Annotated in this window: 54 protein-coding genes and 2 pseudogenes (1 of these 56 running past the window's edge); 23 read left to right on the top strand and 33 right to left on the bottom strand. The window is 68.4% G+C overall.

Annotation, left to right across the window (positions count from 1 at the left end):
• Positions 1-524, top strand: partial view of a TetR/AcrR family transcriptional regulator gene (locus BST14_RS09315; RefSeq protein ID WP_083064220.1) — the 3' portion only. The gene continues 148 nt to the left of window position 1, outside the view; the window shows 524 of its 672 coding nt (coding positions 149-672); its start codon lies beyond the left edge, outside the window; it ends in the stop codon at positions 522-524.
• A pseudogene (locus tag BST14_RS09310) lies at positions 521-1,145 on the top strand (hypothetical protein). The gene BST14_RS09315 and the pseudogene BST14_RS09310 overlap by 4 nt, the downstream one beginning before the upstream one ends.
• Positions 1,146-1,365: 220 nt before the next feature.
• On the opposite strand, the gene BST14_RS30315 reads toward BST14_RS09310, so the two are convergent.
• Positions 1,366-1,665: a hypothetical protein gene (locus tag BST14_RS30315; protein WP_169926065.1), complete on the bottom strand. Its 300-nt coding sequence runs from the start codon at positions 1,663-1,665 to the stop codon at positions 1,366-1,368.
• A gap of 342 nt (positions 1,666-2,007) precedes the next feature.
• On the opposite strand from BST14_RS30315, the gene BST14_RS09305 reads away from it, so the two are divergent.
• Positions 2,008-3,387, top strand: a complete 1,380-nt coding sequence (locus BST14_RS09305) for an NAD(P)/FAD-dependent oxidoreductase (RefSeq protein ID WP_083064219.1) — start codon at positions 2,008-2,010, stop codon at positions 3,385-3,387.
• 7 nt (positions 3,388-3,394) lie between these two features.
• Here the strand turns inward: BST14_RS09305 and BST14_RS09300 are convergent, their stop codons facing one another.
• The 6 genes from BST14_RS09300 to BST14_RS09275 all read right to left on the bottom strand — a co-directional run bounded on the left by BST14_RS09300 (position 3,395) and on the right by BST14_RS09275 (position 9,536).
• Positions 3,395-4,630, bottom strand: coding sequence for an O-succinylhomoserine sulfhydrylase (locus tag BST14_RS09300; protein ID WP_083064218.1), 1,236 nt, complete (start codon positions 4,628-4,630; stop codon positions 3,395-3,397).
• A 7-nt stretch (positions 4,631-4,637) separates the two neighbouring features.
• Complete coding sequence (locus BST14_RS09295) at positions 4,638-5,078, bottom strand: rhodanese-like domain-containing protein (RefSeq protein WP_083064217.1); 441 nt, start codon at positions 5,076-5,078, stop codon at positions 4,638-4,640.
• A gap of 170 nt (positions 5,079-5,248) precedes the next feature.
• On the bottom strand, positions 5,249-6,505 hold the full coding sequence (gene purT, locus BST14_RS09290; RefSeq protein ID WP_083064216.1) for a formate-dependent phosphoribosylglycinamide formyltransferase: 1,257 nt from the start codon (positions 6,503-6,505) through the stop codon (positions 5,249-5,251).
• Positions 6,506-6,545: 40 nt separating this feature from the next.
• Positions 6,546-7,193, bottom strand: coding sequence for a PaaI family thioesterase (locus BST14_RS09285; RefSeq protein ID WP_083064215.1), 648 nt, complete (start codon positions 7,191-7,193; stop codon positions 6,546-6,548).
• Positions 7,190-8,488, bottom strand: coding sequence for an adenylosuccinate synthase (locus BST14_RS09280; protein ID WP_083064214.1), 1,299 nt, complete (start codon positions 8,486-8,488; stop codon positions 7,190-7,192). Before BST14_RS09280 ends, BST14_RS09285 begins: the two co-directional genes overlap by 4 nt.
• 106 nt (positions 8,489-8,594) lie before the next feature.
• Complete coding sequence (locus BST14_RS09275) at positions 8,595-9,536, bottom strand: histidine phosphatase family protein (RefSeq protein ID WP_083064213.1); 942 nt, start codon at positions 9,534-9,536, stop codon at positions 8,595-8,597.
• Positions 9,537-9,911: 375 nt separating this feature from the next.
• On the opposite strand from BST14_RS09275, the gene BST14_RS09270 reads away from it, so the two are divergent.
• From BST14_RS09270 to BST14_RS09260, 3 genes are read left to right on the top strand one after another with little or no spacing between them, the layout of a single operon-like run.
• Entirely contained in the window at positions 9,912-10,502 is a 591-nt protein-coding gene (locus BST14_RS09270; RefSeq protein WP_245845349.1) for a peptidase M50, read from the top strand.
• Between the two features lie 9 nt (positions 10,503-10,511).
• Positions 10,512-11,294, top strand: coding sequence for a site-2 protease family protein (locus BST14_RS09265; protein WP_083064212.1), 783 nt, complete (start codon positions 10,512-10,514; stop codon positions 11,292-11,294).
• Positions 11,295-11,334: 40 nt separating this feature from the next.
• A complete protein-coding gene (locus tag BST14_RS09260) occupies positions 11,335-12,231 on the top strand; it encodes a cation diffusion facilitator family transporter (RefSeq protein WP_083064211.1) in 897 nt (298 codons plus the stop codon).
• A gap of 15 nt (positions 12,232-12,246) precedes the next feature.
• On the opposite strand, the gene BST14_RS09255 is transcribed toward BST14_RS09260, so the two are convergent.
• Positions 12,247-12,660, bottom strand: coding sequence for a DUF3151 domain-containing protein (locus BST14_RS09255; protein WP_083064210.1), 414 nt, complete (start codon positions 12,658-12,660; stop codon positions 12,247-12,249).
• A gap of 120 nt (positions 12,661-12,780) precedes the next feature.
• On the opposite strand from BST14_RS09255, the gene BST14_RS09250 reads away from it, so the two are divergent.
• Positions 12,781-13,653, top strand: coding sequence for an Rv0361 family membrane protein (locus tag BST14_RS09250; protein WP_083064209.1), 873 nt, complete (start codon positions 12,781-12,783; stop codon positions 13,651-13,653).
• An 8-nt stretch (positions 13,654-13,661) separates the two neighbouring features.
• Here the strand turns inward: BST14_RS09250 and BST14_RS09245 are convergent.
• Positions 13,662-14,213, bottom strand: a pseudogene (locus tag BST14_RS09245) (class II fructose-bisphosphate aldolase); the annotation flags it as partial.
• A gap of 85 nt (positions 14,214-14,298) precedes the next feature.
• On the opposite strand from BST14_RS09245, the gene BST14_RS09240 reads away from it, so the two are divergent.
• Entirely contained in the window at positions 14,299-14,991 is a 693-nt protein-coding gene (locus BST14_RS09240) for a DedA family protein (protein WP_083064208.1), read from the top strand.
• Between the two features lie 21 nt (positions 14,992-15,012).
• Here the strand turns inward: BST14_RS09240 and BST14_RS31390 are convergent, their stop codons facing one another.
• The 8 genes from BST14_RS31390 to clpB all read right to left on the bottom strand — a co-directional run bounded on the left by BST14_RS31390 (position 15,013) and on the right by clpB (position 24,098).
• Positions 15,013-16,365 carry a 3-oxoacid CoA-transferase gene (locus BST14_RS31390; RefSeq protein ID WP_083064207.1) on the bottom strand — a complete coding sequence of 451 codons (1,353 nt, stop codon included), beginning with the start codon at positions 16,363-16,365 and terminating at the stop codon, positions 15,013-15,015.
• 14 nt (positions 16,366-16,379) lie between these two features.
• The gene (locus BST14_RS09230; protein WP_083064206.1) at positions 16,380-17,495 is read right to left on the bottom strand and encodes a glycoside hydrolase family 76 protein; all 1,116 of its coding nucleotides are present in this window, start codon (positions 17,493-17,495) and stop codon (positions 16,380-16,382) included.
• Between the two features lie 52 nt (positions 17,496-17,547).
• Positions 17,548-18,195, bottom strand: coding sequence for a TrmH family RNA methyltransferase (locus BST14_RS09225; RefSeq protein WP_083064205.1), 648 nt, complete (start codon positions 18,193-18,195; stop codon positions 17,548-17,550).
• On the bottom strand, positions 18,192-19,103 hold the full coding sequence (locus BST14_RS09220; protein WP_083064204.1) for a hypothetical protein: 912 nt from the start codon (positions 19,101-19,103) through the stop codon (positions 18,192-18,194). The genes BST14_RS09225 and BST14_RS09220 overlap by 4 nt, the downstream gene beginning before the upstream one ends.
• 102 nt (positions 19,104-19,205) lie before the next feature.
• A complete protein-coding gene (gene pyrE, locus BST14_RS09215) occupies positions 19,206-19,745 on the bottom strand; it encodes an orotate phosphoribosyltransferase (protein ID WP_083064258.1) in 540 nt (179 codons plus the stop codon).
• The gene (locus BST14_RS09210; protein ID WP_083064203.1) at positions 19,732-20,508 is read right to left on the bottom strand and encodes an SDR family NAD(P)-dependent oxidoreductase; all 777 of its coding nucleotides are present in this window, start codon (positions 20,506-20,508) and stop codon (positions 19,732-19,734) included. The genes pyrE and BST14_RS09210 overlap by 14 nt, the downstream gene beginning before the upstream one ends.
• A 57-nt stretch (positions 20,509-20,565) precedes the next feature.
• Complete coding sequence (ttfA, locus tag BST14_RS09205) at positions 20,566-21,447, bottom strand: trehalose monomycolate transport factor TtfA (protein WP_083064202.1); 882 nt, start codon at positions 21,445-21,447, stop codon at positions 20,566-20,568.
• Between the two features lie 104 nt (positions 21,448-21,551).
• Positions 21,552-24,098 carry an ATP-dependent chaperone ClpB gene (gene clpB / locus BST14_RS09200; protein ID WP_083064201.1) on the bottom strand — a complete coding sequence of 849 codons (2,547 nt, stop codon included), beginning with the start codon at positions 24,096-24,098 and terminating at the stop codon, positions 21,552-21,554.
• 132 nt (positions 24,099-24,230) lie between these two features.
• Between clpB and BST14_RS09195 the strand changes: the two genes are divergently transcribed.
• From BST14_RS09195 to BST14_RS09185, 3 genes are read left to right on the top strand one after another with little or no spacing between them, the layout of a single operon-like run.
• Positions 24,231-24,677, top strand: a complete 447-nt coding sequence (locus tag BST14_RS09195) for a DUF3060 domain-containing protein (protein WP_211280686.1) — start codon at positions 24,231-24,233, stop codon at positions 24,675-24,677.
• Between the two features lie 29 nt (positions 24,678-24,706).
• Entirely contained in the window at positions 24,707-25,876 is a 1,170-nt protein-coding gene (locus tag BST14_RS09190; RefSeq protein ID WP_083064199.1) for an FAD-binding oxidoreductase, read from the top strand.
• 2 nt (positions 25,877-25,878) lie between these two features.
• Positions 25,879-26,790, top strand: coding sequence for an aldose 1-epimerase (locus tag BST14_RS09185; protein ID WP_083064198.1), 912 nt, complete (start codon positions 25,879-25,881; stop codon positions 26,788-26,790).
• Between the two features lie 48 nt (positions 26,791-26,838).
• On the opposite strand, the gene BST14_RS09180 is transcribed toward BST14_RS09185, so the two are convergent.
• The 5 genes from BST14_RS09180 to BST14_RS09160 all read right to left on the bottom strand — a co-directional run bounded on the left by BST14_RS09180 (position 26,839) and on the right by BST14_RS09160 (position 32,039).
• Positions 26,839-27,222, bottom strand: a complete 384-nt coding sequence (locus tag BST14_RS09180; RefSeq protein ID WP_083064197.1) for a heat shock protein transcriptional repressor HspR — start codon at positions 27,220-27,222, stop codon at positions 26,839-26,841.
• The gene (dnaJ, locus tag BST14_RS09175) at positions 27,222-28,400 is read right to left on the bottom strand and encodes a molecular chaperone DnaJ (RefSeq protein ID WP_083064196.1); all 1,179 of its coding nucleotides are present in this window, start codon (positions 28,398-28,400) and stop codon (positions 27,222-27,224) included. Before dnaJ ends, BST14_RS09180 begins: the two co-directional genes overlap by 1 nt.
• Positions 28,401-28,446: 46 nt before the next feature.
• A complete protein-coding gene (gene grpE / locus BST14_RS09170; RefSeq protein WP_083064195.1) occupies positions 28,447-29,106 on the bottom strand; it encodes a nucleotide exchange factor GrpE in 660 nt (219 codons plus the stop codon).
• Entirely contained in the window at positions 29,103-30,965 is a 1,863-nt protein-coding gene (dnaK, locus tag BST14_RS09165; RefSeq protein ID WP_083064194.1) for a molecular chaperone DnaK, read from the bottom strand. Before dnaK ends, grpE begins: the two co-directional genes overlap by 4 nt.
• 132 nt (positions 30,966-31,097) lie before the next feature.
• Positions 31,098-32,039, bottom strand: a complete 942-nt coding sequence (locus BST14_RS09160; RefSeq protein WP_083064257.1) for a LysR family transcriptional regulator — start codon at positions 32,037-32,039, stop codon at positions 31,098-31,100.
• Between the two features lie 87 nt (positions 32,040-32,126).
• Between BST14_RS09160 and BST14_RS09155 the strand changes: the two genes are divergently transcribed.
• From BST14_RS09155 to BST14_RS09145, 4 genes are all read left to right on the top strand, one after another.
• Complete coding sequence (locus tag BST14_RS09155; RefSeq protein WP_281252798.1) at positions 32,127-33,368, top strand: aldehyde dehydrogenase family protein; 1,242 nt, start codon at positions 32,127-32,129, stop codon at positions 33,366-33,368.
• Entirely contained in the window at positions 33,355-33,603 is a 249-nt protein-coding gene (locus BST14_RS31385) for an aldehyde dehydrogenase family protein (protein WP_281252797.1), read from the top strand. The genes BST14_RS09155 and BST14_RS31385 overlap by 14 nt, the downstream gene beginning before the upstream one ends.
• A gap of 4 nt (positions 33,604-33,607) precedes the next feature.
• The gene (locus tag BST14_RS09150; RefSeq protein ID WP_083064193.1) at positions 33,608-34,558 is read left to right on the top strand and encodes an amidohydrolase family protein; all 951 of its coding nucleotides are present in this window, start codon (positions 33,608-33,610) and stop codon (positions 34,556-34,558) included.
• Between the two features lie 152 nt (positions 34,559-34,710).
• Positions 34,711-35,298, top strand: a complete 588-nt coding sequence (locus BST14_RS09145) for a hypothetical protein (protein ID WP_083064192.1) — start codon at positions 34,711-34,713, stop codon at positions 35,296-35,298.
• Between the two features lie 12 nt (positions 35,299-35,310).
• On the opposite strand, the gene BST14_RS09140 is transcribed toward BST14_RS09145, so the two are convergent.
• Both BST14_RS09140 and BST14_RS09135 read right to left on the bottom strand, forming a co-directional pair.
• Positions 35,311-35,832 carry a DUF488 domain-containing protein gene (locus tag BST14_RS09140; protein ID WP_083064256.1) on the bottom strand — a complete coding sequence of 174 codons (522 nt, stop codon included), beginning with the start codon at positions 35,830-35,832 and terminating at the stop codon, positions 35,311-35,313.
• Positions 35,833-35,999: 167 nt separating this feature from the next.
• Positions 36,000-37,499 carry a sugar porter family MFS transporter gene (locus BST14_RS09135; RefSeq protein WP_083064191.1) on the bottom strand — a complete coding sequence of 500 codons (1,500 nt, stop codon included), beginning with the start codon at positions 37,497-37,499 and terminating at the stop codon, positions 36,000-36,002.
• A gap of 637 nt (positions 37,500-38,136) precedes the next feature.
• On the opposite strand from BST14_RS09135, the gene BST14_RS09130 reads away from it, so the two are divergent.
• The 5 genes from BST14_RS09130 to BST14_RS09110 all read left to right on the top strand — a co-directional run bounded on the left by BST14_RS09130 (position 38,137) and on the right by BST14_RS09110 (position 46,306).
• On the top strand, positions 38,137-38,685 hold the full coding sequence (locus BST14_RS09130; RefSeq protein ID WP_083064255.1) for a hypothetical protein: 549 nt from the start codon (positions 38,137-38,139) through the stop codon (positions 38,683-38,685).
• Positions 38,686-38,817: 132 nt separating this feature from the next.
• On the top strand, positions 38,818-40,491 hold the full coding sequence (locus BST14_RS09125; RefSeq protein ID WP_083064190.1) for an Hsp70 family protein: 1,674 nt from the start codon (positions 38,818-38,820) through the stop codon (positions 40,489-40,491).
• Between the two features lie 247 nt (positions 40,492-40,738).
• Positions 40,739-43,684 (top strand): (Fe-S)-binding protein, encoded by a 2,946-nt coding sequence (locus tag BST14_RS09120; RefSeq protein ID WP_211280685.1) that lies wholly within the window; start codon positions 40,739-40,741, stop codon positions 43,682-43,684.
• Positions 43,685-43,715: 31 nt separating this feature from the next.
• Positions 43,716-45,008: a pyridoxal phosphate-dependent aminotransferase gene (locus BST14_RS09115; protein WP_083064188.1), complete on the top strand. Its 1,293-nt coding sequence runs from the start codon at positions 43,716-43,718 to the stop codon at positions 45,006-45,008.
• 32 nt (positions 45,009-45,040) lie between these two features.
• Positions 45,041-46,306, top strand: a complete 1,266-nt coding sequence (locus tag BST14_RS09110; RefSeq protein ID WP_083064187.1) for a YibE/F family protein — start codon at positions 45,041-45,043, stop codon at positions 46,304-46,306.
• On the opposite strand, the gene rfbA is transcribed toward BST14_RS09110, so the two are convergent.
• From rfbA to BST14_RS09095, 3 genes are read right to left on the bottom strand one after another with little or no spacing between them, the layout of a single operon-like run.
• Positions 46,248-47,123, bottom strand: coding sequence for a glucose-1-phosphate thymidylyltransferase RfbA (rfbA, locus tag BST14_RS09105; RefSeq protein ID WP_083064186.1), 876 nt, complete (start codon positions 47,121-47,123; stop codon positions 46,248-46,250). The genes BST14_RS09110 and rfbA overlap by 59 nt on opposite strands.
• A gap of 26 nt (positions 47,124-47,149) precedes the next feature.
• Complete coding sequence (locus BST14_RS09100; protein WP_083064254.1) at positions 47,150-47,515, bottom strand: nuclear transport factor 2 family protein; 366 nt, start codon at positions 47,513-47,515, stop codon at positions 47,150-47,152.
• A 29-nt stretch (positions 47,516-47,544) separates the two neighbouring features.
• Entirely contained in the window at positions 47,545-48,300 is a 756-nt protein-coding gene (locus BST14_RS09095; protein ID WP_083064253.1) for a maleylpyruvate isomerase family mycothiol-dependent enzyme, read from the bottom strand.
• A gap of 137 nt (positions 48,301-48,437) precedes the next feature.
• Between BST14_RS09095 and BST14_RS09090 the strand changes: the two genes are divergently transcribed.
• On the top strand, positions 48,438-49,088 hold the full coding sequence (locus BST14_RS09090) for a class I SAM-dependent methyltransferase (protein WP_083064185.1): 651 nt from the start codon (positions 48,438-48,440) through the stop codon (positions 49,086-49,088).
• A 314-nt stretch (positions 49,089-49,402) separates the two neighbouring features.
• Positions 49,403-50,773, top strand: coding sequence for an MFS transporter (locus BST14_RS09085; RefSeq protein ID WP_245845346.1), 1,371 nt, complete (start codon positions 49,403-49,405; stop codon positions 50,771-50,773).
• Here BST14_RS09085 and BST14_RS09080 read toward each other — a convergent pair.
• The 6 genes from BST14_RS09080 to BST14_RS09055 form a co-directional block, all read right to left on the bottom strand.
• Positions 50,703-51,653 (bottom strand): asparaginase, encoded by a 951-nt coding sequence (locus BST14_RS09080; RefSeq protein ID WP_083064184.1) that lies wholly within the window; start codon positions 51,651-51,653, stop codon positions 50,703-50,705. The genes BST14_RS09085 and BST14_RS09080 overlap by 71 nt on opposite strands.
• Positions 51,650-52,633, bottom strand: coding sequence for an ABC transporter substrate-binding protein (locus BST14_RS09075; protein ID WP_158085860.1), 984 nt, complete (start codon positions 52,631-52,633; stop codon positions 51,650-51,652). The genes BST14_RS09080 and BST14_RS09075 overlap by 4 nt, the downstream gene beginning before the upstream one ends.
• Positions 52,630-53,421 (bottom strand): ABC transporter ATP-binding protein, encoded by a 792-nt coding sequence (locus BST14_RS09070; RefSeq protein ID WP_083064182.1) that lies wholly within the window; start codon positions 53,419-53,421, stop codon positions 52,630-52,632. Before BST14_RS09070 ends, BST14_RS09075 begins: the two co-directional genes overlap by 4 nt.
• The gene (locus BST14_RS09065) at positions 53,418-54,233 is read right to left on the bottom strand and encodes an ABC transporter permease (protein ID WP_083064181.1); all 816 of its coding nucleotides are present in this window, start codon (positions 54,231-54,233) and stop codon (positions 53,418-53,420) included. The genes BST14_RS09070 and BST14_RS09065 overlap by 4 nt, the downstream gene beginning before the upstream one ends.
• Positions 54,223-55,167 carry a TauD/TfdA dioxygenase family protein gene (locus BST14_RS09060; RefSeq protein ID WP_083064252.1) on the bottom strand — a complete coding sequence of 315 codons (945 nt, stop codon included), beginning with the start codon at positions 55,165-55,167 and terminating at the stop codon, positions 54,223-54,225. Before BST14_RS09060 ends, BST14_RS09065 begins: the two co-directional genes overlap by 11 nt.
• Before the next feature lie 121 nt (positions 55,168-55,288).
• Positions 55,289-56,614: a UDP-glucose dehydrogenase family protein gene (locus BST14_RS09055; protein ID WP_083064251.1), complete on the bottom strand. Its 1,326-nt coding sequence runs from the start codon at positions 56,612-56,614 to the stop codon at positions 55,289-55,291.
• Between the two features lie 219 nt (positions 56,615-56,833).
• On the opposite strand from BST14_RS09055, the gene BST14_RS31665 reads away from it, so the two are divergent.
• On the top strand, positions 56,834-57,011 hold a 178-nt coding region (locus BST14_RS31665; protein WP_142279208.1), incomplete at its 3' end, for a transposase.

Genomic DNA, 57,011 nt, shown 5'->3' with positions numbered 1-57,011 from the left:
AGGCCAAGGTTTCCGTCGGCCTGATCTACAAGTACTTCGGCGGCAAGGAGGACCTGCTGCTCGCGACGATCGTGCGCATTTTGGACGTGTTCCGCGATCAGTTGGCACCGGTCATCGCGGCTGCCGGCGACGACGTCGTCGACCAGCTGACCGCGGGCGTGCGCCGCTATATCGAGATCGTCGACGCCAACCTCGACGGCGTGGTGTTGACCTACCGGGAGAGCCGCACGCTCGGGGCGCCCGGTCGCGCCCAGATCAAGGACCTCGAAATCGCCACCGCCGCACCGCTGCGCGCGGTGATCGAGGCCGGCATCGCCGGGGGCGTCTTCCGCGGCGTCGACGTCGACCTCACCGTGTTCGACATCATGCTGCTCGCCCACGGCTGGGCGCTCAAGCACTGGCACTTCGGGACGAACTACAGCATCGATCAGTACATCGCGCTGCAGACGCACCACCTGCTGACCGGATTGATCGCCGACGACCGCCGCGCCGACTACGCACACGTGCTGAAATCAAGGTCATGAGACTCACCCCGCGCCGGATTCGCAGCGCGATCGCGATGCTGGCCCTGGGCGCCGCCGCCGGCATGCCCGCGGCGGGCGCCGACCCCGTCGCCGCCCTGCCCGCGATGACGTCCAGCGGCAGCGGGCCGATCATCGGGGGCGGCTCTACGGCCGGGCAGGGAATCTCCCAGCAGCTCTTCAGCTTTGGCAAGCCAAACGTCGTCCAGGAGGTGGACGGCTCGGACGCGGCGCAGTTCATCAACGCCGCGGCCGGGACCGGCAGCCAGCAGCTGGCGGGCCCCTTCTCGCTGCTGCGCCGCGCGTTGACCTGTCAAACCAACAACGCCGGATTCGGCGCGCGCCTACCGCCGCAACGACGGGCAGTGGGGAGGCGCGATGTTGGTCGCGGCCAAGAGCACCACACCCAACGTCGACGGACTGATCGCCTGCGCCAAAACCAATTGGCGCAAGTCGGCGGCCGGTGGCGAAGCCACCATGTGCAACAACGGCTGGACCACCCCTACCTCGTACGAAAGCCGCCGTGGCGAGACGTATTACGTCCTGCTCGCCGGCACCGCCGCCGACTTCTGCAGCGACCTCAACGGCAAGTACAAGACCGACGCCAACGCGTGGCCGTTCTAGGCCGACCGCGGGTGCCGCCGACCGGCGGTGAAATCGATTGGCTGCTTGGCGGTTTCGTCGCGACTCGGACACCGCCGGTTCGGGCCCTTTGAATTCATATCCAGTGTGCGCATACCACCGTCGAGCAGCGGTTTAATAGCGCCCCAATTCAGCTTTGCCGGGATAGCGACGCAGGATATTTCCATTTCCCCCCGGCGGGTGATTTTGCTGCAATTCCATATCAGCCGCGACCACCCGTGAGCGTGAACCATCCGTTTGACCAATATTCACGAAATCCCTTAGCCACGAGCGGTTGACCGCGTAAACTTTCCCCGTCGGGCATCAGACAATCGTCTCCCACACAAAAGAGGGTTCTAATGTCACGTCGTACCAGCAAAATTGTCGTCGCCGTGGTCCTCGCTTTCGCAGCACCGATGGCGTCGGCTTGCACGTTTCCGGTAACCATCGATCCCGGAAGCAGCGGTTTGACCATCGTCGGACCATAGAAGCGCACGAAACCAAACGAGGATTGCGGAATCACCGATTTATTTTCGGGTCACATGAGACTTCGCGCAGCGAAGACCAACAGGTGACCGGCCGGAGCCGCGACACGGGCCGTCGACTCGGTGCGACTCCAACCGGGATCCTCTACCACGCAGGGCATTTCGGGTAACTGCGCGGCGCTTTGACGAGCGTCGGCCTACATGGCTTCTCGAGAACCAGCCCCCGGCAATGGGTTTGGGGCCGTGGCGCCGCCGCTCGGGTGTGGTCGCCGCGCGGGGCGCTCCCGTCCCTTCGGATGCTCGCCTTTCTGCGGGGTGGCGTCGTACGGTGGACATGCGCTGGGAAGATCGGCACCCAGGCCCACGCAGAAGGGACAGGCATGTCGCGCCATCGTGTCGTCATCATCGGAAGCGGCTTCGGCGGGCTGTCCGCGGCCAAGGCGCTCAAGCGCGCCGACGTCGACATCACCGTGATCTCGAAAACGACCACGCACGTCTTTCAGCCGCTGCTGTATCAGGTGGCCACCGGAATCCTCTCCGAGGGCGACATCGCGCCGACCACCCGGCTCATCCTGCGGCGCCAGCGAAACGTCCGGGTGCTGTGGGGAGACGTCTCGGCCATCGACCTCACCGCAAAGACGGTCAAATCCCACCTGATGGGCATGGACACGGTGACGCCCTACGACAGCCTGATCGTGGCCGCCGGCGCGCAGCAGTCCTACTTCGGCCACGACGAGTACGCCGCCTTCGCCCCCGGCATGAAGAGCATCGACGACGCGCTGGAGTTGCGCGGCCGCATCCTCGGCGCCTTCGAGGCCGCCGAGGTGGCCACCGATCCGGCCGAGCGCAAACGCCGCCTGACCTTCGTGGTGGTCGGGGCCGGACCCACCGGTGTCGAATTGGCGGGCGAGATCGTCCAGCTCGCCGAGCGCACCCTGGCCGGGGCGTTTCGGACCATCACCCCCAGCGAATGCCGCGTCATACTGCTGGACGCGGCGTCCGCGGTGCTGCCGCCGATGGGGCCGAAACTCGGCCTTAAGGCGCAACGTCGGCTGGAGAAGATGGGGGTCGAGGTTCAGCTGAACGCGATGGTGACCGCGGTCGACTACATGGGCATCACGATCAAGGAGCAGGACGGCGGCGAGCGCCGCATCGAGTGCGCGTGCAAGGTGTGGGCGGCCGGGGTGCAGGCCAGCGCGCTGGGCGCGATGATCGCCGAGCAGTCCGACGGAACCGAAACCGACCGCGCCGGACGGGTGGTCGTCGAACCCGACCTCACCGTCAAGGGACACCCGTACGTCTTCGTCGTCGGCGACCTGATGTCGGTGCCCGGCGTCCCCGGCATGGCGCAGGGCGCGATCCAGGGCGCCAAATACGCGGCCACCGTCATCAAGCACGCGGTCAAGGGCGACGACGACCCGGCCGAACGCAAGCCGTTCAGGTACGTCAACAAGGGCAGCATGGCGCTGATCTCGCGCTACAGCGCCGTCGCTCAGGTCGGCAAGGTGGAATTCGCCGGGTTCATCGCCTGGCTGGCGTGGCTGCTGCTGCACCTGTACTACCTGATCGGCCACCGCAACCGCATCGCCGCCATGTTCGCCTGGGGCATCTCGTTCCTCGGCCGCACCCGCGGCCAGATGGCCATCACCAGCCAGATGATCTACGCCCGGCCGGTGGTGGATTGGCTGGAGCGCCGGGCGCAGGACGGGACGCTGGCGGCGGCCGAGCGTGTCGACTCCGCCGAGAAACGGGCCGGTTAGCTCCCGATCAGCTCAGCGCCCGGTCGATGTCGGCGATCAAATCGTCGGTGCCTTCCAGCCCAACGGAGATACGCACCACGTCGTCACCCAGCCCGATCGCCGCGCGACCCTCCGGGCCCATCGCCCGGTGCGTGGTGGTCGCGGGATGCGTCACAAGGGATTTGGCGTCACCGAGGTTGTTCGAGATGTCGATCAGCCGCATTTTGTCCAGCACCTCGAAGGCACGCTGCTTGGCTGAGTTTGTTGAGCTGTCCGGCAGGTTGAGCGCGAAGGTGATCACCGTTCCCCCGCCGGACATCTGGCGCTTGGCCAAGTCGTATTGCGGGTGCGAGGACAGATACGGGTAGCGCACCCAACTCACGGCCGGGTGGCCTTCCAGGAATTCGGCGATCCGCAACGCCGACGAATTGCTGTGTTCCACCCGGACCGCCAGCGTCTCAAGGCCTTTCACCAACACCCAGGCATTGAACGCGCTCATCGCGGGACCGGTGTGCCGCATCAGCTTCTGCACCGGGCCGTCGATGTACTCCTTGTCCCCCAGAATGGCCCCGCCGAGCACCCGGCCCTGACCATCGATGTGCTTGGTGCCGGAATACACCACCACGTCGACGCCGAGCGGAAGGCCCTGCTGCAGAAGCGGTGTAGCAAAAACGTTGTCCAACACCACCTTTGCACCCGCGGCGTGGGCGAGCTCGCACACCGCGGCGATATCCACCAGTGACTGCATCGGGTTCGACGGCGTCTCGAAGAACACCGCCGTGGTGGGCACCGACAAGGCCTGCTCCCACTGCGCCAGGTCGTCACCGTCGACGAAGACGGTTTCGACTCCCCACCGCGGCAGGATCTCGTTGCACACCACGAAACAGGAACCGAACAGGCTGCGCGATGCGACCAGCCGGTCCCCCGCCCCCAGCAACGCGCCCAGCGAGGTGAACACCGCCGCCATGCCGCTGGCGGTGGCGAAGGCCGCCGGCGCCCCTTCCAACAGGCGCAGCCGCTCCTCGAACATCGTAACGGTCGGGTTGCCGTAGCGCGAATAGACGAAGCGATCCACCTCGCCGGCGAACGACCGCTCCGCCGCCACCGCCGACTCGTAGACATAGCCCGACGTCAGATACATCGCCTCGGCGGTCTCGTCGAAGCCCGAGCGCAACAGCCCGCCGCGCACGCCGATGGTCGCCTGGCTGACACCCTCGGGCAGCGCCGCGGGTGTGCGAACAGATTCGTCGTCGGCCGGGGTCATCGCCGTTTCAGCCCTGTTTCCAAGGCAATCCGATCGCCCGCCAACCGGTTTCGCCCCGGTGACCGTTGGCGTCGAGCTGGCCCTCGAAGCCGTCCAGGATGTTGTAGGCCGGTGTGATGCCCAGCTCAGTGGCCACCTCGGCGGCGCCGATGGAACGGTTTCCCGAGCGACACAGGAACAGCACCGGACGTTCCGCGTCGCCCTGCGGCGGCGCAACCTGCTCACGCAGTTGCTCGGCGAAATTCTCGTTGCGCCGTCCATCGGAGGAATTCCACTCCAGGAACAACACCTCGCGGCCGAGGCTGGACAGATCGGGCACACCGACGAATCGCCATTCGGCGTCGGTCCGCACGTCGACCAGCACGGCGTTGGGGTTGTCGCTGAGCAGCTTCCATGCATCCAGGGGCGCGATGTCGCCCGCGTAGGAGTGTGCGCGTTCTGTGCTCATGCTCGTTTTCCTCGTTTTCGTACGCGTCCTTCAGCCACACTATCCGCGCCCGGGATGGCAAGCCCCGGCCGGATTCCCCCGACCCGCAGCGATTACTGACCTGAGATGGTATCGAGGCTCTCGCCGTACCCGGCTGGCGGCGGTGCATTCGCGCCGCATCACGGCTTGGCTCAGGCGGGTGACCGCGGCGCCGCCAGCCGGCCGGCGACCTGGCCGGCGCGCTCGCGTGCGACCGCCACCTCCGGTGCGGTGGCCAGGGCCCGGTAACCGCGCGCGAGGACGCGCAGGTCGCTTTCGGGCACGCTCAGCGCGCCGCCCAGCGCGGCGGGATCATGGGAGTCGACCGGCTCGATCGCGCGGGTGGCGGCCGGCGACACCATCATGGTGTCCACCGGCAGACCCAAGACGGTGCGGGCCTGCAGTTCGAACGCGGACAGGCGCTGGCTGCGCAGCGTCACCCAGGAACTGTCGGTCGGGTGCGCGGTGACGTCGACGAAGTACACCTCGTCGCCGTTGATCATCAATTCGACCGCGAAGACGCCGCGGCCGCCCAGCGCCTTGACGATCCGCGCGGCGATCGACCGGGCGGCGTCCGTCGCCGCCGCGCTCAACTTCTGCGGTTGCCAGGATTCCAGCACCTGCCCCCGGGAGCCGCGGTGACCGATGGGCGAACAGAATGCGATGGCCGGGCCCGCCGGGCCTTCGCTGCGCACCGCCAGCAGCGTCACGTAGAACTCCACCTCAACCACGCTTTCGGCCAGCACCCGCGGCTGGCCGGGGCCGGCATGACCGCTCACCACCCGTTGCCAGGCCGGCCCGAGGTCCTCGCGGCGCGCCGCCACCGACTGTCCCAACCCCGTCTGCCCGGCCACCGGCTTGACCAACAGCGGATATCCGGCGTGCGCACCCACCGCCTCGAGTTCGCCCAGTGACCCGACGAACCAGAACGGCGCGGTGGGCAGCCCCAGCTCGTCGGCGGCCAACCGGCGCAGGCCCTCGCGGTCGGTGCTGAGCCGCACGGCGCGAGCGCTGGGCACCAGCACGGTGTGGTCGCCACCGGATCCGGTGCCGAGTTGGTCCAGGGCCTCGACCGCGAGGGTGTTGGTCGCGGTCACCACGAAGTCGGGTCGCAGCCGTTGCAGCGCCGCGGACAGCTCGGCGGCGTCGCCCAGCGGCAGCACCAGCGCCTGATCGGCCACACCGTGCGCGGGCGCGTCCGGGACCGCGTCGACGGCGATCACCCGGGCCCCGAGGCGCCCCAGGTCGATCGCCAGCTCCCGGCCGATCTCGCCGGCACCGAGCAACACCACCGTGGGCCTACCGTCGGCGGGGGCCGCGGACGGGGCTTCGGCGCGTGCCGGGACTTGCTGGGGCACGACGAGCGCCGTCGTTTCGTCGTCCCGTCCGTCGGTCACGCCGTCAGTCACGGCTCAAGGATAGGTGCGGTTCCTGCGGTGCACCGCCGCGTCAGGGCTGACCTGGGAGTAACTGCACCATCAAGCCGTTGGCCTCGGCCAGCACCGCGCCGTCGGCGTCGACCAATTCGGCGGACACGAACGCCTTGCGCCCCTCGGTGCTGGTGACCCGCCCGCGCACCACCAGCGGCGCGTCGATCGGGGTGATCTTGCGGTAGTCCACGTGCAAAAACGCCGTCCGGCTGATCGGGCGGTTCGAGGCGTGGGAGACCATCCCAAACATGTGGTCGAACAACAGCGGCAGCACGCCGCCGTGCACCGCATAGTTGCCCCCGACGTGAAACCGGGTGAAGCGGCCCTGCATCTCGCAGCCGTCGGGCTCGTATCGCGTCAACGTCCACGGCGGCAACAGCAGGCTGCCCATGCCGGGCAGGTCGGGTGTGCGCCCCGCGGGCGCCCGCCCTTCCACGGCGGCCAAAAACGGACTCAGCAGCTCGGTCAGGGCCGTGACACGTTCGGCCGCGTCGTCCCACACGTCGTCGTCGGGGTCGGCCGACACCGCGAGGTCCTGCAAGCGCCGCATGGCCGCGACGAACCGCCCGAAGCCCGGGCCCGGGCTGGCCACCCCGTATTCGGGGAAGCCGCCGTGGTGTTCGTATTCGGGGTCGAGATCTTTGGGATCCTGGGCGGCATCCGTCACGGGCGGGCTGCCAGCACGTCGCGGCGCACGATCGTCTGTTCGCGCCCGGGGCCCACGCCGATGCATGAAATGTGCGCTCCGGCAAGCTCTTCCAGCCGCAGCACGTAGTCACGCGCCTTGGCCGGCAGGTCGTCGAATTCCCGCGCGTGCGAGATGTCCTCCCACCAGCCGGGCAGCTCTTCGTAGATGGGTTCGGCGCGCGCCAGGTCGCTTTGCATCATGGGCATCTCGTGGATCCGCGCCCCGTCGATCTCATAGCCCACGCACACCGGAACCGTTTCCAGGCTGGACAGCACGTCGAGCTTGGTCAGGAAGAAGTCGGTGATGCCGTTGACCCGGGTGGCGTAGCGGGCGATGACGGCGTCGAACCAGCCGCAGCGCCGGCGTCGGCCGGTGGTGACGCCGAATTCGCCGCCCGTCTTCGACAGGTATTCGCCGTTCTCGTCGAACAGTTCGGTGGGGAACGGGCCCGAACCCACCCGCGTGGTGTAGGCCTTGAGGATGCCCAGCACGGCCGTGATCCGGGTGGGGCCGATGCCCGACCCCACGGCGGCGCCGCCGGCCGTCGGATTCGACGACGTCACATAGGGATAGGTGCCGTGGTCGACGTCGAGCAGGGTGCCCTGCGAGCCTTCCAGCAGGACGGCTTCGCCCGACTCCAGTGCGGTGTTGAGCAGCAGCCGGGTGTCGGCGATGCGGTGCTGAAAACCCTCGGCCTGCTCCAGCAGGGCCTCGACCACCTGATGCGGGTCGAGCGCCTTGCGGTTGTAGATCTTGACCAGGATCTGGTTTTTCAGCTCCAGCGCGGCTTCGACCTTGTGCGTCAGCACCTCGCGGTCGAGCACGTCGGCGACGCGGATGCCGATGCGGGCGATCTTGTCCTGATAGCAGGGACCGATGCCGCGGCCGGTGGTGCCGATCTTCTTGTTGCCCATGTAGCGCTCGGTGACCTTGTCGATGGCCACGTGATAGGGCAGCAGCAGGTGCGCGTCGGCGGAGATCAGCAGTTTGGAGGTGTCGACGCCGCGGTCTTCGAGGCCCTTGAGCTCGTCCAGCAGGACGCCGGGGTCGACCACCACACCGTTGCCGATGACGTTGGTGACGCCGGGCGTCAGCACCCCCGACGGGATCAGGTGCAGCGCGAAATTCTCGCCGGTGGGCAAGACGACGGTGTGCCCGGCGTTGTTGCCGCCCTGGTAGCGCACCACCCACTGCACTCGCCCACCGAGCAAATCGGTGGCCTTCCCTTTGCCCTCGTCGCCCCACTGGGCGCCGATGAGGACGATTGCCGGCATGACACGCTCCCACCTGATCTCGCCTGCGTATTGTGGTCCAGCCGGTGACCCACCCTAGCCTGGCGACCGCGCGGGTCGCCGGTGGCCGGCTGTGGAGCCGGGCAAATCAGCTTAAGCCAGGAGACGCCGCGACCGGAGCACTTGCCGACGCGGGCGGTTTGGTCGCGCACACGCCGGTCCTGGTCGACGCATCCAACATCAGGCACAGGCCGTTGGCGCCACGACCGTTCCTCGCCGCCGACCAACCCGGGTGCACCGGTTTGCCGTTCCAGCTGACCAGCGTCCATCCGTCGTGGGGGCTGCCCTGAATTACGACGATGCCCGTGTTGGGCAGCGGATCGAAAAGCAGGAGCAACGGATCGGGGTTCTTGACGCTCATCATCGTGCCGACGCCGATGGCGAATTCGCTGGAGAACGCGACCTCGGTGATCCTGCCGTTGGCGGCGGGGACCGGGTTGGCGACCGCACCCGCGTACATCGTCTGGAGCACGCCATTGAAGCCACCCGCGTTGGCCGCGGCATTCCCGTACACGGTTTGGAGCGCGCCGTTGAAACGCCTGCGGAACTCGAAACCGTTGGAGTCGGTGGATCCGGGCGCCAGCATCGGCACGATCCGCAACCCGAGCAGCCACGCGACCGGGGCCAGCAGGTAGGCGAGCCCGGCGAGGCTGACCTGCGGCTGGCCGTTGAAGGCGCCGGCGTCGATCTCGTTGAGCCCCGACAACGCCTGCACATTCATGCCCAGCGCGGAAGCCAGCGGCGCCGCGGTCTGCTGCGTCCTGATCAACTGCGACGCGAAGATGGCGGCGACCGGGCCGTTGGCCGCGAGGACGCCGGCGACGGTCTGAGCCTGTTGCTGACCGAGCGCGGTGAGTGACGTTCCGGGCGGCGCCGTGTCGATCAGGGCCGCCGCATTGGCTGTCGACTGGCCGTGCCGCACCAAGTCGATCACGATCGATTCGTCGGCCGAGGCTGTCCCAGATCCACTGCACAGCAGCACAATCGAAAGCCACCCAGCGCCGATGCGGCAGAGCTGCCTGGTCAGCACCGGAAGCGGGTAGGGCCGGCAGCCGCCGCGACCGATCCAATTCGCGCGGTTGACAAGACGACGGTAAATCGGCGAATGGTAGTTCTCCGTTCCGTTAACCACTCGTGGCGGGATTCCGCGCAACGTCGGCCCTGTGGCAGGAGTAAAGTATCCGGTTGTTTACCGGCAGCGTTGCAACAACTTTCGTAGTCGACACCATGTTGTGACCGTGTCGTTATGGCGAGCTGTTTCGGCGTCGCGGAGCGTATCTGGCCGGAGATGTTGGCAGACAACGACATTGGACACTGCTTGATTGGACGGACTGTGACACAAGGAGATCGAGCCGTCGCGGTCCTTGTGTTCAACCAGCGGCCCAACTACCGACCGTTGCAGGGCATGCGCGCCCACCGCGTCGTCAGCGAAGCCGACATCGACGCCGCCATCGGCCCGTATCGGCGGTTGGTCGTGCTGGGCGACGACGCCGAGCTGGCCGCGGTGCTGACCCGGCTGCTGCGGGCCGAGCGACTCGACATCGAGGTGGCCTACGTGCCGCGCCGGCGCACCCGGGCAACCCGGATCTATCGCCTGCCGGCCGGGAGCCGGGCGGCGCGGCGGGCCGGGCGTGGTTCGGCGCGGCGGGTGCCGCTGATCCGCGACGAGACCGGAGCGGTGATCGTCGGCCGGGCCGCCTGGGTGCCGCCGGATGACGCACGGTCCATCCATGGCGAGGCGGTGGTCGACGACACGACGCTGTTCGACGGCGACGTCGCCGGGGTGCGGATCGAGCCGACGCCGGCGATGCCGGGGCTGCGGGCGACGGTCGACGGCCGCGGGCTCCGCCGGCTGTGGCGCAGCTGGGTCACCGGCCGCGCGGCCCAGCTGGGCAGCACGGGCGTCGCCGTGCTGCGCGACGGTGTCCCCGCGCCCCGCACCGCGCGGCGGTCGGCCTTCTACCGCCACATCGAAGGCTGGCTACTGGTCCGCTAGTTTCGATCGGTGAGCTTCCCTGCCTCCCAGCACGAATCGCTACGGCCCAGCCCGATCTTTTTGGGCCTGCTCGGCTTGACCGCCGGCGGCGGCGCGCTGGCCTGGTCGGCCGGCGCCAGCCCGCGGCCACTGGCCTACGCCGGGGTCTTCATCTTTGTGATCGCCGGCTGGCTGGTGTCGCTGTGCCTGCACGAATTCGGGCACGCGGTGACGGCGTGGCGGTTCGGCGACCACGACGCCGCCGTGCGCGGGTATCTGACGCTGGATCCGCGCCGCTACAGTCATCCGGCGCTGTCGCTGGTGCTGCCGATGGTGATCATCGTGCTGGGCGGGATCGGCCTGCCCGGCGCGGCGGTCTACGTGCGGACCTGGTTCATGACGCCCGCCCGGCGCACGCTGGTCAGCCTCGCGGGCCCGGCGGCCAACCTCGCCCTGGCGGTGCTGCTGCTGATCGTGACGCGATTGTTCTTCGACCCGCCGCACGTGGTGTTGTGGTCCGGGGTGGCCTTCCTTGCGTTTCTTCAGCTCACCGCCGTGCTGCTCAACCTGCTGCCCATCCCGGGCCTGGACGGATACGACGCTCTGGAACCGCACCTGAGCCGCGAGACCCAGCGCGCGCTGGCGCCGGCCAGGCAGTGGGGTTTCGTCATCCTGCTGTTCTTGCTGCTGGCCCCGGTGCTCAACCAGTGGTTCTTCGGGCTCGTGCTGTCACTGTTCGACCTGTCCGGTGTGCCGGGCGTGCTGGTGGGCTGGGGCAACGCGCTGGCCCGGTTCTGGGGCCGCTGGTTCTGACCCTTGCCATATATGCGTTAATGTGCATATATTTCCGGCCATGGGCGCAGGCCACAACCACACCCCCGCCGACACGGACGACGCTGCGCTGATTCCGCGCATGATCATGGCCGCAGCGATGCTGACGGCGTTCTTCGTGGTGGAGCTGGCCACCTCGTTGCTGATCAACTCGATCGCGCTGCTGGCCGACGCCGGCCACATGCTGACCGACGTCGTCGCCGTGTTCATGGGGCTGGCCGCCGTCACGCTGGCCCGCCGCGGCAGCTCGTCGCCCGCCCGCACCTACGGCTGGCATCGCGCCGAGGTGTTCACCGCCGTCGCCAACGCGGCGCTGCTGGTCGGCATCGCGCTGTTCATCCTCTACGAGGCCATCCGGCGGCTCAGCGAGGCTCCCGCCGTCCCCGGCGTGCCGATGATCGTGGTCGCGCTGGCCGGGCTGGCCGCCAACTTCGTCGTCGCGCTGTTGTTGCGTTCGCACTCGTCGGGCAGCCTGGCCGTCAGGGGCGCCTACATGGAGGTCGTCGCCGACACCGTGGGCAGCCTGGGCGTGCTGATCGCCGGCGTGGTGACGGTAACGACGCACTGGCCGTACGCCGACGTGGTGGTGGCCGTCCTGGTCGCGTTGTGGGTGCTGCCCCGGGCCGTCTCGCTGGCCCGCGACGCGCTGCGGATCCTCTCCGAATCGTCGCCGAGGAACATCGACGTCGAGGAACTGCGCGCCGCGCTCGTGGCCGTCGACGGCGTGATCGACGTGCACGACCTGCACGTGTGGACGCTGTCCCCCGGCAAGGACATGTGCACCGCACATTTGATCAGCGCGGGCGACTCCACCCGGGTGCTGCACGACGCGCGCGCGGTGCTGTCGGCACGCGGGCTCGAGCACGCCACCGTGCAGATCGACTGCCCCGACGACAGCGATTGTTCGGACAGCTTTTAGGGCGTCTTTAGGGCGTCAGAGCCCCAGCGCCGCGCGCGCCTGCGGGTCGCAATCGTCGAGCAGTTCTAGGCAGCGCGAGTACTCGTCGGCTTCGCCGATGGTGTCGGCGGCGCGCGCCAGCGCCGCCACACACCGCAGGAAGCCGCGGTTGGGTTCGTGCGAATAGGGCACCGGGCCGAAGCCCTTCCAGCCGTTTCTGCGCAGTTGGTCCAGGCCGCGGTGGTACCCGGTGCGGGCGTAGGCGTAGGCGGTGATGGCCTCGTCGTCGGCCAGCGCCTGCTCGGCCAGGGCCGCCCAGGCCACCGATGCGGTCGGATGCGCGGCGGCGACGATGCCCGGCTTTTCACCGGCAAGCAGCTCCGCTTCGGCATCGGTATCTCCGGGCAGCAGAATGGGGTCGGGCCCTAGAAGATCTCCCATCGGCGTCATGGCTCTATTCTGCAGATCGCTCGCTTTGCCCCCGTGACGCACCTCTGCCATCGCCGCGAGCCGGGTACTCGGTCGCTAAGCTCTGCAACTACCCCACGAAGCGGGAGGACAGTAGTACTCATGCCCAACCCATCCGAACCCGACCGCGGCGGCGCGGCGAAACGGCCTGGGTTCGACCCACGCGAATCTCGCACCGAATCGAGCGACGAATGGGGGGCCGAGTCCGGCTCCGAAACCGGAGAAGACGCCACCGAGAGCGTCCCCATGGTCCCCAACGACTCCGAGACCGAGACCGTGGTGATCAACAGGCCCGACCCGCAGAGCGGCCCCCAAGAGATGCCGAGTGGACCGCAGCGCAAACGTCGCTTCACCGCGCCCGGTTTCGACGCCAAAGAGACCACGATCATCAACACCACCGCCGAACCCGCCACCGAGGCGTTCGCGACGCCGCCCGGGTCCGACGCCACCGCGCAGTTCGGCGCTCCACCCAAAGCGGCAGTCCCGCAATCGATTCCACCCCGGTTCGGCAGTAAGCTGCGCACCTCCCGGCAGTTCAACTGGGGCTGGATACTGGCGCTGGTGGTGATCGTGCTGGCGCTGGTGGCGATCGCGATCCTGGGCACGGTGCTGCTCACCCGCGGCAAGCACGCCGGCGTCTCGCAGGAAGACCAGGTTCGCCACACCATTGCCGACTTCGACACCGCCATCCAGCGCGGTGACCTGACCACGCTGCGCACCATCACCTGCGGCACCACCCGCGACGGCTACGCCGACTACGACGAGCACGCGTGGGACGAGACCTACCGGCGGGTGTCGGCGGCCAAGCAGTATCCGGTGATCGCCAGCATCGACCAGGTCGTGGTCAACGGCCAGCACGCCGAGGCGAACGTCACCACGTTCATGGCGTATGACCCGCAGCTGCGCTCCACCCGCAGCCTGGATCTGCAGTACCGCGACGACCAGTGGAAGATCTGCCAGTCCGCCAGCGGCTAGCTCCGGCTCGGCGTGGTGTAGAGCTTGTCGTTGATCTCGCCCACGACGCCGTCCTCTTCGCCGCCCACCACGCCGATCTCGATCTCGAGGATGATCTTTGCGGCCGCGGCCTCCTTGAGCAGTTCCCGCGCGATCACCAGGTTCTCGTCGATCGGCACGGCCGAGCCGTCCCACATGTGGGACCCGAACAGCGGGTCTCGGCCCGCCGCGACCCGTTCGGCCGAGATGGCCAGCAGCGGGCGGACATAGGTGTCCAGCTTGTCCTTGGGGCAGTGGTCGGTGTGCAGCGCAACGTTGATCGGGTATCTGTCGGCAATGCGACGGGTGAACTCGGCCAGCGCCACCGCACCGGCGACCATGTCCTTGACACCCAGCCCCGACGCGAATTCCGCACCGCCGGTAGAGAATTGGATGATCCCGTCGCTGCCGGCGTCGGCGAAGCCCTTAAGGGCCGCGTTCACCGTCTCCGATGACGTGCAGTTGATCGCCGGGAAGGCATACGCATGGTCCTTGGCGCGTCCCAGCATCTCGGCGTAGACCTCGGGCGTGGCGATGGGCATGGCGACTCCTCTGCTGCGGCCGGGTGCCCTCAGTATCGTCCAGGATGGTCAAGGGCTCACCCCGAAGCCGGTATGTTGAGTGATCATGAGCACCGCCGTGACGGCCCTGCCCGACATCTTCGACCCCATGTATTGGTTGGGCGCCAACGGCGTCTTCGGGTCGGCGGTGCTGCCCGGCATCCTGATCATCGTCTTCGTCGAGACCGGGCTGCTGTTTCCGCTGCTGCCGGGCGAGTCGCTGCTGTTCACCGGCGGCCTGCTGGCCGCGCACCCCAGTCCGCCGGCCAGCATCTGGGTGCTGGCTCCCGCCGTGGCCACCGTGGCGATCCTGGGCGACCAGACCGGGTATTTCATCGGCCGGCGCATCGGCCCGGCGCTGTTCAAAAAGGAAGACTCGCGGTTTTTCAAGAAGCACCACGTGACCGAGTCGCACGCGTTCTTCGAGAAGTACGGGCCCTGGGCGATCATCCTGGCCCGGTTCGCGCCGTTCATCCGGACCTTCACACCGGTGGTCGCCGGGGTGTCCTATATGCGCTACCCGGTGTTTTTGGGTTTCGACATCGTCGGCGGCATCCTCTGGGGCGGTGGCGTGACGCTGGCCGGCTACTTCTTGGGCAACGTGCCGTTCGTGCACCACAACCTGCAGAAGATTCTGCTGGCCATCCTGGTCGTCTCGCTGACGCCGGCGTTCATCGCCGCGGCGCGCGGCTATCGGCGACGGCGGCAGGCGCCGAGCACCGAGGACCGGGAACCCGAACGGCTACCGGCGGCCGAGTAGCCGGCCACCGCCGGCACGGGGTCAGAGGGCGACTTTGAAGTCGCAGCCCGTCTTGGCGCGGACGTCGTCGACCGTCACGCCGGGCTGCAATTCGGTGAGCACCAGCCCCTGTCCCGGTTCGACGTCGAAGACGCACAGGTTGGTGATGATCATGTCGACCACGTTCTTGCCGGTGAGCGGCAGCGTGCACTGGCTGAGGATCTTGGGGGTGCCGTCCTTGGCGGTGTGATCCATCAGCACGATCACGCGCTTGACACCCGACACCAAATCCATTGCGCCGCCCGGGCCTTTGACCATCTTGCCCGGCACCATCCAGTTGGCCAGGTCGCCGTTTTCGGCGACCTCGAGCGCGCCCAGGATGGAAAGGTCGATGTGGCCGCCGCGGATCATCGCGAACGAATCGGCGCTGGAGAAAAAGCTCGAGCCGGGCAGGCTGGTGATGGTCTGTTTGCCCGCGTTGATCAGGTCGGGGTCGACGGTGTCCTCGCTTGGGTAGGCCCCGATGCCGAGCAGGCCGTTCTCCGATTGCAGGGTCACCTTTATCCCGTCGGGAATGAAGTTGGCCACCAACGTCGGAATGCCGATGCCCAGGTTCACGTAGAAGCCGTCGCGCAGTTCCTGGGCGGCGCGCTGGGCCATCCGCTCGCGAAGGGGGCTGTCGCTCTTGCGTGCGGCGCCGCCGCTGGTGGTGCGGAACTCGATGCGCTTCTCGTAGCCGGCGCCCTCGATGATGCGGTCCACGTAGATGCCGGGGGTGTGGACCTGGTCTGGATCCAGCTCGCCGATCTCGACCAGCTCTTCGACCTCGGCCACCGTGATCGCGCCGCAGGTGGCGATCATCGGGTTGAAGTTGCGCGCCGTCTTGCGGTAGACGAGATTGCCGGCGGTGTCGCCCTTCCACGCCTTGACAATCGCGACGTCGGCCCGAATGCCTTCTTCCAGAACGTATTCGGTGCCGTCGAAGACCCTGGTGTCCTTGCCTTCGGCGAGGTTGGTGCCGAACGCCGTGCGGGTGTAGAAGCCGGGGATGCCCGCCCCGCCCGCGCGCAGCTTTTCCGCCAGCGTGCCCTGCGGCGTCAGCACCAGGTCCAGCTCACCGGCCAGCACCTGGCGCTCGAATTCCTTGTTCTCGCCCACATAGGAGGCGATCACCTTCTTCACCTGACGCCCCTTGAGCAGCAGTCCCATGCCGAAACCGTCTACGCCGGCGTTGTTTCCGACGATGGTGAGGTCCTTGATGCCGCTGTCGACCAGAGCCTGGATCAGCTTCTCCGGAATGCCGCACAGCCCGAAGCCGCCCGCGGCGATGGTGATGCCGTCCTTCAGCAGGCCATGCAGAGCCGACTCTGCGTCCTGGTAGACCTTGTTGCTCACAGAGTGCTCCTGTTCTACGACTCGGCGGAGACGTTACAGGCGGCCTCCATGAGCATCCACCCCGACAGCTGCACCGACAGGTCTCGTTCGGCGACCTCGGAAGCCATCACCGCGCCCTCGACGAATTCCGCCTGCTTGCCGCTCGCCGTGGGCAGCTGGGCGTCGCGGTCCCAGAACGGGCCGAACACCGGCAGTCCGTCCACCGTCTGCCTGTTGTCCCAGGCCGACTTCGCGCTGGCCAGCACGATCCGCCGGGCGGTGTCGCGGGCCAGCACGTCATCGGCCGACTCGCCCGGCAGCGCGGTGGCCACCAACGCCAGGTAGCGGGCGGTCACCCCGGCGAACAGGCCGCCGTCCCCGCCGCCGGCCCCGGCCAGCACGCCCGCCGGCGCCATGTGTTCGTCCACCGCCGCCACCAGCCGGTGCACCCGGGCGGCGTGGCGCTGCCTGACCTCGACGGCGGTGCGGGCGGCCAGCTCGGTTTCCAGTCCGAGCACCACGCCCTGGCAGTAGGTGTACTGCGCGCGCACCAGCGAACCGGCTTTGATGCCGTCGAACACCAGGTGCGTCTCCGGGTCGATCAACGTCTGGTCGATCCAATCCGCCATCTGCTCAGCGCGTTTCAGGTGGTCCCCGTAGCGCGCGAGGAAGATCCCCGCCGGGCCGTTGGCCGGGGCGTTGAAGAACTGGTCGGACTTGCGCCACGGGATCCCGCCGCCGTCCTCGGGCACCCAGGCCTTGACGAATTGGTCGGCGAGCTTGGGCAGGGATCGCCGGCGCCGTACGCCCGCGATCCGGTCGGCACGTTCGAGCGCCAGCGCCAGCCAGGCCATGTCGTCGTAGTAGTTGTTGATCCACGAGAAGTTGTTACGCAGCCGGTGCGAGCGGACCTGCCGGTTGATCTCGGTATGCCGGTGCGGCTGCGGGTCTCGCGCCTCGGCGTCGACCAGGCAGTCCAGCAGATGGGCCTGCCACCAGTAGTGCCAGGTGCCGAACCAGCGGTCGCGCCGCGTCGCCGGCCAGGCCACCACCCCGAGCTGTGTGGCGGGCAGCCCCCAGAGGCGTTTCAGGTGCCGTTGCGTGACAGCGGCTTCGCTACTGGCCGCGCGGTTGACCCAGAGCTGATCCATACCTGTCGATCCTGCCGCACGCGCTTGACCGTGCCTGCACGGCGTCGAGGACTCACCAGGCCTGGGACAGATCGGCGTGCTGCTCGATCCAGGCGTGCATGGCGATGCCGGCGGCGACGCCGGCGTTGATGCTGCGCGTCGAGCCGAACTGCGCGATGGAAACCGTCAGCGTTGCCCCCGTGCGAGTGTCGTCGGTGATGCCGGCCCCCTCCTGGCCAAACACCAGCAGGCACTCGCGCGGCAGCGCGGCCTCCTCCAGGCGCGCCGCGCCCGGCACGTTGTCGACGGCCACCACCGTCAGGCCGGCGTCGGCCGCGAAGTCGAGCAGCTCGGCGGTGCTGTCGTGATGGCACAGCCGCTGATAGCGGTCGGTCACCATGGCGCCCCGCCGATTCCACCGCCGCCGCCCCACGATGTGCACGGTATGCACCGCGAAGGCGTTGGCGGTGCGCACCACCGAACCGATGTTGGCGTCGTGGCCGAAGTTCTCGATCGCGACGTGCAGGGGATGCCGGCGCCGATCGATGTCGGCGATGATCGCTTCCCGGGCCCAGTACCGGTAGGCGTCGACGACGTTGCGAGTGTCGCCCTCGCGCAACAGGATTGGGTCATACCGCGGGTCATCGGGGATCTCGCCGCGCCACGGGCCGACGCCGGCGGGCGGGGTCGCCGCCCACTCGGTGGGCCCCGGTCCGCTCATCGCAGCGTCCACACCCCGGCGTGCGTGCCGTCGATGGCCAGCGTGGCGTACAGCAGCGCGTCGTTGATCTCGCCCTGGGTGCACAGCGACGCGTTGACGTGCACCGCGTCCAACGAGGCGTCGGGCAGGATCAGCACCGACGACCCATAGGTCGAGCAGGCCGGGTTCAGCCCCGGGGCGGGCAGGGTCGGAGAGGCCAGCAGCATCATCGGGCCGCCGCGCGCGGCGGACTCGTCGCGGTAGCGGGCCGCGACGGCGGTGGCTTCCAACCCCAGCAGCATGTAGCCGCTGCCGGTGAACGCTCCCGGATCGCCCAGCTGCATCTTGGTCACCGGCGTGCCGTCGGCGCGCCATGCCGACAGACTGGCGGTCTTGACGGCGAGCCCGCCGCTGTCGTTGGGATTCGTGGGCAGCAACCCCACGGGGAAGGCGACCGGGTAGGCCGACGAGCTGTTCGGGATCCGGTCGCGCGGCGAGTAGCCGTAGACCCCGCGCACCTGGCTTCGATCCTGCAGCGGCCCAAGGCAAATCGTGCCGGTGAGCCGGTCGCGGGGCGCCGAGAGCGGGGCGGGCGCGTCACGCACACCGGTCTTCGCGCTGTCACAGCTGCCCAGGCCGGCGGTCTCCATGGGGTGGGCCAGCGCGCCGTAGAGCCCGAAGCGGATGTCCTCGGGTTTGGCGTGCGGAGCTTGCGCGTCCTTGGCGGACGCGACACTGGCGTCGACGTCGACCAGCACGTAGTCGCCGTCCCAGCGCAGATTTGACACCGACATGTTCCAGCCCAGCAGGGCCAGCGACTCGCCGAGTCGCGCGCCCTGGGCGCCGTACGGACGCACGGGCCGGCTGGACGACGAGCAGCCGGCCAGGCAGGCCACCACGCACGCGAGGATCGCAAGGGCGGTACGCATGATTCAGCGGCTCGGGGTCGAAGCAAGGCAGACCGGCCACCCGCGGCGCGGCCTTGCCCGCCGGAAGGTACTGACGAAATGGCTACGATGACGCGCCGGCAACTAGCTCAGCCCCAGATCCGCGAGCCCGAGCACGCTTCGGTAGGGCAGCCCCTCGGCCTCAATGGCCTCGGCGGCGCCGGTGGCCCGGTCCACCACGGTGGCCACCCCCACCACATCGCCGCCGGCCTCCTGCACGGCACGCACCGCGGTGAGGGCCGAGTTGCCGGTGGTGCTGGTGTCCTCGACCACCAACACCCGCTTGCCGGAGACCTCGGAACCTTCGATAAGTCGTTGCAGCCCATGGGTTTTGGCGGACTTGCGCACGACGAAGGCGTCGATCGGCCGGCCCGGCGCGTGCATGACGGCGGTGGCCACCGGGTCCGCGCCCAACGTCAGGCCGCCGACCACCGCATAGTCCCAGTCGCTGGTCAGTTCGCGCATCAGCGTGCCGATCAGTGCCGAGGCGCGGTGGTGCAGGGTGGCCCGGCGTAGGTCGACGTAGTAATCGGCCTCCTTGCCGGAGGACAGCGTGACCCGCCCGTGCACGACCGAAAGGCGTTTTACCAACTCGGCCAGCTCTTCGCGGTCAGGTCCGGCCACGGCCACTCCCGATTCGTTTGGTGAGGGCCCGCATCAGGGACCGCGGCATCAGACGTTCGGCGGCGACGATGGCCTTGTACTGCAGGCCCGGGATGCTGATCACCTTGCCGCGGGCGATATCGGCCAGGCTCTGGCCGACCACATCGTCGACCTCGAGCCACATGAACGACGGCGACCTGGCCATGTCGATCCCGGCGCGGTGGTGAAATTCGGTGTGCACGTAGCCCGGGCACACGGCGTGCACGGAAACCCCGGTGCCCTGCAGGCCCACGGACAGGCCCTCGCTGAACGAGATCACCCACGCTTTGGACGCCGAGTACGTCGACCCGCGCCCGGGTACCAGCCCCGCGATGCTGGCGATGTTGATGACGGTGCCCTCGCCGGCCTCGAGCATGGCCGGCAGCGCCGCGCGGGTCAGGTGCATCACCGCGGTGACGTTGACGTCGAGCTGGGATTGCAACAGCGCGGGATCGGCGGACCAGAAGTCCCCGGATGTGCCGAAGCCGGCGTTGTTGACCAGGACCCGCACGCCCCCGGCGGCGATCCGGTCGCAGACCCGCTGACGGCCGGCGGCATCGGCCAGGTCGGCGGGCAGGATTTCGACGGAGCCGTCGTGCTTCCGCAGTTCCTCGGACAACCTGGTCAGGCGGTCGACATCGCGGGCGACCAGGACCAGGTCGTAGCCGTCGTGCGCGTAGCGTCGCGCGAACCCGGCGCCGATTCCGGACGTAGGCCCGGTGATCAGGGCTACGGGTCGAGGCATGAGCGACATCCTAATGACGGCGGTCGCGCCGGCCCTGTGGCTACCCGGGGCCCGCCGTCAGCGCTGGTAGTTGCTGGCCTGCTGGCCGTTGCGCCCGGCCGGCGGTGGGCGGCGGACGGTTTCCGAACGCCCATCGGGTCGCCGGGGCTGGTCGCGGCGCGGCGGCTCGGCGGCGCGGCGACCCGGCTGCGGTTCCGGGCCGAGCAGCCCGGTCACATCCTGCTGCGGGCGCCGGGGCGGTAGCTCCGCGCGGCCCGCGGGCGCCAACGGCCGGCTGGGCGAGGCGTTGCGCAGCCCGGACGGCGCACCCGTCTCCTGCGGGGCCTCCTCCGGCAGCGGCGGCAGCACCCGCAACAGATCGTTGAACTGGCGCACCGTGCGCAGGCCCTCGTCCCACTCGGTGCGCGTGCTGGTGATCGGCATGGCCACCAGCGTCCAGTTCTGCTCGTTCCACATGATCTCGGCGCTGTCCGGCGCGGTGTGCGCGAAGGTGACCATCCGGCGGTCGCAGGCCCGGCGGGCGGCATCGAGGTTGGTGGAGTACACCATTCGCGGCCCGATCGCCCCCAACAGCCAGATGTCGCTTTCCCGCGGCTCTTTGAGTCCCTTGAGCCGCAGGTCCACCACGACGTTGGTGCCCACCTTGCGGTGCAGCGCGATGACGGTGGCGACCTCTTCGAGGTCGAAGATGTAGACGGCCTCGCCGCGGATCTGACCCAGCACCACGTTTTGGGCGGCGACGTCGCCCACCGTCGACATCACGCCGCGCTTCCAGCGTTTGAGGATGTCGGTTGATTCAGGCTCGTAGTCGAAGCCGTGCGATCGCGCCCACGACTTGCGTCGCCTGCTGCGCCCGCGCCGCCGATCGATGTCGACGTACAGCAACACCCCCGCGCCGACAAAGCACAGCGCGGAGAGCGTGAACCAGAGGGGGACCATCCCACACAGGGTATCTGCTATTGGCCCGGAATAAAGAAGTCCGGCTGGTCACAACCCAGTTACAGGACGAAGCACCCCGGCGTGGGACGGACCCCGCACGTCGGTCAGCCCAGAATCAGCGAGTCGCCATCGGGGCTGACGTTCACCGGAACGGTGTCGCCGTCGTGCACGTCGCCGGCCAACAGCATCTTGGCCAGCTGGTCACCGATGGCCTGCTGCACCAGTCGGCGCAACGGCCGCGCGCCGTAGACCGGGTCGAACCCGCGGTGGGCCAGCCACTGCTTGGCCGGCAGCGACACCTGCAGGGTGAGGCGGCGCTGGGCCAGCCGCTTTTGCAGCTGGGCCAGCTGGATGTCGACGATCTGCACCAGCTCGCCGGGTTCAAGGCCGTCGAAGATGATCACGTCGTCGAGCCGGTTGATGAACTCCGGTTTGAACGCCGAGCGCACCGCCGCCATCACCATGTCCTCGTCGCCGCCCGATCCGAGGTTGGACGTCAGGATCAGGATGGTGTTGCGGAAGTCGACGGTGCGGCCCTGCCCGTCGGTCAGCCGGCCCTCGTCGAGCACCTGCAGCAGCACGTCGAACACGTCCGGGTGCGCCTTTTCGATCTCGTCGAACAGGATCACCGTGTACGGCCGCCGCCGCACCGCCTCGGTCAGTTGGCCGCCCTGGTCGTAGCCGACGTACCCGGGCGGGGCGCCCACCAGCCGGGCCACCGAATGCTTTTCGCCGTATTCGCTCATGTCGATGCGGACCATCGCGCGTTCGTCGTCGAACAAAAACTCCGCCAGCGCCTTGGCCAGCTCGGTCTTCCCGACACCGGTCGGCCCGAGGAACATGAACGACCCGGTGGGCCGGTTGGGGTCGGCGACGCCGGCCCGCGAACGCCGCACGGCGTCGGAGACGGCCGTCACGGCCTTCTTCTGGCCGACGACGCGCTGACCCAGCTCGTCTTCCATGCGCAGCAGCTTGGCGGTCTCACCCTCGAGCATGCGTCCGGCCGGGATTCCGGTCCACGCGGACACCACCTCGGCGATGTCGTCGGGGCCGACCTCCTCCTTGAGCATCACGTTCTCGCGAGCCTCGGCCTGCGGCAGCGCGGCGTCGAGTTTCTTCTCCACCTCCGGGATGCGCCCGTACCGCAGCTCGGCGGCCTTGGCCAGGTCGCCGTCGCGCTCGGCGCGCTCGGACTCCCCGCGCAGCACCTCCAGCTGTTCCTTGAGCTCGCGAACCACGTCGATGGCGTTCTTCTCGTTCTGCCACCGGGTGGTGAGCTCGGCCAGCTTCTCCTTCTGGTCGGCCAGCTCCGAGCGCAGCTTCTCCAGCCGCTCCTTGGACGCCTCGTCCTCCTCTTTGGCCAACGCCATCTCCTCGATCTCGAGGCGGCGCACCAATCGCTCGACCTCGTCGATCTCGACGGGCCGGGAGTCGATCTCCATCTTCAGCCGGCTGGCGGCCTCGTCGACCAGGTCGATGGCCTTGTCCGGCAGGAAGCGCGCGGTGATGTAGCGGTCGGACAGCGTCGCCGCGGCCACCAGGGCCGAGTCGGTGATGCGCACGCCGTGATGCACCTCGTAGCGGTCCTTGAGTCCGCGCAGGATGCCGACGGTGTCCTCCACCGAGGGCTCGCCGACCAGCACCTGCTGGAAGCGGCGCTCCAGCGCGGCGTCCTTCTCGATGTACTTGCGGTACTCGTCGAGGGTGGTGGCGCCGACCAGGCGCAGCTCCCCGCGGGCCAGCATCGGCTTGATCATGTTGCCGGCGTCCATCGCGCCCTCGCCGGTCGCGCCGGCGCCGACGATGGTGTGCAGCTCGTCGATGAAGGTGATGATCTGCCCGGCGGAGTTTTTGATGTCGTCGAGGACCGCCTTGAGCCGTTCCTCGAACTCGCCGCGGTACTTTGCGCCGGCCACCATCGATCCCAGGTCCAGGCTGATGACGGTCTTGTCGCGCAGGCTCTCGGGCACGTCGCCGGCGACGATGCGCTGGGCCAGGCCCTCCACGATTGCGGTCTTGCCGACGCCGGGCTCGCCGATGAGCACCGGGTTGTTCTTGGTGCGCCGGCTCAGCACCTGCACGACGCGGCGAATCTCGTTGTCGCGCCCGATAACCGGATCGAGTTTGCCCTCGCGGGCCCGCGCCGTCAGGTCGGTGGAGTACTTCTCCAGCGCCTGATAGGTGGCCTCCGGCTCCGGGCTGGTGACCCGGGCGCTGCCGCGCACCTTGACGAAGCCCTCGCGCAGCGCCTGGGGCGAGGCACCGTGGCCCGTCAACAGCTTGGCGACGTCGGAATCGCCGGTGGCCAGGCCGACCAGCAGGTGCTCGGTCGAGACGTATTCGTCGTTCATCTCGGTGGCCAGCTGCTGGGCGGTGGTGACGGCGGCCAGCGACTCGCGCGACAGCTGCGGTTGCGAGCTGGCGCCGCTGGCCTGCGGCAGCCGCTCGAGCACCCGCTCGGTTTCGGCGCGAATGGTGGCCGGGTCGACGCCGACGGCCTCCAGTAGGGGCGCGGCGATGCCGTCGGTCTGCGTCAGCAGCGCCATCAGCAGGTGCGCGGGCCGGATCTCGGGGTTACCGGCGGCCGAGGCCGCCTGCAGCGCCGAGGTCAGCGCCGCTTGGGTCTTGGTGGTCGGGTTGAAAGAGTCCACGACGAGCTCCGTTCGAATACGAAGGGTTGGCAAAAATGCTTGTCGGTTAGTTCAACGTCGTCAATGTTGAGTCTGTTCCGCTCAACTCTATCGAGTTTTGAGCACTACGGCGTAGGGGGTACCCCCGAATCGATGACGCAGACGATGCAGCGCCCCGATCAAGCCGACCCCGACGCGCAGACACGGCCGCAGCGCAGCGGCGGCCTACCGGGCCTGTGGCTGGTCGCCGTAGCCGCGGCGCTCGCGTACGCCGGCCTGCTCGCCGTCGGGGTGCGAACCGATCTCACCGGGAGCAGCCCATCGACGGTGCCGGAGGCGGGGACGCTGCAGGTCAGCGGGACGGGTATGACGAAGACGCTTCCCTGCCATGCCGGTTACCTGTCGGTGAGCGGAGCGCGGAACACGATCACCCTGACCGGGCACTGCACCAGCGTCAGCGTCTCCGGCAGCGCCAACCACGTCGCGGTCGACAGCACCGACGCGGCCAGCGCGTCGGGTAACGGCAACGTCGTTCTCTATCACTGGGGTTCACCCAAGACCGCCAACGTCGGGACGGCCAACGTCGTCCGACAGGGCTGAGTAGGCGGCCGAGCCTAGAATCAGGGCCCGTGAGCCTGGAGGACGCCGAAGCGCTGCGGGTGCTGCGTGACGCTTTCGCGGACCCGGCCGGTGATGCCGCCGCGCTCGTCCACCGCTTCTACACCCAGTGGTTCGCCCTCGACGGCTCGGTGCGCGATCTGTTCCCGCCCGAAATGTCCGCTCAGCGGCTCGCTTTCGGCCATGCGCTGCACTGGGTGTATGGGGAACTGGTCGCGCGGCGCGCGCAGGAGCCGGTGGCCTTCCTGGCTCAACTCGGCCGCGATCACCGCAAATACGGTGTGCTGCCGGCGCATTACGAGACCCTGCGGCGCGCGTTGCTCTCGACGCTGCGCGCGCACGTGGGCGCGGAATGGACCGACTCCGTCGAAGCGGCGGCCCAGCAGTCGCTGAACCTGATCACCGGGGTGATGAGCGGGGCCGCGGACGCCGAGGAGGGCCCCGCCTGGTGGGACGGCACCGTGATCGAGCACCTGCGGGTGTCGCGAGACCTGGTGGTGGTGCGGCTGCAACTCGATCAGCCGATGCACTACCACCCCGGCCAGTACGTCAACGTCCACGTGCCCCAGTGTCCGCACCGCTGGCGGTATTTGAGCCCCGCCATTCCGGCCGACCCGGGCGGCGGGATCGAGTTTCACGTCCGCCTGGTCCCCGGCGGCTTGGTCAGCACCGCGATCGTCGGCGAAACCCGCGTCGGCGACCGGTGGCGGCTGTCCAGCCCGCACGGCGGTCTGCGGGTCGACCGCGAGGGGGGCGACGTGCTGATGGTCGCCGGCAGCACGGGCCTGGCGCCGCTGCGGGCGCTGATCATGGACCTGGCCCGGTTCGCGGTGAACCCGCGCATCCATCTGTTCTTCGGCGCCCGATACCGTTGCGAACTCTACGATTTGCCGACCCTGTGGCAGGTCGCCTCGCACAACCCGTGGCTGTCGGTCTCCCCCGTCTCGGAGTACAGCAGCGACCCGGCGTGGGCCGCGGACTATCCCGACGTCACGCCGCCGCGTGGCCTGCACGTGCACCAGATCGGGCGGCTGCCCGACGTGGTCACCAAGTACGGCGGCTGGGGCGACCGGCAGATCCTGGTCTGCGGCGGGCCGGCGATGGTCAGCGCCACCAAGGCCGCCCTCATCGCCAAAGGGGCTCCGCCCGAACGCATTGCGCACGACCCGCTATGGAGGTAACCATGCACGTCGTCACGCTGCGCGATCCCGCATCGCCGGTGGTTGCCCAGTTCGTTCCCGAGGCGGGGATGGTCGGCACGTCGCTGCGCGACGCCGGTGTGGAGCTGCTGGGCCAGCGCCGCGGCCTGGACGCCTACGTCTGCGACGGCAAGACGATGGGGATCCCGATTCTGTACCCGTGGGCGAATCGGTTGGGCGCGAACACCTATACCGCCCAGGACGCGACGGTGACCCTGACGCCGGGAGAAAACGGTGTGCGCGCCGACCCCAACGGGCTGCCCATCCACGGCGTCCTGGCCGCCTACCCCGGCTGGCGGGTGACGGCCGAGACCGACAGCGAGCTGACCGCCGAACTGGATTACGGTGCCGATCCCCGATTGCTGGCCAGCTTCCCATATCCACATGTGCTGACGGTCGCAGTGCGGCTGGCCGAGCGGACGCTGACGATTCGGACCACGGTGAGAGCCAGCGCCGACCGGGCGGTGCCGCTGTGCTTCGGCTTTCACCCCTACCTGCAACTGCCCGACGCCCCGCGGGCCGACTGGGTCATCGAGACCCCGCCGTTGGGGCATCTGGGCCTCGACGACACCGGACTGCCCACCGGCGATTCCGAGCTGCAGCCGGCGCGGCGAGAGGCGTTGGGCAACAACACGTTCGACGATGCCTACGACCAGGTGGCCGAAGGCGCGGTATTCGCGGTGTCCGGTGGCGGACGACGCGTCGAGGTGCGTTTCGAGCGGGGCTATCCGGCGGCGCAGATTTTCGCGCCGGCACCCGACGACCCCACGAAGACGATCGTTTGCTTCGAGCCGATGACCGCACCGACCGACGCGCTGCGCCGGGGCGGCTACCGCTGCGCGCGGCCGGGCGAACCCGCCGTCGCGCAGTTCTCAATCCGGGTGGGCTCACAGTGACCCCTCGGGTCACCGCAGACACTGGCGGTCACCGGGTGAATGCGAGAATCAGCGTCCCCGCCGCGGCTGCCACACCACCAGCGCGGTGCTCTTGGGCACCACCGCCACGTCGCGGCGCTGGCTGGCGCGGGTCTGCGAAAGCTCCTCGGTCAACTCCTTGACCCGGGCCTGCAGCGCCTCGACCTGATTCGTCAGCTCGATGATGCGCTTGATCCCGGCGAGGTTGACGCCCTCGTGCTGCGAGAGCCGCTGCACCTCGCGCAGCAGGTCCACGTCGCGTTCCGAATACCGCCGTCCCCCACCGGAAGTCCGGCGCGGGCTGACCAGGCCGAGCCGGTCGTAGGTGCGCAGCGTTTGGGCGTGCATTCCGGCCAGCTCGGCGGCCACCGAGATGAGGAAGGTCCGGGCATCCTCTTTACGACCCTTGGCCATCAGCGGTTACCCGCCCATCCGGCCCGGGGGTCGAAGCCGCTGACACGCTCGGCGGCGGCGTACGCCTCCAGCGCCTCCCGCGCGGCCCCCTCCAAATTCGGTGGCACGGCGACCTTTACGGTCACCAGCAAGTCGCCGTTGCCGCCATTGCGCTTGGGAACGCCACGACCGCGCACCCGCAGGATGCGGCCGTCGGCGGTGCCCTTGGGCACCCGGACACCGACCTTGCCATCCAGGGTGGGCACCGAGATGGTTGAGCCCAAAGCCAACTCGGTGAAGCTGACCGGGACGGTCACCGTGAGGTCGTCGCCATCGCGGCCGAACACCTTGTCCGGGCGCACGTGCACCGTCACGTAAAGGTCGCCCGAGGGCGCACCGCGCAACCCCGCCTCGCCCTGGCCGGGCAGCCGGATGCGCTGTCCGTCCTCGACGCCCGGCGGGATCCGCACGTTGATGGTGCGGGTGCGGGTGGTCACACCGGTGCCCTTGCACTCCTCGCAGGGGTGCTCGATGATCGAGCCGCTGCCCCGGCAATCGGTGCAGGGCTCGGAGAATCCGAACGCGCCCTGGTTGCGGCTGATCACGCCGGAACCGTTGCAGGTGGGACAAACCTTCGGGCTAGTACCCGGCCGCGCGCCACTGCCGTGGCAGTTGGTGCACGGGGCCGGGCTGGTCAGCCGCAGCGGCATCGCCACGCCCTTGGCGGCCTCGACGAAATCCAGCTGGGTTTCGGTCTCGAGGTCGTTGCCACGGCGGGGCCGGCTGGGCCGGGCGCCCGAACCACGCCCGAACAGGCCGCCGAACAGGTCACCGATGTTTGTGCCGCCGCTTCGGCCGGCCGCGTCGAACAAATCGTTGAGGTTGAACTCGGCGCCATCGCCGCCGACGTTGAAGCCCCCGAACCCGCCGCTGTCGAACCGGCGCCCGCCAAAACCACCGCCGGCGAACAGCCTTCGGGTTTCGTCGTACTCCTTGCGCTTGGCCGGATCGGACAAGACGTTGTGTGCCTCGGAGACCGCTTTGAATCGTTCGCCGGCGGCGGGGTTGTCGGGGTTCGCGTCCGGGTGCAGATCGCGCGCCAACTTGCGGTAGGCGCGTTTGATCTCTTCGGCACTGGCGTCAGAGGAGACGCCCAGCTCCTTATAGAAGTCCTTTTCGACCCATTCACGCTGGGCCATGTCGCGTCACCCCCTCACCTTTCTTTTTTTGTGCTGATCGTGTGGCCTAGTCACCGGATGTGCCGACGTTATCGTCCGATTCGGCCGGCTCGGCTTCGGTTGCCGCCGTGGTGGATTCGTCCGTCGCGGCCGATTCATCGCCTTCGTCGGCGACCGTGTCGACGACGCCGACCAGGGCGTGCCGCAACACCTGATCACCCAGCTTGTAGCCCTGCCGCATGACGGTGCCGATCACCGGCCGGGACCCTTCGGAGCCGGTGCCCTCGTGCTGCACGGCCTCGTGCAGCACCGGGTCGAAGTCCTCGCCCTCCTCGCCGAACGCCGTCAGGCCCAGGCCGCTCAGCGCGCTCTCCAGCTTGTCAGCGACCGACTTCAGCGGTCCGGACTCCAGGTCACCGTGCTTACGGGCCCGGTCGAGATCGTCGAGCACACCCAGCAATTGGTTGACGACTGCGGCTTTGGCCCGGTCCGCCGCGGCCTGCTGGTCGCGCAGCGCCCGCTTGCGGTAGTTGGCGAAGTCGGCCTGCACCCGTTGCAGATCGGCGGTGAGCTCGGCGACTTTGCCGTCGGGCTGCTCCGCCGGCTCGCCGGCCGGCGCCCCTCCCGGCGTGTCGCCGGGAGGGACCTGCCGTACTTCACCGGTCTGGGGGTCGATTCGCCGCTTGTCGGTGATCGTCACCTGTTCGTGTGGATTGCCTTCCGTCACTTGGACTCCCGGTCATCGTCGACCACCTCCGCGTCCACGACGTCGTCAGCGGAGCCCGACCCGTCGCCCGCCGCGCCGCCACCGGCCTGCTCGCCGGCGGCCTGCGTGGCCTCGTAGATCGCCTGTCCGAGCGCCTGCGACTCCTGGCCCAGTTTCTCCATCGCCGCCTTGATGGCGGTGATGTCGGTGCCGCCCAGGGCCGTCTTGGCCTCGGCGATCGCGGCGTCGACCTTGGACAGCGTGTCCTCGGGAACCTTCGAGCCGCCCTCGGCTTCGCGCTGATCCTTGACGAACTTCTCCGTCTGGTAGACCAGCGATTCGGCCTGATTGCGGATGTCGGCCTCTTCGCGACGCTGACGGTCCTCCTCGGCGTGCGCCTCGGCGTCCTTGATCATCCGATCGATCTCCTCCTTGGACAGGCCGGAGCCCTCCTGGATCTTGATCGTGTTCTCCTTGCCGGTGCCCTTGTCCTTGGCCGTGACGTGCACGATGCCGTTGGCGTCGATGTCGAAGGTGACCTCGATCTGCGGGACGCCGCGCGGAGCGGGCGGGATGCCGGTCAGCTCGAAGGAGCCGAGCAGCTTGTTGCGCGAGGCGATTTCGCGCTCACCCTGGTAGACCTGGATCTGCACCGACGGCTGGTTGTCGTCGGCCGTGGTGAAGGTCTCCGACCGCTTGGTGGGGATCGTGGTGTTGCGCTCGATGAGCTTGGTCATCACGCCACCCTTGGTTTCGATACCCAGGCTCAGCGGCGTAACGTCAAGCAGCAGAACATCTTTCACCTCACCCTTGAGGACACCCGCCTGCAGGGCGGCACCAACGGCCACCACCTCGTCGGGGTTGACGCCCTTGTTGGGCTCCTTGCCGCCGGTGAGCTCCTTGACCAAATCGGTCACCGCGGGCATACGGGTGGAACCACCCACCAGCACCACGTGGTCGATGTCGGCCACCGAGATACCGGCGTCAGAGATCACCGACTTGAACGGCTGACGGGTGCGGTCCAGCAGATCCTGTGTGATGCGCTGGAATTCGGCGCGGGTCAGCTGCTCGTCGAGGAACAACGGGTTCTTGTCCGCGTCGACGGTGATGTAGGGCAGGTTGATCGAGGTGCTCTGCGAACTCGACAGCTCGATCTTGGCCTTCTCCGCGGCCTCGCGCAGCCGCTGCATCGCCATCTTGTCCTTGGTCAGGTCGATGCCGCTGGTGCCCTTGAACTTGTCGACCAGCCAGTTGACGATCCGGTCGTCCCAGTCGTCGCCACCGAGGTGGTTGTCACCACTGGTGGCGCGGACCTCGACCACGCCCTCACCGATCTCGAGCAGCGAGACGTCGAAAGTGCCGCCACCGAGGTCGAAGACCAGGATGGTCTGTTCCTTCTCGCCCTTGTCCAGGCCGTAGGCCAGCGCCGCCGCGGTCGGCTCGTTGACGATCCGCAGCACATTCAGGCCGGCGATCTGGCCGGCTTCCTTGGTCGCCTGACGCTGGGCGTCGTTGAAGTACGCCGGCACGGTGACGACCGCGTCGGTGACGTCCTCACCCAGATACGCCTCGGCATCGCGCTTCAGCTTCATCAGCACGCGGGCGCTGATCTCCTGAGCGGTGTACTTCTTGTCGTCGACCTCGATGGACCAGTCGGTGCCCATGTGCCGCTTGACCGAACGGATGGTGCGGTCGACGTTGGTGACCGCCTGGTTCTTGGCGGGCTGGCCGACGAGCACCTCTCCGTTGCGCGCGAACGCGACGATGGACGGCGTGGTCCGCGAACCCTCGGAGTTGGCGACGACGACCGGGTCACCGCCCTCGAGGACTGCGACGACGGAGTTGGTGGTCCCGAGGTCGATACCGACCGCACGAGCCATAGTGATTCCTCCTGAATATGTAGAGCCTGTCTGGTGTCACTATGCTGAGTGAACCCCGCTCAAGCCTGCCCCGGGAGGCGGTGGGCTGTCAAACCAAGCATTGAGTGTGGTCTGCTCAACTTGTCGATAATGTTAACGGCGCCCGGTCCCGCCTTGTTCCCGGGGCGCCAACGAATTCGTGGCGTCCCCGGCCACCTCCTCGATGAGCGCCAGCAGCGCACGGGTGGCCGCGCTGGCCTGCCGGTTCGCCGAGGTCGCGACGTAGAGGCGCCATTGCAGGTCGTGCCCGGCGATCCGGACGCTCGCCAGACCCGAGCTGTCGATGCCCTCGAGGATGGACCAGCTCAGAAATCCGATCCCCAGCCCCTTGCGGATACAGATCGCCGCCGTGCCGATGTCGGCCACTTCCACCGCGACGGTCCGCGGGACGCCGGCGGCCGCGAACGCGGTGTCGACCACGGCGCGGTTGCCGTATCCCGGCGGCCCGTCGACGAAGGACATGCCGGCGAGCTCGGCCAGCGAAACCGCCTCGCCCCGCGCCAGCGGGTGGTCCTCGGGGACGACCAGCAGCAGCGGAACCGAGGCCACCAGCCGGGTGCGCAGGTCGGCCGGGGGCGGTCCGGTGAAAACCAGGAAGGCGACGTCGAGATCCCCGTCCCGCAGTTGCCCGGCCAGACCGGCCGACCCGGCGCTGGCCGCGCGCAGGTGAACCACGATTTCGGGATGCCGGGAGTGCAGTTCGGCCAGCACGGTCGGCACGTCGATGACGCTCACCGACGTCAACGTCCCCACCGTGACGGTGCCACGCACCGTGCCCCGGGCGGCGCTCACCGCGTCCTTCGCCGCGCGGGCGGCGTCCAGGGTGGCCCGGGCGTGGGGTCGCAGCGCTTCGCCCGCCGGGGTCAGGGCCACGCCGGCCGGGCCCCGGACGAACAACTCTGCGCCCAGTTCGCGCTCGAGCGCCTTGATGGTGGCCGACACCCCGGACTGCACCACGTGCAGCCGCTTGGCCGCTTCGGTGAAGCTCCGACCGTCCCCGACGGCCAAGAAGTACTTGAGGTGACGAAGCTCCACACCGGCGATTATCACCGCCGATGATGAGAACCATCAGTAGATATCGTTGGTGCTGATCAGGCCGCCGGGCATACCGTGGCAATGCCCATGGACCAGCAACCCCTCACCACGATCCGCACCGCGTGGTCGTCGGCGTCACCCGACGACCGCTTCGTCGTGGAGAATCCCGCCACCGGGCAGGTCGTCACCGTGGTGCACGGGGCCGGCACCGACGGGGTGGACCGGGCCGTGCGCGCGGCGCAGGCCGCGCACCTGACCTGGAAACGACGTCCGGCCCGCGAACGCGGCCGCTATCTGCGGCAGATCGCCGACGTCATCCGCGCGCACGCCGACGAGATCGCCGCCCTCGAATCGCGGGAAATGGGCAAGCCGATCACCCAGGCGCGCAATTTCGACGTGGAAGCCGCGATCGGGATCTTCGAGTACTTCGGCGCAATGGTCGAGGTGCTGCCGAGCCAGGCGCGCGACTACGGCCCGGTTTTCGACCTGACCACGCTGGAGCCGTACGGCGTCATCGCCGGCATAGTGCCCTTCAACTGGCCGCCCATCCACACCGCCGGGAAAGTCGCTCCCGCGCTGGCCGTCGGCAACGCCGTCGTGCTGAAACCGCCGGAGCAGACGCCCTCGGTGGTGCTGCGGCTGGTCGAGCTGATCCAGTCGGTGCTGCCCGACCCGGTGGTGCACGCCGTGGCGGGTGGCGGCGAGGTGGGCGCCGCGCTGGCCGAACATCAACTGGTGGGCAAGATCTCCTTCACCGGATCGCCGCTCACCGGTTCGGCGGTGCTGCGCACCGCGGCCGGCAACCTCACGCCGGCGCTGATGGAGCTGGGCGGAAAGAACCCGCTGCTGGTGTTCGAGGACGCCAACCTGCACGAGGCGCTGTTGGCCGCCATCGACGGCGGCTTCTTCAACCAGGGTGAGGCGTGCACCGCATCGTCGCGAATCCTGGTGCAGGACAACATTTATGCCGAATTTGAACGGAAGCTGTGCGCCGCGGTGCGCCGGCTGCGGGTGGGCGACGGCGCCGACCCCGCCACCGACGTGGGGCCCCTGGTCACCCGGGCACAGCGCAAGCAGGTCCTGGAGTACCTCGACATCGGCGTCGCCGAAGGCGCCCGCATCGCCGCCCAGGCTCCGCTGCCGCAGGATCCGCGGCTCGCCGACGGCTTCTACGTCGCGCCGACCGTGCTGACCGGCGTCACGCCAGGCATGCGGGTGGCCCAGGAGGAGATCTTTGGTCCGGTCGTCGCCCTGATCCGGTTCACCGACGAGGCCGAGGCGGTGCGGATCGCCGCCCTATGGACTGGTCGCCGCGGTGTTCACCGCTGACGGCGACCGGGCGCTGCGGGTGAGCCGGCAGATCCGGGCCGGGGCCGTCTTCGTCAACAACTACGCCCGGGTGGCCATCGGCAGCGGATTCGGCGGCGTGGGTCACAGCGGGTTCGGCCGCGAGCACGCCCAGGAGACGCTGGCCGAGTACGGCTACACCAAAACCATCCGCCTGGCCGCCAACCGCGACGAGCTGCCGTACTGGGGCGCGGCCGCCCGAGCCCTCGAAGGATAACCAGATGCGCGTCATCGCCCTCGAAGAGCATTACGCCATAACGGAATTCCTACAAGGCCCGGGCACCTGGCTGGCGTCGCGAGCCGGCATCGTCGAACCCGCCAGCGATCTCGGCGACGGCCGCATCGCGGCGATGGACGAGGCCGGGGTGGACCTGGCCGTGCTGTCGCTGGCGGCGCCCGGGGTGGAGCAACTGGATCCGGACGAGGCGGTGCGGCTGGCCCGGGACTGTAACGACCGGCTCGCGGCGGCGGTGCGGCGCCACCCAAATCGCTTGGCGGGCTTTGCCACCGTGCCTACCAGCGCCCCCGACCAGGCGGCCGAGGAACTCGAGCGCGCGGTGCGCGGGCTCGGCTTCCGCGGCGCGGTGATCAACGGCCACAGCCGCGGCCGCTATCTGGACGACCCGTTCTTCGAGCCCATCCTGGACCGCGCGGCCGCCCTACAGGCGCCGATCTACCTGCATCCGACCATCCCCCCGGCGGGCGTCATCGAGTCGAGCTACGCGGGGTTCGCCGAGCCGGTCACGTTCGCGCTGGCCACGGTGGGCTGGGGCTGGCACATCAACACCGCCACCCACGCGCTGCGCATGATCCTCGGCGGCGTGTTCGACCGACACCCGGCGCTGCAGATGATCATCGGGCACATGGGTGAAGCGACGTCATTCATGCTGCCGCGCTTCGACGCCACGCTGACACCGGAGCTGACCGGTCTGCAACGCCCCGTCAGCTCTTACCTTCGGGAGAACTTTTACTACACGTTCGCCAACTTCAACGACCACGCGACGTACGCGAACCTGGTTGCCCAGGTGGGGATCGACCGCGTGGCCTTCTCCGCCGACTACCCGTTCGGGTCGATGGTCGCCGCCCGCACCTTCCTCGAGAGCCTGCCGCTGTCCGACGACGAGCGGGCCGCCATCAGCCACCGCAACGCCGAAAAGCTGTTGGGCCTCTAGCATCTGGCAATGGATCGGCTGGCCGACGGGTCGGTCACGCGGTGATAAACCTGGGCCATCGGCTCTATATCGATACCTGCGCCAGGGCAGCGACTTTCGCGTCGCGGTGCGTAACCTGAGTGCCGCTAGATGAATCGTCTGGGGAGCGGCGGGTGCGGTTTTCGAAGAATGCGCGGCGAAGCCTGCTCGGTGGTTCGCTGCTGCTCGTAGCCATGATGGCGGGCTCGGAGCTGGTCTCCGGTTGCAGCTCCGTCATCGGGGGCCGACCGGTGGCCTCGCCGGGAGCGGGACCCACCGAACCATCTTTCCCCACACCCAGGTCCACGCCGCCGTCGGCCACCGCCGCCCCGGCCCCGGGCACACCGACCGCGCCGGCGAGCCCGACCAACCCGGCCGGCGCCATCCCGCTGCCGCCCGACGAGAACGGTTACGTCTTCATCGAGACCAAATCCGGTATGACGCGCTGCCAGATCAACAAGGACACCGTCGGCTGTGAGGCACCCTTCACCAACTCCCCGATGCAGGACGGCGAGCACGCCAACGGCGTCAGCGTCAACAGCGGCGGCAAGGTGCAGTGGGTGCTGGGCAATCTGGGCGCCATCCCGACCGTCACCATCGACTACAAGACCTACGCGGCCCAGGGCTGGACGATCGTCGCCAACGCGGACGGCACCCGCTTCACCAACGACCAGACCAAGCACGGCATGTTCGTCAGCGTCGAGAAGGTCAACACGTTCTAAAGGCTCGAAAGCTCAACCGTCCCAGACCAGGCGGCCGTCGGGGCGGCGGCGGGCTCCCGCCGAGGGGCGGTGCGGACTGAGCCGGCCGTCGGGCATCAGGTGCCGCACGGGCACCCCGCGGGCGAGCACCGCCACGTCGGCGATCAGCCGCCGGTGGCAGCGCCACCAGACGCTCTCGCTGCACATCACCGCCGTGGTGCGCCGGCCCGCATCGGCGAGGACCTCGTCCAGCGCCGCGTCGAACTCCGGCGTCCGGGTGTGTGCGGCATACGCGCGGAACGCGGCCACCGTCCACCAGCTGTCCGGCTCCGGTTCTTCGGCCGCGACATGCCGTCGGCCGCCGAGGCGCGGCTCCCACCGATAGTCGATCCCCCCGTGCGGCAGCCAGCACTCGAGGGCCTCGAGCCGCACGTCCGGATTGGTCCGACTGGCCGGGTATCGCCGCACGTCCACCACCAGTGCAACGCCCGCCCCGGCAAGCAACGCCCCCAGCCGCTCCCGGCCGGCCGCCCCGTGCCCCACGGTCAGCAACACCCGCTCCATGAGGACAGCTTGCCCGGGATGGCGAACACATCGCGGGTGACTCGCGCCAACGTGTGTGACCGCGTCTATCAGCACGGCTCATCGGCGGATTCGTATCGCGCAACTGACGGTAACCGCGCCGTCGAGCACCCGAAACGGTTTGCCGCGCAACTAATGCATCAGCGCGTGAAATCTGAAGGCCGGAATTTCCCCTCGAAGAGTTTGTTTTCAATCTCCTCCAGGCTTTTCCCGGTGAGGTCGGGCATGCGGAAGTACACGAAGATCCACGCCGCCACGTTGAACAACGCGTAGAGCCACATCGAGAGCCCGGGCCCGATCGCATTGATGAGCGACAGCATCGTCAGCGTGATGAGCAGGTTGGTTCCCCACAGCGTCGCCGACTGCACGGCGGTGGCCGCCGGTCGCACCGCCAGCGGATAAGTCTCCGAGCCGGTCAGCCAGCCCATCAGCTGCAGACCGCCGGCATTGAACAGCATGAATGCGATCAAGCAGATCACGATGTAGGGAATCACATCGTGCCCGTTGTCGCTGGTCAGGAATAACAGGCCCAATGCGAACAGGCTGATCGCCGCGCCCGGCACCATGACGAGAGTGAGCCGGCGCCGGCCGATCCGGTCGATGATGGCCAATCCGACCAGTTGGGCGATCAGGTATGCCGCACCCAAGCCCACCGACAACTGCAGAGCTACGGACCGGTATACGCCATCGTTGGTTAATATGGTCGGCGAATAATAAATGATCATCTCGATGCCGCTGAGCTGGGTGAACACCGCAATTCCGCAACCTAAAACCAGGGCCGGACGCACCCAGCGGTCGCGCAGCCCGTGCCAGCCCCGGGTGCTGGCCGTGCGTTCGACGCGCGCGAGTTCGGTCGCTTCGTCCAGCTCGGTGCCCACGTCGTAGCCGTCGGGCCGGACATGCTCCAACACGGCTTGCGCAGCTTTTCGATCACCTTGCTTGACCAGCCAGCGCGGACTCTCCGGAAGGCGCAGCAACAGCCACAACATGATTGCGGCGGGCACGCATGCCATTCCGATCGGCCCTCGCCACGAAATGGTGTCCAATGCCCCGACGAGACTGGCGATGAGGACGCCCACCCCAATGGCAATTTGAAAGCACAGCACCAACCGTCCCCGGTGGGCGGGCGGCGAGAGCTCGGCTACATACATCGGTGCCGTCTGCGTCGCCCCGCCGACCGCGAAGCCCAGAACCAACCGCCCCAGCGAGAGCACGACGGCATCCGGCGCGTCGGCACACCACAGCGCACCGATGATGAACACCACCGCCAGCATCAACAGTGTGCCGCGCCGGCCGCGCCGATCGGACAGCCAGCTGCATGTCAAGGCCCCGATGACGGCGCCGAGCAGGATGCTGGCGGCGATGACCTGCTTCCAGCCCGCCGTGATGTTGAAGTCCTCGGTGAGCTGCAATAGAGCCCAGGAGATGACGCCGGTGTCGTAGCCGTAGAGCATGCCTGAGATTGCCGCGACGAGCGCAATGACCACCACGGCGCCTGTCAGTTGTTTTGCGGCTTCCGCGCCGGTGCCAACTGCGCTCTGCGAAGCTTCCGCGTCGGCCTGACCTGCGCTTCCAGCCGACTCCGCCTCAGCGCGGACGGTTAACCACCATCCGCGGTCCGCCGGATCGTCCGCAGCCACTAGCGCAGCTGATCGGCAAGCCGGTCGGTCATCGTCATCATCTCCTTACTGTGTGCGTCGCAACTGTGTGCTCGGGTGTCAAAATCGCTCGCCGCTAATTCCGGAGCTCGAAGTCGCATAACCTGCATCACTGCTGTGCTGGCGGGTGTATTGGTCGCCGGTGCGGTCAAGGCATTCGCGTACCCAGCGGTTTTCCGCTCGGCTTGCGCGTTGGCTGCCCAGGCGCGGCGCTCGGTGCGGGCTTGCCGTTTAACTTCCCACATCGGCGCGGAAAGCGAGCAGTCACAAATTTTGGGTGCGCCACAGCTGATTCAGTCGCGAGTTATATTGTACAAAAACGAGATTCGGCCCGGTGAGAGATTCGGTGAGTGTGTCGGCCGCCACAGTCCGATTGTGGGCGCTTGTGTAGTTGACCTCGCGTAATTCGCGTACAACCAGGTGATCGTGGAACGGCACGAGGTCAGCTCACCCATTGCAGAGGGATACCGGGCTCGAACAAGCGTTGTCAGGTTGATCGTGCAAACGCCCGGGACGGTTGGTCGGCATCGACGAGATCGACACCTCCTGGGCAAAGCCTCGCACCTCCGGCCGGGCGGGCATCAGGAGATTGGCAGGCGAGGTCAGTACCATCGGTGCCGTGGCATCCAACGGCCCACGCGACGACTTCCACAACCGGCCGACCCAGCAAGGCGACTTCGGTGTGAGCGAGCAGCCGCCCACCGGCGAGATTCCGCCGGCCGGTCCCCCGCCGAACCCGCCCCAGGACTTCCAGCAGTACGACGGCGGCGACCCCTTCGACCAGGAGCCCGAGCCGACTCCGTGGTATCGCAAACCGGCGATGCTCATCGCCTGGCTGGTTTCCGTCGCCATCCTGATCGGGTTAATCGTCTTCGGTGTCATCGAACTCATCCACGGACAGAACGGCAGCCACGTCCCCAATACGACGACGAGCACGACGACGACCACCACCACGACACCGACGACGACCACCACCACGACCACCACGACGACGTCCTCGCCCAGCAGCAGCGCGGAAGAGCCCCCGGCGCGGCAGCCGACGCAGCAGCAGCCCACCGGGCGACCGACGCAGCAGCCATCGCATCACCACCATCTGCCGAAGCTGCCGTCGGTGATCACCGTGCCGGGGATGCCGAATCCGGTCACGGTGCCGCCGGGCCTGCGTTAGCGAGTCGGTTATAAATTCCGTCACGGTTGCACGGCAGCGCGCCGGAGAAGCCCTACACTCGCTGCAATCCACGGGTCGCTACGGTGAGGACCACCGTGCGACGGCAACGAAACTGACACAGGGGTGCGGGACATGAGCGAGTCGCTCGGCCTATCAATCGGGGTGGCCAACCTGGTAGCGGCCCGCGCGGGCAGCGCTCCGATCACCCGCAGCTCGGTGCTGACCCTGTTCGAGCAGCGTCCCACCGAAGTTGGCCTGCCAGAAGAGAATCCGAACCTGACCGAGCCCGGCCTGGTGCTGCGTGGGTTCGTGGAACGCGTCGGCGACCGGGCGCCATTGGTGGCGGCCGACGGAACCAAGTACCTGGGTGCGGCGCTGACGGTCGAGGCGATCGAAGCCATGGCCCGGGTGGTCGGCTACGGGTCACCGATCACCATCGCGGTGCCGGCCTATTGGTCCGATGCCCAGTTCGCGGCGCTGCGGGAGGAGTTCTTCGCACAATCGGATCTGGCGCGCGGCGGGGTGGCGCCGATGCTGGTTTCCGACGCCACGGCCGCGCTCGCGGCGCTGCGCGGCACCCCCGGATTCGCGGCCGACGGCGTCATTGCCCTGTGCGACTTCGGCGCCGGCGGCACCACCGTCACGCTGATGGACGCCAGGGCCGGCTTTGCGCCCGTCGGCCCGGCCGCGCGGAACACCGAATTCTCCGGCGATGCGATCGATCAGCTGATCCTCGATCACCTGCTGGCCTCCGACGTCAGCACCGCCATGCTCGGCGGCGCGGCGCGGATCGGGTCGAAGGCCCGCCTGCTCGGCGCCTGTCGGCGCGCCAAGGAGCAACTCTCGACGGCCGCGGTGGGCACCATCGCCGGGGCCTCGGGCGACGGTGCCCACCTGTCCCGCACCGAATTCGAGCAGCTGCTCTCCGCGCCGCTGGACCGGTTCCTCACGTCGGTCGAGGAGTTGTTGCGCCGCAACGGAATTGCGAACGCCGGGCCGAGCGCCGTGGCCATCGCCGGCGGTGGCGCGCACATCCCGCTGCTCAAAGCGCGTTTGTCGCAGCGCTTCGGGGTGCCGGTGCACAGCACTGCACAGCCTGCGCTCAGCGCCGCCCTCGGCGCGGCGGTGCTCGGCCCGCACTACGCCTCGGGCGTCGCCCCGACCGCCGCGGCCGCCGCGGTGGAAACACCGACGGAAATGGTCGGCACCGGCCTCGATATGACCCAGGCCGCGTGGGCCGCTCAGGCCACCGACGTCGACGACGCCCTGGCGTGGTCGCAAGACGCCGACCACGACGAGCCGGTGCCCTACACCGGCCGCGACGCCACCGGCGAGTACGCCAACGAGGCAAGGGAATTCGACGACGCGACCGGCAGCCGCTACGGCACCGCCCCGGGGCCGCTGCCCTGGTACAAACGCACGGCGCTGGTGTTGAGCGTGGCCGGAGCGGGCGCGGCGGTGCTGGTGGCCCTGATCTTGGCGATCGACCTGTTGTCCACCAAGTCCACCCCGGTCGCTCCCACGCCGTCCACCAGCCCGGCACCACCGCAAACGGTCACCATCACCGGACCCGACGACAGCACCACCGTGACCGTGATCCCGGCACCGCCGCCCCCGACCACCGAGGCGCCGGCCACCACCACGACACCCGCGCCGTCGACGACGACCACCACGACCGCGCCGCCGAGCACGACGACCACGACCGCACCGCCCACCACGACGTCGCAGGCCACCACCACCGCGGCGCCGACGACCACCCGCACGCGGCCGCAGCCGCCGATCTTTCATCCGCCGTTCGGGCGCTGACGAGACGAATTGCGCGCGGCCCGCCCAAAGACCGCGACAAAAGGTCATCTAGCGAATTCGGCGGCGCTCATCACTTCGACAAGCGTCACATTGAATGCGCGGGTACTAATCAACAGGCCAGAGGCACCGGTAACTGCCAAGTTAGGGCAGCCTTTCTCGCGCTGAAAGCCGCGGAGATGTAACTATGAGCGGGGCTTAGCAGGCAAATAGGCACAGGCCGAATTTCTATGCATTGGGGAGACCTTCTGTGACAACGCAGATGCTCATCAGGCTGATCGTGGGCATGGGCATGACGCTGGTCGTGGCCGCACTCGCCGCACGGCGTGTCCTGTGGCTGTTCAAGCTGATCACATCCGGCAAGCCGGCGCCCGGGCACGCCGACGAGCCGGCCAAACGCGTCTGGGCTGAGGTCTCCGAGGTCTTCGGGCAGCGTCGCATGCTCAGGTGGTCGATCCCCGGCCTGGCGCACTTCTTCACCATGTGGGGCTTCTTCATCCTGCTCACGGTCTACATCGAGGCCTATGGGCTGCTCTTCCAGGACAACTTCCACATCCCGATCATCGGGCGCTGGGACGCGCTGGGCTTCCTGCAGGACTTCTTCGCCACCGCCGTCTTCCTCGGCATCGCCACCTTCGCCGTCATCCGTTTGATGCGCAGCCCGCGGGAGATCGGCCGCGCGTCACGGTTCTACGGCTCACACACCGGCGGTGCGTGGCTGGTGCTGTTCATGATCTTCAACGTCATCTTCACCTATGTGTTCGTCCGCGGATCCGCGGTGAACAACGGCACCCTGCCCTACGGCAACGGGGCCTTCCTGTCCCAACTGTTCGGCGCCATCCTGCGTCCGCTGGGGCGGCCCGCCAACGAGACCATCGAGACGACGGCGCTGCTGCTGCACATCGCGGTCATGCTGGCATTCCTGATCATCGTGCTGCACTCCAAGCACCTGCACATCTTCACGGCGCCGATCAACGTCATCTTCAAGCGGCTGCCGAACGGCCTGGGCCCGCTGCTGCCGCTCGAACACGACGGCAAGCCGATCGACTTCGAAAACCCGCCGGACGATGCCGAATTCGGCCGCGGCAAGGTCGAGGACTTCAGCTGGAAGGCCATGCTGGACTTCGCCACCTGCACCGAGTGCGGGCGGTGCCAGTCGCAGTGCCCGGCCTGGAACACCGGCAAGCCGCTGTCGCCCAAGCTCGTCATCATGGACCTGCGCGACCACTGGATGGCCAAGGCGCCCTACATTCTGGGCGATAAGGAGAGTCCCGTCGAGAGCACGCCGGAGGGCGGGGTCGGCGAGAAGCTGGCCGGCGAGGAACACGCCGAGGCGCACCATGTTCCCGAGTCGGGCTTCGGCCGGGTCATGGGCTCCGGCCCCGAGCAGGCGGCCCGACCGCTGGTCGGCACGGAAGAGCAGGGCGGGGTCATCGACCCCGACGTGCTGTGGTCCTGTGTGACCTGCGGTGCCTGTGTCGAGCAGTGCCCGGTGGACATCGAGCACGTCGACCACATCGTCGACATGCGGCGCTACCAGCTGATGATGGAGTCGGAGTTCCCCTCCGAACTGTCGGTGCTGTTCAAGAACCTGGAAACCAAGGGCAACCCCTGGGGCCAGAACGCCAGCGACCGGACCAACTGGATCGACGAGGTCGACTTCGACGTGCCGGTCTACGGCGAGGACGTCGACAGCTTCGACGGCTACGAGTACCTGTTCTGGGTGGGCTGCGCCGGCGCGTACGACGACAAGGCGAAGAAGACCACCAAGGCCGTCGCCGAGCTGCTCGCCATCGCCGGGGTGAAGTACCTGGTGCTGGGCACCGGCGAGACCTGCAACGGCGACTCGGCGCGCCGGTCGGGCAACGAGTTTTTGTTCCAGCAGCTGGCCGCGCAGGCCGTCGAGACGCTGGACGGGGTGTTCGAGGGCACCGAGACCGTCGACCGCAAGATCGTCGTCACCTGCCCGCACTGCTTCAACACCTTGGGCCGCGAATACCGGCAGCTGGGCGCGAACTACTCGGTGTTGCACCACACCCAGCTGCTCAACCGGCTGATCCGCGACAACAAGCTGGTGCCGGTCACCCCGGTCTCCCAGGACATCACCTATCACGACCCCTGCTACCTGGGCCGGCACAACAAGGTCTACGAGGCGCCGCGTGAGCTGATCGGGGCCGCGGGGGCGAACCTGACCGAGATGCCACGCCACGCCGAGCGCAGCTTCTGCTGCGGCGCCGGCGGCGCGCGGATGTGGATGGAAGAACACATCGGCAAGCGCATCAACCACGAGCGCGTCGACGAGGCGCTGGCCACCGGGGCCGCGACCGTGGCCACCGCGTGCCCGTTCTGCCGGGTGATGGTCACCGACGGCGTCAACGACCGTCAGGAAGAGGCCGGCCGCAGCGGTGTCGAGGTGCTCGACGTCGCCCAGATCCTGCTCGGGTCCCTCGACTACGACAAGGCGACGCTGCCGGAGAAGGGCACGGCCGCCAGGCAGGCCGAGAAGCGCGCGGCCGAGGCGCCCAAGGCCTCGACGGCCACCGCGACCGCGCCCGCCGAGGCGCCGGCCAAGGAGACCGAGGAAGCGCCCGCCAAGGCGGCCCCGAAGGCCGAGAGCGCGACAGCGCCGGCCGCACCCGTGAAGGGTCTGGGCATCGCCGGCGGGGCTAAGAGGCCGGGCGCCAAGAAGGCCGCGTCCTCCGCCAAGGCGACGGAGGCACCGGCGGAGGCCGGTGGCGAAGCCAAGGCCCCCGCCGCACCCGTCAAGGGGCTGGGCATCGCCGGTGGCGCCAAGCGGCCCGGCGCGAAGAAGGCGGCGCCGGCGGCCAAGGCCGAGGCCCCGAAGGCGGAGGCCAAGTCTGAAGCGGCGGCCCCCGAGGCCGAGACCAAGGCCGAACCCAAGGCACCCGCGGCGCCGGTCAAGGGGCTGGGCATCGCCGCGGGCGCCAAGCGGCCCGGGGCCAAGAAGGCCGCCCCCAAAGCCGAGGCCCCCAAGGCCGAGGCCCCCAAGGCCGAGGCCCCCAAGGCCGAGGCCCCCAAGGGGGATTCGCCCAAGGCGGAAGCTGGAAAGGCCGACCCGGAGCCGGCGCCGAAAGCGGAGCCGGCAAAGGAGACCAACGGCGACGACGCACCGTCGCAGCCACCGGTCAAAGGCCTGGGCATCGCCCGGGGGGCGCGCCCCCCGGGCAAGCGCTGACCAGCGTCTTCGCCGCTGACAGCAAAATTCAGTGGACAGTGATGGCACCATTGGTGGTGTGACCACCCATCAGCTGCCCCTGCACGCGTCGGCTCATCACCGGCCGCAGCGCAGTTTCGCGCAGTCGTCGAAGCTCCAGGATGTCCTGTACGAGATCCGCGGGCCGGTGCACGCGCACGCCGCGCGGCTGGAGGCCGAGGGGCATCGCATCCTCAAGCTCAACATCGGCAACCCGGCGCCGTTCGGCTTCGAGGCGCCCGACGTCATCATGCGCGACATGATCCAGGCCCTGCCGTACGCCCAGGGCTACTCCGACTCGCAGGGCATCCTGCCCGCCCGCCGGGCCGTGGTGACCCGCTACGAGTTGGTCGACGGATTCCCCCGCTTCGACGTCGACGACGTCTATCTGGGCAACGGGGTGTCCGAGCTGATCACCATGACGCTGCAGGCTTTGCTGGACAACGGCGACGAGGTGCTGATCCCGGCGCCGGACTACCCGCTGTGGACGGCGTCGACCTCCCTGGCGGGCGGCACGCCCGTGCATTACCTGTGCGACGAGACGCAGGGCTGGCAGCCCGACATCGCCGACATCGAGTCCAAAATCACCGAGCGGACCAAGGCGCTGGTCGTGATCAACCCGAACAACCCGACCGGCGCGGTCTACACCAGCGAAGTGCTCACCCAGATGGTCGATCTGGCGCGCAAGCACGAGCTGCTGCTGCTCGCCGACGAGATCTACGACAAGATCCTCTACGACCACGCCAAGCACATCAACCTGGCCACGCTGGCGCCGGACATGCTGTGCCTGACCTTCAACGGCCTGTCCAAGGCCTACCGCGTGGCCGGCTATCGGGCCGGCTGGCTGGCGATCACCGGGCCCAAGGACCATGCCAGCAGCTTCATCGAGGGAATCAACCTGCTGGCCAACATGCGGCTGTGCCCCAATGTCCCGGCGCAGCACGCGATCCAGGTGGCCCTGGGCGGCCATCAGAGCATCGACGACCTGGTGCTGCCCGGCGGGCGGCTGCTCGAGCAGCGCGACGTCGCGTGGACCAAGCTCAACGAGATCCCCGGCGTGTCCTGCGTCAAGCCGGCGGGTGCGCTCTACGCGTTCCCCCGGCTCGACCCCGAGGTCTATGACATCGACGACGACGAACAGCTCGTCCTCGATCTGCTGCTGCAGGAAAAGATTCTGGTCACCCAGGGCACCGGCTTCAATTGGCCGGAACCGGATCACCTGCGCATCGTGACGCTGCCGTGGTCCCGCGATCTGGCGGCCGCGATCGAGCGGCTCGGCAATTTCCTCGCCGGCTATCGACCGTAAGGACCGGCGCGGGCGCCTCTACTCTCGACCGGGTGACCCACTCGCACTCGCACAACCTGCCGTCGGGCCCAGCCGCCGTTGACCCGTTGCCCGCCCGGATCGTCGTGGGGTTGTTGGTCGCGATCGGCGTGGCGGTGGCCGTCGGTGCGATCGTGCTGTGGCCCAGCCGGCAGCACGTCGACATCCCGATGCCGCTGCAGAATGCCGCCGGCGGCGCGGTGAGCACACAGGCCGGGCACGTGCTGTCCAGCGCAATGGGCGACTGCGGTAGCCCGTCGGTCAGCCAGGTCCTCACCGGCGCGCCGCAGCCGGCGCCACCCGGCGCGGGACGGTGCGTCCTGACGCGGGTGTCGATCGATTCCGGCCCCAACGCCGGCGCCCAGACGCTGCTGGAGTCCTCCCCCGGCCCAGGGCAACCGAAATTCGCTGTGGGAGACCCTATACGGCTCGTCCGCCAGGTCGACGACCAGGGCGCCACCAGCTACGCGTTCTACGACTTCGAACGTGGCTGGGCACTGGCCGGTTTGGCGATCGCGTTCGCGGTGGTGATCGTGGCCGTGGCGCGGCGGCGCGGGCTGCTGGCGCTGGTGGGCATCCTGGTGGCGTTCGTGGTCCTGGTGACGTTCTTGCTGCCGGCGCTGCGCGATGGCGCGCCGGCGGTGCCGGTGGCCCTGGTCGCATCAGCCGCCATCCTGTACGCGGTCATCTATCTCGCGCACGGGGTCAACCTGCGGACCAGCGCCGCGCTGCTGGGCACCCTGGCGGCCCTACTGTTGGCCGCCGGATTATCCTGGGCGGCAATACAATTGGCTCAGCTGACCGGGCTGTCGGACGAGCAGAACAACACGGTCAGCGCGTATCTGGGCAGCGTGTCGATCGGCGGCCTGCTGCTGGCCGGCTTCATCATCGGGTCGCTGGGTGTGCTCAACGATGTGACGGTGACCCAGGCCTCAACCGTGTTCGAGCTCGCCCTCCTCGGCGGCTCGCGGCGGGCGATCTTCGTCGGCGCCATCCGGGTGGGCCGCGATCACATCGCCAGCACGGTCTACACCCTGGTGCTCGCTTACGCGGGTAGTTCGCTGCCGCTGCTGTTGCTGTTCAGTGTGGCCGACCGCTCATTGACCGACGTGTTGACCAGCGAGAGCGTGGCCATCGAGATCGCCCGCGCCGCGGTGGGCGGCATGGCCTTGGCGCTGTCGGTGCCGCTGACCACGGCGATCGCCGCGGTGCTGGCCAAACCTACTGAAATCGGCTCCGCTCCAACAGGTCCAGCAGATAGCCGCCGTATCCGGACTTGAGCAGGCTGTGCGCGCGTTCGGCCAGTTCCTGGTCGGTGATCCAGCCCCGCCGCCACGCCACTTCCTCGGGCACGCTGACCTTCAGGCCCTGGCGGCGTTCCAGGGTGCGCACGAAGTCACTGGCATCCAGCAGCGAGTCGAACGTTCCGGTGTCCAGCCAGGCCGTGCCGCGGGCCATCACCTCGACCGAGAGCCGGCCCCGGTTCAGGTAGATCTGGTTGACCTCGGTGATCTCGTACTCGCCGCGCGCCGATTTCTTCAGGCCCTTGGCGATTTCGATGACGTCGTTGTCGTAGAAGTACAAGCCGGGCACCGCGTAGTTGGATTTCGGCGTCTTGGGCTTTTCCTCCAGCGACAGGGCCCGGCCGTCGTCGCTGAATTCGACGACACCGTAGGCCGACGGGTTGGCCACCCAGTACGCGAAAACCGCTCCGCCGCTGATGGATTGGAAGCGGCTCAGGCTGGTACCCAGGCCGGGGCCGTAGAAGATGTTGTCGCCCAACACTAAAGCCACCGACTCGTTGCCGATGTGGTTGGCGCCCAAGACGAACGCCTGGGCCAGACCGTCGGGCTCTTCCTGCGTCACGTAGGTGATGTTGACGCCTAATTGCGAGCCGTCGGCCAAAAGCCGCTGGAATCCCGCTGCGTCGTGCGGGGTGGTGATCACCAGGATGTCGCGGATGCCGGCCATCATCAGGGTGGACAGCGGGTAGTAAACCATCGGTTTGTCGTAGACCGGCAGCAACTGTTTGCTGATGCCCGTGGTGATGGGATGCAGGCGGGTGCCCGACCCGCCGGCCAGGATGATTCCGCGCATGGATGGCTCCTAATGGCTTGATGGCCCTAATCGACGGCGTCGGACTCGGTGAGTTCGGTGGCCGCCAGCGCCGAGGCCAGGCTGTCGTGCCGGAACACCGAGGTGACATGGTCGCGGACGACGCGAAATGCCAGCGCGTTGGTGGCCGCCCCCTCGGAGCCGGTCGCTTTCTGTTCGGCGACGACGATGCCGTCGTGCACATACAGCTGGCCGAGCTGTGTGCTCGCCCGTTGCGAGGTGGCCCAGGTGCGCAGCGCCTCGTGGCCCTGCGCGGCCCCGTGCGCGTCGCCCATCTCGATGTCGTCGCTGGACAGCGCGGTCAGCGTCTCGAGGTCCGCGGAGTTGAGGGCGTCGTGCCACGCCAGAACGGTGGCGATCTCCGATGTGGTCATGGTGTGCAAGTTACCGTGCGATCCCTGCACTAGAGAGGCGTACGGTCCAACCAGCGCTCCCACACGCCGTCGTCGCCGAACAGTTCGACGCCGGTGTCGGCCAGTGGCCGCCGGCGCAGGATCGCCAGCAGCAGCTCGGTCGCGCCACCGCGCAGCGCGGCGCTGCCCTTGCCGTGCTCGTGTGACCAGGCGATCCGGCCGTCCTCGACGGTGACCGTCCACTCGCCGGCCTCGCCCAGCCCGGCATCGGTGGCGTGCAGGTGCAGGGTGTCACCCGGCTCGAGCGGAAGCGGCGCCCCCTGGGCGCCCGCCTGGATCGCCACCCGCTCCAGCCATTCGGTGATGCCGTCGGCCGCCACCGCGGCCTCCAGGGTGAATTCGCGGCCCAGCGCGATCGCCGCGTCGGCCCGATGCGCCGCGACCTCGTGCAACCGGCGCCGGACCCACCAGTTCGCCGGGCGTGACCCCAGAAACGTCCAGACCGGGGTTTCGACCCCGGTCAGTTCGACGGCATCGATCAGCCGCTGGGCGCCGCCGTGCAGCCAGGCGATCGCGCCGGCGGGATCCGGAGGCGGCTTGCCACCTTCCACCGTGCGGGGATCGAGGTAGCTGTCGAGTTTTTCGCGCACGATCTGCGCCGCCCAGCGGTCGCCGCGCCCGACATGGCGGAACAGCTGCCGTAGGGTCCAGTCCGGGCAGGTGGGCACGGGCGTGGACTCGTCGGCATCGTGAAAGAGCTCCGCGAAGGCCCGGTTCTCGTCGAGGAATTTTCCGGCATAGTCCACGCGGGTCAGGCTACTCGCCGGGCCCGCGTGCCTTGCGGTGACGGCGGCGCGCACTGCAGACTTGTCGTCGACGTCCGGCTCGTCGCGGCGCGCCGACAGCCCGGCCCGCCGAATGCCGTTGTCCCCGAGAGGTGCTCATGCCCGATGCCACTGCGAGCCTTCCGGTCGCCCGCACGGCGATCCGCGAGTTCTGGGAGCGTGAAGGTTCGCAATACGATCAGCGGGCCGCGCACGGCATCTCCTCGGAGCCGGAGCGTCGACGTTGGCTGGACGCCCTGAGCCCGATCCCCCCAGCCTCCCGCGTGCTCGACGTCGCCACGGGCACGGGCTTTGTCGCGCTGTTGCTGGCCGAGCTCGGCCACGAGGTGAGCGGCGTCGACGCATCCGAGGCCATGTTGGCGCACGCTCGCGCCAAGGCCGCCGACGGGCGGATCGCGGTCACGTTCGTCGAAGGTGTCACCGAAAAGCTGCCGTTCGCCGACGCCAGTTTCGACGCCGTGACTGCCCGGCACTTCATCTGGACCGTGCTCGAGCCGCAGAAGGCCTTCGCCGAATGGCGCCGGGTGCTTTCCCCGGGCGGGCTCGTGATCGCCGACATTTCGCTGAATCCGCAAGTGGCGGGTCATCACTACGCCGAGGACGTCGCGGCCAGCCTGCCGTTTCGTGAAATCCCCGATCCGGCACCGGTTGTCGACGCGCTGCGCTCGGCCGGGTTCGACGACGTCGACGTCGAGTTCCGCGACGACGGCGGCGAGTACCCCCGCGCGGTGCTGCGCGCCCGGGCATAACCGGCTATCCCTTGCGCCGCAAGCTAATTGATGTGGTGGCGGTTAGGCGCCGGCGCCCGAAGGCGAATCTTTTGCGTTCAATCTGATTCCAACCGTCGTTAACCGCGGTAAAACGGCGCTGAGCTGGGCGGGCGCGCCGGATGACCCACACGACGGGAAAGACTGCGGTCGACCGCGACCCGACACCGCAACGAAGATGGGGCGCGCGGGCGATCGTCGTCGCTGCGATCTCTGCGTGCCCCACTCGCGCCGCTCATTTCGCCCGTCACGGCGGTTTGCGCGTGAACCCGGCCGGCCGACCATCGGAGACCCCAATGACGATCGCAGCACAGGAAAGCACCGAGCTTTCGGGGCGGCCCGGCGGCGAGGAAGCCGGGCCCGGCATGCGCAGGGTGGCCCTGGCCAGCCTCGCCGGCAGCGTGCTGGAGTGGTACGACTTTTTCCTGTACGGGTTCGCGGCCACCCTCGTCTTCGGTCCGCTGTTCTTCCCGCGCGCCTCCCCGACGGCCGGAGTGCTTGCCGCACTGGGCACTTTTGCCGTCGGGTTCGTCGCCCGGCCGCTGGGCGGGGTCTTGTTCGGGCATCTGGGTGACCGCCTCGGACGCAAGAAGATGCTCGTGGCCACGCTGTTGATCATGGGGATCCCGTCCTTTCTGATCGGACTGCTGCCCAGTTACGCCGCGATCGGCTGGGCGGCGCCCGCCTTGCTGGTGTTGTTGCGTTTCCTGCAGGGCGTGGGGCTTGGCGGTGAGTGGGCCGGGGCGGTGCTGGTGGTCACCGAGACCAGCCCACGACGCAGGAGCGGCTTTTGGGGATCGCTGGTGCAGACCGGCTCCGCCGTGGGTCAGGGCCTGGCCACCGGATCGCTGTTCATCCTGGCGTCGACGCTGAGCGAGCACAGCTTCGTGACCTGGGGCTGGCGGGTGCCCTTTGTGTTCGGCCTCGCGCTCGGTGTCGTCGGCCTGTTCATCCGGTTGCGGGTGATCGAGTCACCGGAGTTCACCGCGTTGCGCCGCAGCGGCGAGCTGTCACCGTTCCCGTTGCGCGAGGCGGTTCGTCAGCACGGTCGCACAATGTTGATCTGCTTCGCGGTCTATCTCGGCGGCGTGACGGTCCCGTTCTTCATCGAGACCGTGTTCCTCACCGGCTACGGCACCAAAACCCTTGGCCTGCCGTCATCTTCGGTGTTGCTGGGCATCTCGGCCGTGCACGTCACCGTGTTCTGGGCGTTGACCGTACTGGGCGGTTGGCTCGCCGATCGCGTCGGCGCCAACAACGTGATCCGCGGCGGCCTGCTCGCACTGCTCACGCTGCCCGCGGTGGGGCTGCTGGCCGTGCTCGCCGCCTCGTCCACGCTGCCGTCGCTACTGATAACCGAGGTGCTGATCGGAGCGCCGCTCTGGGTCATCTGGGGCGCGCTGCCCAAATACCTCGCCGATTCCTTCCCCGCCCGGGTGCGCTACACCGGGATGTCGTTGTCCGGCCAGAGTTCCACCATCATCGGCGGGCTCATTCCGCTGCTGCTCACCTCGGTGGTGGCCCACGTCGGCGGGGCGTTGTGGCCGGTCGCGGTGACCACCACCGCCGTGGCGGCGCTTGGCGTGCTGGGCCCGATCATCGGGCCTCGGCGGCCACCAGGGCTCGCAACTCCTCCACATCGCGACCCTGGGCGATCCCCAGCGTGACCAGCAGCCGCGCTCGGTGCGGCGACAGACCCGGAGCCAACACCGCCCCGCGGGCGGCCAGCGTGGCGCCACCGCCCGGATAGCCGTACCGGCCGGCCACCAGGGTGTCGGCCGCGCGTGTCGTAATGACGACCAGCACGCCGCGCTCGAGCAGCGCCGCGGCGGCCGCCGCCTGGGCGGGCGGCAGATTCCCGGCGCCGTTGGCCGCCACCACCACCGCCGGGTGCGTGGCACCGGCCGCCGTCAGAAGCGCGCCGTCATCGCCCAGCGCGGCGACGACGATCGGCGCCGGGCGAACCGGGCCACCCGGCGGGCCGTAGGCGTTCCCCCGCGGCGGCAGCCGATGCCACCGCACCTCACCGTTGCCGACGATGCCCAGCGACCCGCGGCCCGGCGCGTCGAAGGCGTCACGTGCCAGCCCGGAGATCTTCACCGCCTCGCGGCCGGAATAGATGCGGCCGCCGAACACCACGGCCGGGTCGACCAGCGCGGGGTCGGCGGCGACGGCCCGGGCGTCGGCGAGGTTGGCGGGGCCGTCGCTGTCCGGGCGCGCACCGGTGACCATGGAGCCGGTGACCACAACGCGAATCGGCCACTGCGCCCGATAGGACAGCCATGCCGACACTTCTTCGATCGAGTCAGTGCCGGTGGTGACGACCACGCCGTCGACGCCCTGGTCAACCAGGCGGTCCAGGGCCGCGACAAGTTGTTCCAGGATCGCGAAATCGATCTCGGACCCGCCCAGCACCGCGACGTCCAGGGCGCCATCAAAACCCCCGGCCCGCGTGGCCAATTGGGCAGCACCGGCGGCCGGAATCGCGCCCTGCGCGGTCTCTTCCATGGAGATGGTCCCACCCAGGCCGACCAAGTGGACTGTCATTGCGCCCCCCGTAACGGTGCCGGGTCGATGATGGATCGATAGTCGGGTAGGACGGCGTCGCCGGGGATACGCCCCAGCGCCTGCGCCCAGTGCGCGCGGTCCGCCAGATCGGCCGGCAGATCAGAACCGAGATCGGTACGAAACACGAACTCGCGCAGCACGCCGGTGACCAGGCGCTCATCGAGCTTCATGGCCCGCGCGACCGCGGACACCGCAGCCGGGTCTTGAGCGCTCAGCGGGCCGTCGGCGCGGTGGATTGCCTCCAGAAACTTGGATAATTCGAGTTTCTTCGTGGCTACCGTGTTTTCGTTCGCCAGATACATGCTGTGTTGGTTGTACTTAGGTGATCCTTGCAATTCGACTGAGTCGCCATGCAATTCATCGACAGCCTTGGCGAGCTCGGGCTGGAACACCGCAACCACGTCGACATCGTGGTTGGCGATCGCCGATGGGATTTCGCCGGGTCCGGTTTGGATCAGTTGGGAGTTGATGGCGCTCGCGGCGAACCCGGCCTGGGAGAGGAACTTTGTCGCGAAGTAGTGCGCGCTGCTGCCCAGTGGGACCGCGATGCGCCGCCCGGCCAGGTCTGCTATCGAGTTCACTCCGGCCGACTTGCGCGCGATGAAACGGCCGCCGTCCCATCGTGACCCGTCCGCAACGATCCGCAACCGGGTGTTCTTCAGCGCCGCCGCTGCGGTGGGGACGTCACCACCGCTAGCGACGTCGACCGCGCCGCCGACGAGGGCCTCCAGGGCCGCCGCGCCGGTTGGGAACGGAACCACCTTGACCTTCACCCCGGCGCCGGTGAAGTAGCCCAGGTCTGCGGCCACCGGCACCTGCGACCAGCAAGGGTCGACCACCCACGCCAGGGTGAGTCGGCCCGCGTCCGACGGTCCCGCTCCTGCGCACCCAGACGACACGGCGCAGGCGAGTATCGCCGCGGACACCAGCGCAACCAGCGGGAAACGTTGCCCCGTCATGGCTTGGCCTTGCATGTCGCAATGATCGCGGGAGCGGGTCGCAGTTGATCGTGCAGCTGACGGCGCAGCGCCGGGTAGCCGGCGAGCTCGGCCAGGGCACCCGACGGGCGCGCCCGCGGCAATGGGTTGTCGATCTGATCGAGCAGGACGCCGTGCTGATTCATCACGACTATCGACGAGGCGATGCGCACCGCCTCGTCGACGTCGTGGGTGACGAAGACGACGGTGGTTCCCGATCGCCGCCAGAGCTCGACGACGAGGTCCTGCATTTGCGAACGGGTGAGCGCATCCAACGCGCCGAAGGGCTCGTCCATCAGCAGAACTTCCGGATTGCCCGCCAGGGCGCGGGCGATGCCCACGCGTTGGCGCATGCCGCCGGAGAGTTCGTGCGGCAGCCGGCCAAGCAGCGATGGAGAAAGCCCCACGTCCTCCAGCAATTCGACGGTGCGCTTTCGGCGTTGCGCGCGTGGCACTTTCGCCGCACGCAGTGCGAACCCGATGTTGGTTTGCACCGACGCCCAAGGGAACAGCACGTCGCGTTGGAACACCACGCCGCGTTCGGCGCCCGGTCCGGCCACTGGCGCACCGTTGAACCGCACCGCACCGGCTACGGGTCGCACGAAACCGGCGATGGTATTGAGCAGCGTGGATTTCCCACATCCGGACGGACCCAGGAGCGCGAGGAAGGATCCGCCGTCGACCACCAAGTCGACGTCGCGCAGCACCGGTGTTGCGCTACCCCGGTAGCTGACGGTCAGTCCGGATACTTCGATGCGCCCGCCTTTCACGCTTGTTCTGTCGCCCAGCGCACGTGCCGCCGGGTGGCGCGGTGGAAGACCTGGTCGGTGAGCGCCCCGACGATCCCCAATGCGGCCAGACACGCGAACAACCGGTCGGGCTGGCTGAACAACCGCGACTGGTCCAAGCGGAAGCCCAAACCCTCTGTCACACCGGTTTGTTCGGAGGCGACGATCAACGTGAGCGACATCGCGATACCCTGGCGTAGACCGGTCAGGATGGACGGCAGCGCCGACGGTAACACCACCCAACCGAACACCTGGCTGCGGGTGGCGCCGACCGATGCGGCCACCCGGAGAAAATCCGTGCGGGTCGCGGCGATGCCGGCATGAGAGTTGACCCAGACCGGAAAGAACACACCCACGGTGGTGAGGAAGAGTTTCGACTCCTCGCCGATCCCGAACCAGAGGATGGCCAGTGGCACCAACGCGATCGCGGGGATGGGCCGCAATACTTGAATGACCGGCTCCAGCAGTGCTCGTGCGGTACGACTGGTCCCGGTCAGCGCCGCGACCACGACCGCAACCGCCGAGCCCAGGGCGAAGCCGGACAATGCGCGCCGGAAACTGGCGGCACCGTCGGCTAACAGCGTTCCCTGATCGCCCATCTGGCGCGCGGCCTTTATCACGGCCTCCGGTGCGGGCAGCAGACTGGGCGAGAAGATGCCGGATCGTGCCGCGACTTCCCACCCGGCGACGATGACAACCAGGCTCAGGCAGGCTAGCAGTACCGGAAAGCGGCCGCCCGATACCGGATTCAGCCGGCCGGCACGACCGGCAGGACCGCGGCCATCAGGCGGCACCGAAGAACTCGCCCTCTAAGGGCTCCGATCGGCGTCCGTCGGGCCCCACCGGGATATCGCCGACCAGCGTGATGCGGTGCAGCACCCGCTCCTGGCCGAGGTGCTCGTAATCGCGCGGGGCGAGGTGCAGCGTAGCCCGATTGTCCCAGAACGCAACGCTTCCCGGCTCCCACTTGAACCGGACCGAGTATTCCGGCCGCGCGATCTGCTCGAACAACAAGTCCAGAACATACCGGCTTTCCCGCGGTGACAGGTCGACGATCGCCCGGGTGAAGAACTGATTGACGTAGACCACCTTCTCGCCGGTCTCGGGATGCACCCGGACCACCGGATGGATCGACGCCAGCGGATTGCTGCGCACCAGGTCGCCGATCTTCGCGGCGCTGCGCTCGAAAGACAACGTGGCGCCGAACCGGTGCTCGGCGCGCAGCCCGTCGATGAATCCACGGATCAACGGCGAAAGGCCTTGATAGACGGCCGCGACATTGGTGAACAGCGTGTCACCGCCGTAGGGCGGGACCACTTCGGCGCGCAGTATCGAATGCGACGGCGGGTTGATCAGAGGTGTCACATCGGCATGCCAGTTGGGGCCGTTCCAGCCCTCCTTGTGCCGGTACTCCGAACCGTACCGGCGATCGTAGGCGGCCGGTGACACGGTATGGATCTGCGGGAAACCCTCGGGCGCGGAATCGCCTTCGTAGGGATGGGCCGGCGTGACCTCGCCGAATTGGGCACCGAACGCGATCTGCGCGGCGTGGTCGAGGTCCTGGTTGCGGAAGAACACCACCTTCCACTTGTGCAAGGCCGACCGGATGACGGCCTTCTCCGCTTCGCTCAGCGGCGCGGACAGGTCGACGCCGTCGATCACGGCTCCTGTCCACCCCGACAGCGGAACGACTTCGACAGTGGTTTCGGTGGCAGCGGTCGTCGTCAAATCACACAATCCTGTCACGAATCGAAAATGCATGCGGTATAGCCCTTTTGAAGGCTATCGACAATGCGACCGTCGGCAAGCGTTTCTAATCGTGCTGAAGCAAAACCCGCAGTGCTTGCCGCTACGGCCGCGGCGCGCCCAGGCGGTACAGCCGCCAGCCCGCCCGCTGCCAGCGGGCGGCGTCCAGGCAGTTGCGGCCGTCCACGATGACGCGGGCGCGCACCCGGTCGGCCAGGTCATCGGGGTCCATGTCGACGAACTGGCGCCATTCGGTGAGCACCAGCACCGCATCCGCGCGGTCGCAGGCCTCTTCGACCGAGACCGCATAGTTCAACGTCGGGAACAGGCGCTGCGCGTTGTCCAGCGCCTTGGGATCATAGACGTTGACGGCGGCGCCGTTGAGCTGCAGCTGGCCGGCGACGTTGAGCGCCGGTGAGTCACGCACATCGTCGGATTCGGGTTTGAAGGCCGCACCGAGCACGGCGATGTTGGCGCCCAGCAGAGAGCCGCCGCAGGCCGCGCTGGCCAGTTCCACCATCCGGGTGCGCCGACGCATGTTGATGCTGTCCACCTCGCGCAGGAACGTCAGCGCCTGGTCCGCTCCCAGCTCACCGGCGCGCGCCATGAAGGCGCGGATGTCCTTGGGCAGGCAGCCTCCGCCGAAACCCAAACCGGCATTGAGGAATTGGCGTCCGATCCGGGCGTCGTAGCCGAGCGCATCGGCCAGCAGGCTGACGTCGGCGCCCGCCGCCTCGCATACCTCGGAAATGGCGTTGATGAACGAGATCTTGGTTGCCAAAAAGGCATTGGCGGATACCTTGACCAGCTCCGCGGTCTGCAGATCCGTCACCAGGAAGGGCACACCGGCGTCGAGCAGCGGACCGTACAGCTCACGAACGACAGCCTCGGCCCGCGACGAATTTGGTTTGATGCCCAGGACGATCCGGTCCGGGTTGAGGGTGTCCCGCACTGCGTAGCCTTCGCGCAGAAACTCCGGATTCCACGCGATTTCGACGTCGACCCCGTGCGGCGCCAGCGCCGCGGCCCGCTGGTTGAGCTCGGCGGCGGTGCCCACCGGAACGGTCGACTTGCCGACCAACACCGCCGAGGTCGTCAACCGCGGCACCAGCGCATCGATGACGGCGTAGACGTGGCGCAGATCCGCCCCGTATTCGCCCTTCTTCTGCGGCGTGCCCACGCCCAGGAAGTGCACATCGGCGAAGTCGGCCGCCATGTCGTAATCGGTGGTGAACCGCAGCCGACCCGCGGCCAGGTTCTCCTTCAACAGCTTTCGCAGGCCGGGCTCGTAGAACGGGATGTCGCCCCCGGCGAGCTTGGCAACCTTGCCCGGGTCGATATCGATGCCGAGCACATCGTGTCCCAGTTCCGCCATCCCGACCGCGTGGGTGGCACCGAGGTAACCCGTGCCGAACACGGTGCATCGCATACAACCGGTGTAGGTGGTCGCCATGAGCTAATTGCATCGCGAGGTTGAGCGGCAGGCAAACGGCAGATGACGGGTCGCCGGCGGTGAGACGTGGCGATCGCGAGCGCGGCGCAGCCGGGCGCAGCGGGTCGCCACCAGTGAGATGCGTGGCGATCGCGAGCGCGTGCGACTAGGGCGTGTCTGGCAAAGATTTTGGATGTTGTGCCCGAGGCTTGAGTCATGTCGCGGTTTCAGTTGCTCACCGATGCTCAGTGGTCGTTGATTGAAGATTTGCTTCCGACTCGGACAGGCAAGCGGGGCAGGCCCTTTCAGGATGCCCGCTCGATGGTCGAGGGCATTATTTATCGGTACCGGTGTGGGATCGCCTGGCGAGACGTGCCCGGGGCGTTCGGGCCGT

The organism is Mycobacterium arosiense ATCC BAA-1401 = DSM 45069 (assembly GCF_002086125.1).
Classification (GTDB): Bacteria; Actinomycetota; Actinomycetes; order Mycobacteriales; family Mycobacteriaceae; genus Mycobacterium; species Mycobacterium arosiense.
The sequence above is the reverse complement of the archived record's forward strand: the minus strand, read 5'-3'. Positions and strand labels throughout refer to the sequence as shown.

Excerpts from the sequence above, each read along its gene's own strand:
- BST14_RS09300 (WP_083064218.1), bottom strand. The coding sequence starts at position 4,630 with ATGACCCCGGCCGACGACGAATCTGTTCGCACACCCGCGGCGCTGCCC.
- BST14_RS09230 (WP_083064206.1), bottom strand. The coding sequence starts at position 17,495 with ATGGATCAGCTCTGGGTCAACCGCGCGGCCAGTAGCGAAGCCGCTGTC.
- BST14_RS09260 (WP_083064211.1), top strand. The coding sequence starts at position 11,335 with ATGGGCGCAGGCCACAACCACACCCCCGCCGACACGGACGACGCTGCG.
- dnaJ (WP_083064196.1), bottom strand. The coding sequence starts at position 28,400 with ATGGCCCAGCGTGAATGGGTCGAAAAGGACTTCTATAAGGAGCTGGGC.
- BST14_RS09155 (WP_281252798.1), top strand. The coding sequence starts at position 32,127 with ATGGACCAGCAACCCCTCACCACGATCCGCACCGCGTGGTCGTCGGCG.
- BST14_RS09220 (WP_083064204.1), bottom strand. The coding sequence starts at position 19,103 with ATGCGTACCGCCCTTGCGATCCTCGCGTGCGTGGTGGCCTGCCTGGCC.
- BST14_RS09180 (WP_083064197.1), bottom strand. The coding sequence starts at position 27,222 with ATGGCCAAGGGTCGTAAAGAGGATGCCCGGACCTTCCTCATCTCGGTG.
- BST14_RS09055 (WP_083064251.1), bottom strand. The coding sequence starts at position 56,614 with ATGCGATGCACCGTGTTCGGCACGGGTTACCTCGGTGCCACCCACGCG.
- BST14_RS09075 (WP_158085860.1), bottom strand. The coding sequence starts at position 52,633 with ATGACGGGGCAACGTTTCCCGCTGGTTGCGCTGGTGTCCGCGGCGATA.
- BST14_RS09240 (WP_083064208.1), top strand. The coding sequence starts at position 14,299 with ATGAGCACCGCCGTGACGGCCCTGCCCGACATCTTCGACCCCATGTAT.
- BST14_RS09295 (WP_083064217.1), bottom strand. The coding sequence starts at position 5,078 with ATGAGCACAGAACGCGCACACTCCTACGCGGGCGACATCGCGCCCCTG.
- BST14_RS09210 (WP_083064203.1), bottom strand. The coding sequence starts at position 20,508 with ATGCCTCGACCCGTAGCCCTGATCACCGGGCCTACGTCCGGAATCGGC.
- BST14_RS09150 (WP_083064193.1), top strand. The coding sequence starts at position 33,608 with ATGCGCGTCATCGCCCTCGAAGAGCATTACGCCATAACGGAATTCCTA.
- BST14_RS09270 (WP_245845349.1), top strand. The coding sequence starts at position 9,912 with ATGCGCGCCCACCGCGTCGTCAGCGAAGCCGACATCGACGCCGCCATC.
- BST14_RS09255 (WP_083064210.1), bottom strand. The coding sequence starts at position 12,660 with ATGACGCCGATGGGAGATCTTCTAGGGCCCGACCCCATTCTGCTGCCC.
- BST14_RS09080 (WP_083064184.1), bottom strand. The coding sequence starts at position 51,653 with ATGACAGTCCACTTGGTCGGCCTGGGTGGGACCATCTCCATGGAAGAG.
- BST14_RS09090 (WP_083064185.1), top strand. The coding sequence starts at position 48,438 with ATGCCCGATGCCACTGCGAGCCTTCCGGTCGCCCGCACGGCGATCCGC.
- rfbA (WP_083064186.1), bottom strand. The coding sequence starts at position 47,123 with ATGCGCGGAATCATCCTGGCCGGCGGGTCGGGCACCCGCCTGCATCCC.
- BST14_RS09125 (WP_083064190.1), top strand. The coding sequence starts at position 38,818 with ATGAGCGAGTCGCTCGGCCTATCAATCGGGGTGGCCAACCTGGTAGCG.
- BST14_RS09185 (WP_083064198.1), top strand. The coding sequence starts at position 25,879 with ATGCACGTCGTCACGCTGCGCGATCCCGCATCGCCGGTGGTTGCCCAG.
- dnaK (WP_083064194.1), bottom strand. The coding sequence starts at position 30,965 with ATGGCTCGTGCGGTCGGTATCGACCTCGGGACCACCAACTCCGTCGTC.
- BST14_RS09195 (WP_211280686.1), top strand. The coding sequence starts at position 24,231 with ATGACGCAGACGATGCAGCGCCCCGATCAAGCCGACCCCGACGCGCAG.
- BST14_RS09250 (WP_083064209.1), top strand. The coding sequence starts at position 12,781 with ATGCCCAACCCATCCGAACCCGACCGCGGCGGCGCGGCGAAACGGCCT.
- BST14_RS09305 (WP_083064219.1), top strand. The coding sequence starts at position 2,008 with ATGTCGCGCCATCGTGTCGTCATCATCGGAAGCGGCTTCGGCGGGCTG.
- BST14_RS09100 (WP_083064254.1), bottom strand. The coding sequence starts at position 47,515 with ATGACCACATCGGAGATCGCCACCGTTCTGGCGTGGCACGACGCCCTC.
- BST14_RS09085 (WP_245845346.1), top strand. The coding sequence starts at position 49,403 with ATGACGATCGCAGCACAGGAAAGCACCGAGCTTTCGGGGCGGCCCGGC.
- ttfA (WP_083064202.1), bottom strand. The coding sequence starts at position 21,447 with ATGGTCCCCCTCTGGTTCACGCTCTCCGCGCTGTGCTTTGTCGGCGCG.
- BST14_RS09280 (WP_083064214.1), bottom strand. The coding sequence starts at position 8,488 with ATGCCGGCAATCGTCCTCATCGGCGCCCAGTGGGGCGACGAGGGCAAA.
- BST14_RS09225 (WP_083064205.1), bottom strand. The coding sequence starts at position 18,195 with ATGAGCGGACCGGGGCCCACCGAGTGGGCGGCGACCCCGCCCGCCGGC.